The organism is Pseudomonas sp. GW822-FHT03F04 (assembly GCF_058801405.1).
Genome location: NZ_JBXANF010000002.1, coordinates 1 through 55,404 on the forward strand (window position 1 = coordinate 1; position 55,404 = coordinate 55,404).

At 59.1% G+C, this 55,404-nt stretch carries 55 protein-coding genes, 1 tRNA gene and 2 pseudogenes (1 of these 58 only partly in view); 19 read left to right on the forward strand and 39 right to left on the reverse strand.

Annotated features, from left to right (window positions below):
• Positions 1–126: 126 nt before the first annotated feature.
• The 10 genes and pseudogenes from AC1RMX_RS03775 to AC1RMX_RS03820 all read right to left on the reverse strand — a co-directional run.
• Positions 127–456 (reverse strand): annotated as a pseudogene (locus AC1RMX_RS03775) (DUF4158 domain-containing protein); the annotation flags it as partial.
• A gap of 3 nt (positions 457–459) precedes the next feature.
• Positions 460–699 (reverse strand): annotated as a pseudogene (locus AC1RMX_RS03780) (helix-turn-helix domain-containing protein); the annotation flags it as partial.
• 481 nt (positions 700–1,180) lie between these two features.
• On the reverse strand, positions 1,181–2,701 hold the full coding sequence (locus AC1RMX_RS03785; protein WP_493070502.1) for an Lcl C-terminal domain-containing protein: 1,521 nt from the start codon (positions 2,699–2,701) through the stop codon (positions 1,181–1,183).
• 474 nt (positions 2,702–3,175) lie between these two features.
• Entirely contained in the window at positions 3,176–4,075 is a 900-nt protein-coding gene (locus AC1RMX_RS03790) for a hypothetical protein (protein WP_493070504.1), read from the reverse strand.
• Between the two features lie 116 nt (positions 4,076–4,191).
• Entirely contained in the window at positions 4,192–4,629 is a 438-nt protein-coding gene (locus AC1RMX_RS03795) for a hypothetical protein (protein WP_096821757.1), read from the reverse strand.
• Between the two features lie 196 nt (positions 4,630–4,825).
• Positions 4,826–5,593 carry a phosphonate ABC transporter, permease protein PhnE gene (phnE, locus tag AC1RMX_RS03800; protein WP_493070506.1) on the reverse strand — a complete coding sequence of 256 codons (768 nt, stop codon included), beginning with the start codon at positions 5,591–5,593 and terminating at the stop codon, positions 4,826–4,828.
• Positions 5,590–6,417: a PhnE/PtxC family ABC transporter permease gene (locus tag AC1RMX_RS03805; RefSeq protein ID WP_192560730.1), complete on the reverse strand. Its 828-nt coding sequence runs from the start codon at positions 6,415–6,417 to the stop codon at positions 5,590–5,592. The genes phnE and AC1RMX_RS03805 overlap by 4 nt, the downstream gene beginning before the upstream one ends.
• Complete coding sequence (locus AC1RMX_RS03810) at positions 6,411–7,208, reverse strand: phosphonate ABC transporter ATP-binding protein (protein WP_493070509.1); 798 nt, start codon at positions 7,206–7,208, stop codon at positions 6,411–6,413. Before AC1RMX_RS03810 ends, AC1RMX_RS03805 begins: the two co-directional genes overlap by 7 nt.
• Positions 7,205–8,059: a putative selenate ABC transporter substrate-binding protein gene (locus AC1RMX_RS03815; RefSeq protein WP_102622274.1), complete on the reverse strand. Its 855-nt coding sequence runs from the start codon at positions 8,057–8,059 to the stop codon at positions 7,205–7,207. Before AC1RMX_RS03815 ends, AC1RMX_RS03810 begins: the two co-directional genes overlap by 4 nt.
• Before the next feature lie 100 nt (positions 8,060–8,159).
• Entirely contained in the window at positions 8,160–9,056 is an 897-nt protein-coding gene (locus AC1RMX_RS03820; protein ID WP_493070511.1) for a LysR family transcriptional regulator, read from the reverse strand.
• A gap of 164 nt (positions 9,057–9,220) precedes the next feature.
• On the opposite strand from AC1RMX_RS03820, the gene AC1RMX_RS03825 reads away from it, so the two are divergent.
• Positions 9,221–9,970: an SDR family NAD(P)-dependent oxidoreductase gene (locus AC1RMX_RS03825; RefSeq protein ID WP_493070513.1), complete on the forward strand. Its 750-nt coding sequence runs from the start codon at positions 9,221–9,223 to the stop codon at positions 9,968–9,970.
• A gap of 10 nt (positions 9,971–9,980) precedes the next feature.
• On the opposite strand, the gene AC1RMX_RS03830 is transcribed toward AC1RMX_RS03825, so the two are convergent.
• Complete coding sequence (locus AC1RMX_RS03830) at positions 9,981–10,643, reverse strand: paraquat-inducible protein A (protein ID WP_192560735.1); 663 nt, start codon at positions 10,641–10,643, stop codon at positions 9,981–9,983.
• Positions 10,640–11,236 carry a paraquat-inducible protein A gene (locus tag AC1RMX_RS03835; RefSeq protein ID WP_096821765.1) on the reverse strand — a complete coding sequence of 199 codons (597 nt, stop codon included), beginning with the start codon at positions 11,234–11,236 and terminating at the stop codon, positions 10,640–10,642. The genes AC1RMX_RS03830 and AC1RMX_RS03835 overlap by 4 nt, the downstream gene beginning before the upstream one ends.
• Positions 11,237–11,412: 176 nt before the next feature.
• Here AC1RMX_RS03835 and AC1RMX_RS03840 point away from each other — a divergent pair, with 176 nt between their 5' ends.
• The gene (locus AC1RMX_RS03840) at positions 11,413–12,099 is read left to right on the forward strand and encodes an alpha/beta hydrolase (RefSeq protein WP_493070515.1); all 687 of its coding nucleotides are present in this window, start codon (positions 11,413–11,415) and stop codon (positions 12,097–12,099) included.
• Between the two features lie 23 nt (positions 12,100–12,122).
• Here AC1RMX_RS03840 and gstA read toward each other — a convergent pair whose 3' ends face one another.
• The gene (gene gstA / locus AC1RMX_RS03845) at positions 12,123–12,734 is read right to left on the reverse strand and encodes a glutathione transferase GstA (RefSeq protein WP_096821767.1); all 612 of its coding nucleotides are present in this window, start codon (positions 12,732–12,734) and stop codon (positions 12,123–12,125) included.
• Positions 12,735–12,842: 108 nt separating this feature from the next.
• Between gstA and AC1RMX_RS03850 the strand changes: the two genes are divergently transcribed.
• The 3 genes from AC1RMX_RS03850 (at position 12,843) to AC1RMX_RS03860 (ending at position 15,141) form a co-directional block, all read left to right on the forward strand.
• Positions 12,843–13,730 (forward strand): transcriptional regulator GcvA, encoded by an 888-nt coding sequence (locus AC1RMX_RS03850; protein ID WP_096821768.1) that lies wholly within the window; start codon positions 12,843–12,845, stop codon positions 13,728–13,730.
• Between the two features lie 131 nt (positions 13,731–13,861).
• Positions 13,862–14,284 carry a cupin domain-containing protein gene (locus AC1RMX_RS03855; protein ID WP_096821769.1) on the forward strand — a complete coding sequence of 141 codons (423 nt, stop codon included), beginning with the start codon at positions 13,862–13,864 and terminating at the stop codon, positions 14,282–14,284.
• Between the two features lie 212 nt (positions 14,285–14,496).
• Positions 14,497–15,141, forward strand: a complete 645-nt coding sequence (locus tag AC1RMX_RS03860) for a hypothetical protein (protein ID WP_141401796.1) — start codon at positions 14,497–14,499, stop codon at positions 15,139–15,141.
• Positions 15,142–15,156: 15 nt separating this feature from the next.
• Here AC1RMX_RS03860 and AC1RMX_RS03865 read toward each other — a convergent pair whose 3' ends face one another.
• From AC1RMX_RS03865 to AC1RMX_RS03875, 3 genes are all read right to left on the reverse strand, one after another.
• Positions 15,157–15,531, reverse strand: coding sequence for a hypothetical protein (locus tag AC1RMX_RS03865; protein WP_493070518.1), 375 nt, complete (start codon positions 15,529–15,531; stop codon positions 15,157–15,159).
• A gap of 5 nt (positions 15,532–15,536) precedes the next feature.
• Positions 15,537–15,980 carry a hypothetical protein gene (locus AC1RMX_RS03870; RefSeq protein ID WP_096821772.1) on the reverse strand — a complete coding sequence of 148 codons (444 nt, stop codon included), beginning with the start codon at positions 15,978–15,980 and terminating at the stop codon, positions 15,537–15,539.
• Positions 15,981–16,100: 120 nt separating this feature from the next.
• Positions 16,101–16,262, reverse strand: a complete 162-nt coding sequence (locus AC1RMX_RS03875; protein ID WP_176504878.1) for a hypothetical protein — start codon at positions 16,260–16,262, stop codon at positions 16,101–16,103.
• A gap of 220 nt (positions 16,263–16,482) precedes the next feature.
• On the opposite strand from AC1RMX_RS03875, the gene AC1RMX_RS03880 reads away from it, so the two are divergent.
• The gene (locus tag AC1RMX_RS03880; protein ID WP_493070521.1) at positions 16,483–16,941 is read left to right on the forward strand and encodes a GNAT family N-acetyltransferase; all 459 of its coding nucleotides are present in this window, start codon (positions 16,483–16,485) and stop codon (positions 16,939–16,941) included.
• Positions 16,942–17,033: 92 nt separating this feature from the next.
• On the opposite strand, the gene AC1RMX_RS03885 is transcribed toward AC1RMX_RS03880, so the two are convergent.
• Positions 17,034–17,453, reverse strand: coding sequence for an organic hydroperoxide resistance protein (locus AC1RMX_RS03885; protein WP_102622284.1), 420 nt, complete (start codon positions 17,451–17,453; stop codon positions 17,034–17,036).
• A gap of 127 nt (positions 17,454–17,580) precedes the next feature.
• Positions 17,581–18,198, reverse strand: a complete 618-nt coding sequence (locus AC1RMX_RS03890) for a LysE family translocator (protein WP_096821775.1) — start codon at positions 18,196–18,198, stop codon at positions 17,581–17,583.
• A 66-nt stretch (positions 18,199–18,264) separates the two neighbouring features.
• Between AC1RMX_RS03890 and AC1RMX_RS03895 the strand changes: the two genes are divergently transcribed.
• The gene (locus tag AC1RMX_RS03895) at positions 18,265–19,182 is read left to right on the forward strand and encodes a LysR family transcriptional regulator (protein WP_493070524.1); all 918 of its coding nucleotides are present in this window, start codon (positions 18,265–18,267) and stop codon (positions 19,180–19,182) included.
• A gap of 92 nt (positions 19,183–19,274) precedes the next feature.
• Here AC1RMX_RS03895 and AC1RMX_RS03900 read toward each other — a convergent pair whose 3' ends face one another.
• From AC1RMX_RS03900 to AC1RMX_RS03930, 7 genes are all read right to left on the reverse strand, one after another.
• Positions 19,275–21,251: a hypothetical protein gene (locus AC1RMX_RS03900; RefSeq protein ID WP_493070526.1), complete on the reverse strand. Its 1,977-nt coding sequence runs from the start codon at positions 21,249–21,251 to the stop codon at positions 19,275–19,277.
• Positions 21,244–22,020 (reverse strand): copper chaperone, encoded by a 777-nt coding sequence (locus tag AC1RMX_RS03905; protein WP_493070528.1) that lies wholly within the window; start codon positions 22,018–22,020, stop codon positions 21,244–21,246. Before AC1RMX_RS03905 ends, AC1RMX_RS03900 begins: the two co-directional genes overlap by 8 nt.
• A gap of 11 nt (positions 22,021–22,031) precedes the next feature.
• Complete coding sequence (locus tag AC1RMX_RS03910; protein ID WP_096821779.1) at positions 22,032–23,504, reverse strand: tyrosinase family protein; 1,473 nt, start codon at positions 23,502–23,504, stop codon at positions 22,032–22,034.
• 110 nt (positions 23,505–23,614) lie between these two features.
• A complete protein-coding gene (locus AC1RMX_RS03915) occupies positions 23,615–25,795 on the reverse strand; it encodes a multicopper oxidase family protein (RefSeq protein WP_493070530.1) in 2,181 nt (726 codons plus the stop codon).
• Positions 25,796–25,899: 104 nt separating this feature from the next.
• Positions 25,900–26,130, reverse strand: coding sequence for a type 1 glutamine amidotransferase family protein (locus AC1RMX_RS03920; protein ID WP_096821781.1), 231 nt, complete (start codon positions 26,128–26,130; stop codon positions 25,900–25,902).
• A gap of 237 nt (positions 26,131–26,367) precedes the next feature.
• A complete protein-coding gene (locus AC1RMX_RS03925) occupies positions 26,368–27,747 on the reverse strand; it encodes a sensor histidine kinase (RefSeq protein ID WP_493070533.1) in 1,380 nt (459 codons plus the stop codon).
• Positions 27,725–28,417 (reverse strand): response regulator transcription factor, encoded by a 693-nt coding sequence (locus AC1RMX_RS03930; protein ID WP_493070535.1) that lies wholly within the window; start codon positions 28,415–28,417, stop codon positions 27,725–27,727. Before AC1RMX_RS03930 ends, AC1RMX_RS03925 begins: the two co-directional genes overlap by 23 nt.
• 117 nt (positions 28,418–28,534) lie before the next feature.
• On the opposite strand from AC1RMX_RS03930, the gene AC1RMX_RS03935 reads away from it, so the two are divergent.
• From AC1RMX_RS03935 to AC1RMX_RS03950, 4 genes are all read left to right on the forward strand, one after another.
• Entirely contained in the window at positions 28,535–29,224 is a 690-nt protein-coding gene (locus AC1RMX_RS03935; RefSeq protein WP_493070537.1) for a response regulator transcription factor, read from the forward strand.
• A gap of 105 nt (positions 29,225–29,329) precedes the next feature.
• Positions 29,330–30,748 (forward strand): efflux transporter outer membrane subunit, encoded by a 1,419-nt coding sequence (locus tag AC1RMX_RS03940; RefSeq protein WP_493070539.1) that lies wholly within the window; start codon positions 29,330–29,332, stop codon positions 30,746–30,748.
• Entirely contained in the window at positions 30,745–31,911 is a 1,167-nt protein-coding gene (locus AC1RMX_RS03945; protein ID WP_493070541.1) for an efflux RND transporter periplasmic adaptor subunit, read from the forward strand. The genes AC1RMX_RS03940 and AC1RMX_RS03945 overlap by 4 nt, the downstream gene beginning before the upstream one ends.
• The gene (locus AC1RMX_RS03950) at positions 31,908–34,991 is read left to right on the forward strand and encodes an efflux RND transporter permease subunit (protein ID WP_493070543.1); all 3,084 of its coding nucleotides are present in this window, start codon (positions 31,908–31,910) and stop codon (positions 34,989–34,991) included. Before AC1RMX_RS03945 ends, AC1RMX_RS03950 begins: the two co-directional genes overlap by 4 nt.
• A 3-nt stretch (positions 34,992–34,994) precedes the next feature.
• Here the strand turns inward: AC1RMX_RS03950 and AC1RMX_RS03955 are convergent, their stop codons facing one another.
• Complete coding sequence (locus tag AC1RMX_RS03955) at positions 34,995–36,056, reverse strand: YncE family protein (protein WP_493070545.1); 1,062 nt, start codon at positions 36,054–36,056, stop codon at positions 34,995–34,997.
• A gap of 293 nt (positions 36,057–36,349) precedes the next feature.
• Between AC1RMX_RS03955 and AC1RMX_RS03960 the strand changes: the two genes are divergently transcribed.
• The 3 genes from AC1RMX_RS03960 (at position 36,350) to AC1RMX_RS03970 (ending at position 39,991) form a co-directional block, all read left to right on the forward strand.
• Positions 36,350–37,504 carry an MBL fold metallo-hydrolase gene (locus AC1RMX_RS03960; protein WP_141401797.1) on the forward strand — a complete coding sequence of 385 codons (1,155 nt, stop codon included), beginning with the start codon at positions 36,350–36,352 and terminating at the stop codon, positions 37,502–37,504.
• The gene (locus tag AC1RMX_RS03965) at positions 37,501–38,250 is read left to right on the forward strand and encodes a class I SAM-dependent methyltransferase (RefSeq protein ID WP_096821790.1); all 750 of its coding nucleotides are present in this window, start codon (positions 37,501–37,503) and stop codon (positions 38,248–38,250) included. Before AC1RMX_RS03960 ends, AC1RMX_RS03965 begins: the two co-directional genes overlap by 4 nt.
• Positions 38,251–38,587: 337 nt before the next feature.
• Positions 38,588–39,991 carry a hypothetical protein gene (locus tag AC1RMX_RS03970; RefSeq protein WP_493070547.1) on the forward strand — a complete coding sequence of 468 codons (1,404 nt, stop codon included), beginning with the start codon at positions 38,588–38,590 and terminating at the stop codon, positions 39,989–39,991.
• A 113-nt stretch (positions 39,992–40,104) separates the two neighbouring features.
• Here AC1RMX_RS03970 and AC1RMX_RS03975 read toward each other — a convergent pair whose 3' ends face one another.
• The 7 genes from AC1RMX_RS03975 to AC1RMX_RS04005 form a co-directional block, all read right to left on the reverse strand.
• Positions 40,105–41,964, reverse strand: coding sequence for an ABC transporter ATP-binding protein (locus AC1RMX_RS03975; RefSeq protein ID WP_493070549.1), 1,860 nt, complete (start codon positions 41,962–41,964; stop codon positions 40,105–40,107).
• Positions 41,965–42,232: 268 nt separating this feature from the next.
• On the reverse strand, positions 42,233–42,778 hold the full coding sequence (gene ybiA / locus AC1RMX_RS03980) for a riboflavin biosynthesis intermediates N-glycosidase (RefSeq protein ID WP_096821793.1): 546 nt from the start codon (positions 42,776–42,778) through the stop codon (positions 42,233–42,235).
• Between the two features lie 134 nt (positions 42,779–42,912).
• Positions 42,913–43,713, reverse strand: coding sequence for an enhanced serine sensitivity protein SseB (gene sseB / locus AC1RMX_RS03985; RefSeq protein ID WP_493070552.1), 801 nt, complete (start codon positions 43,711–43,713; stop codon positions 42,913–42,915).
• Positions 43,714–43,851: 138 nt separating this feature from the next.
• The gene (locus AC1RMX_RS03990; protein WP_096821795.1) at positions 43,852–44,073 is read right to left on the reverse strand and encodes a hypothetical protein; all 222 of its coding nucleotides are present in this window, start codon (positions 44,071–44,073) and stop codon (positions 43,852–43,854) included.
• A 48-nt stretch (positions 44,074–44,121) separates the two neighbouring features.
• Entirely contained in the window at positions 44,122–44,529 is a 408-nt protein-coding gene (locus AC1RMX_RS03995) for a hypothetical protein (RefSeq protein ID WP_096821796.1), read from the reverse strand.
• A 48-nt stretch (positions 44,530–44,577) separates the two neighbouring features.
• Complete coding sequence (locus tag AC1RMX_RS04000; RefSeq protein WP_493070555.1) at positions 44,578–44,961, reverse strand: hypothetical protein; 384 nt, start codon at positions 44,959–44,961, stop codon at positions 44,578–44,580.
• A gap of 102 nt (positions 44,962–45,063) precedes the next feature.
• Positions 45,064–45,151, reverse strand: a tRNA-Ser gene (locus AC1RMX_RS04005).
• A 122-nt stretch (positions 45,152–45,273) separates the two neighbouring features.
• On the opposite strand from AC1RMX_RS04005, the gene AC1RMX_RS04010 reads away from it, so the two are divergent.
• Entirely contained in the window at positions 45,274–45,945 is a 672-nt protein-coding gene (locus AC1RMX_RS04010) for a Bax inhibitor-1/YccA family protein (protein WP_003224442.1), read from the forward strand.
• Between the two features lie 79 nt (positions 45,946–46,024).
• On the opposite strand, the gene AC1RMX_RS04015 is transcribed toward AC1RMX_RS04010, so the two are convergent.
• Positions 46,025–46,351, reverse strand: a complete 327-nt coding sequence (locus AC1RMX_RS04015; RefSeq protein ID WP_102622308.1) for a YceK/YidQ family lipoprotein — start codon at positions 46,349–46,351, stop codon at positions 46,025–46,027.
• A gap of 40 nt (positions 46,352–46,391) precedes the next feature.
• Positions 46,392–46,829, reverse strand: a complete 438-nt coding sequence (locus AC1RMX_RS04020) for an Lrp/AsnC family transcriptional regulator (protein WP_007955121.1) — start codon at positions 46,827–46,829, stop codon at positions 46,392–46,394.
• Between the two features lie 139 nt (positions 46,830–46,968).
• Between AC1RMX_RS04020 and AC1RMX_RS04025 the strand changes: the two genes are divergently transcribed.
• A complete protein-coding gene (locus AC1RMX_RS04025) occupies positions 46,969–47,862 on the forward strand; it encodes a DMT family transporter (RefSeq protein ID WP_096821798.1) in 894 nt (297 codons plus the stop codon).
• Between the two features lie 2 nt (positions 47,863–47,864).
• On the opposite strand, the gene AC1RMX_RS04030 is transcribed toward AC1RMX_RS04025, so the two are convergent.
• Together AC1RMX_RS04030 and AC1RMX_RS04035 are read right to left on the reverse strand one after the other, a co-directional pair.
• Positions 47,865–48,905, reverse strand: a complete 1,041-nt coding sequence (locus AC1RMX_RS04030; protein ID WP_248739831.1) for an FUSC family protein — start codon at positions 48,903–48,905, stop codon at positions 47,865–47,867.
• 46 nt (positions 48,906–48,951) lie between these two features.
• Positions 48,952–50,577 carry an NADP-dependent glyceraldehyde-3-phosphate dehydrogenase gene (locus AC1RMX_RS04035; RefSeq protein ID WP_096821799.1) on the reverse strand — a complete coding sequence of 542 codons (1,626 nt, stop codon included), beginning with the start codon at positions 50,575–50,577 and terminating at the stop codon, positions 48,952–48,954.
• Positions 50,578–50,844: 267 nt separating this feature from the next.
• Between AC1RMX_RS04035 and AC1RMX_RS04040 the strand changes: the two genes are divergently transcribed.
• The 3 genes from AC1RMX_RS04040 (at position 50,845) to AC1RMX_RS04050 (ending at position 53,886) form a co-directional block, all read left to right on the forward strand.
• Complete coding sequence (locus AC1RMX_RS04040; protein ID WP_102622311.1) at positions 50,845–51,198, forward strand: c-type cytochrome; 354 nt, start codon at positions 50,845–50,847, stop codon at positions 51,196–51,198.
• 76 nt (positions 51,199–51,274) lie between these two features.
• A complete protein-coding gene (locus tag AC1RMX_RS04045) occupies positions 51,275–52,603 on the forward strand; it encodes a D-arabinono-1,4-lactone oxidase (protein ID WP_493071151.1) in 1,329 nt (442 codons plus the stop codon).
• Positions 52,604–52,677: 74 nt separating this feature from the next.
• A complete protein-coding gene (locus AC1RMX_RS04050; RefSeq protein WP_493071153.1) occupies positions 52,678–53,886 on the forward strand; it encodes a DSD1 family PLP-dependent enzyme in 1,209 nt (402 codons plus the stop codon).
• A gap of 3 nt (positions 53,887–53,889) precedes the next feature.
• On the opposite strand, the gene AC1RMX_RS04055 is transcribed toward AC1RMX_RS04050, so the two are convergent.
• Both AC1RMX_RS04055 and AC1RMX_RS04060 read right to left on the reverse strand, forming a co-directional pair.
• Positions 53,890–54,162 carry a bacteriocin immunity protein gene (locus AC1RMX_RS04055; protein ID WP_493070558.1) on the reverse strand — a complete coding sequence of 91 codons (273 nt, stop codon included), beginning with the start codon at positions 54,160–54,162 and terminating at the stop codon, positions 53,890–53,892.
• A 9-nt stretch (positions 54,163–54,171) separates the two neighbouring features.
• A protein-coding gene (locus AC1RMX_RS04060; protein ID WP_493070560.1) for an S-type pyocin domain-containing protein crosses the window boundary here: on the reverse strand, positions 54,172–55,404 show its 3' portion. 81 nt of this gene lie beyond the right edge of the window; 1,233 of the gene's 1,314 nt are visible here — the last part of the coding sequence; its start codon lies beyond the right edge, outside the window — the gene reads right to left on this strand; the stop codon is at positions 54,172–54,174.

Genomic DNA, 55,404 nt, shown 5'->3' on the forward strand with positions numbered 1-55,404 from the left:
TCGCAGAAATGGGGGCGCGCGCTCCTATGATTGCCGTCCGTGCACGCAACTCTGGCTGACCGCTTTTGGCCGATAGCTGTCACTCCTGACCGTCCGCATTCGGCCAGAAGCGGAAATTCGTGACGTGTAGGTGCGCAGTTCCTGGGCGTGCTCTCGGCGGGTCACGTCGCGCTCGCCGTACTTCGCCCAGCTCGTCGGCTCGGCCTGGACCTGCTTGGCCACCCACTGGATCACCGATTCAGGGAGGTCCTTGTCGGTGCCCAGCGCATAGCCGGGGTAGCGCAGCAGGCAAAGATGCACCGCAAAGCCCAGGCGGTTGGCATCGCCACGCCGCTGGCGGATCAGCGACAGATCGGAGTCGTTGAAGGTGTAATAACGAATCAGGTCATCCTGACTCTCCGGCAGCGCAAGCAGGGTGTCCCGCTCCGTTGCCGAGAGGATCGAGCGACGCGGCATGGATCAGTCATCCGTGCGGAGGTACTGGTAGAGTATTTCCCGGCTGATGTTGAGCTCGCGGGCCAGTTGTGCCTTGGGCTCGCCGGCCGCCGCGCTGCGCCGCAGGGTAACAGCCTGCTCTCCGGACAGGGCTTTCTTGCGGCCTCGGTAGGCACCGCGTTGTTTGGCCAGGGCGATGCCCTCGCGTTGCCGTTCACGGATCAGGGCGCGCTCGAACTCGGCGAAGGCACCCATCACTGGTAGTCGCCGGCGCCGTTGCGTGTGGCGATGCAAGTGCTGGTGCATAGCTGACGCCGTTTCACCAGTCCATCGGGTAATGCTCGATCCTGCAAGGGTGGCTGTTGCCGTCGCCTTTGCAGATGCCATCCAGGTATTGGTAACGCATCCTTACCCATTGGCCGGACGCAGGCCAGAGCTTACGCGGGATCATACTTTGCCAGTCGGCGCTCTCCGGCTCGAAGGTGATCACCGTTCCTGTCTTCGGGCACTGAGCGTCTGCGGGGTCAGCCTTAACTGACGCCACACGGCCCTGGAGTTCGGGGTAGGGCTGCTTCCCCCTCGCGGTGATCTCTACTTCTAACTTACAGACCTGCCAGCTGGAAGCCTGCGTGGAGCTTGCCAAGATCGACGCCACAACCCCTACAACAGCTATGATAATGCTTTTCACGGATATTCTTGTGCCCATAGGAATATATGGAAACGCGTGGTCACTGGAAATCGCACTTCACTCACGTACAAGTCGGACCTCAAGGTTCAAAACGAGCGGCTCGCAGGTAGTGTTGCCGTCACGCCACAACACCCAGACCCTGACCCATGAACTGCTGTCCCGCGTCTCGGAGCCACCGTCGCAGACGGTAGAAGTCCAATAGCCCTCGTGCAGCGGCGATGTTCCGGACGCCGGGAAATCGGCAGCGGGTATGTTCACTATATTGAACCAACGCTCTGCAAGGCTGTTGACTTCTTTGATGGTGGGCAGGCGCCAGCCCGGTTGCGCGCTGGCGTCTACTAAGGCTCGCAGGTAGCGGTAGCGAACAGGCATCCCGATGCAGCGCTGGCCGCTCCATACTTGAGGCTCCTGACAGCGGCGCCACACCAGGCCGGTGTGGCGGTCTTCAACCACACCGCCGGGCACGCCGCGTTCGTCGGCTACTGCGCGATAGCGCCCTGCCTCCGGAGCTTCGGGGCCGCGCACCAAGCGAACAAACAACGGCGCAGTGTCGCTTGTCATCCTGCGGTGGCACCTGTTGACAGATCCGGAGTCGAAGCTTACGCACCATATGCGGGTCATATCGGCAGGCTCGGAGGTCATGTAATTCCCCGACACGGTGTTGGGAAACCATTGCACATCGACGGCCGCCTCTGGGGGCCTTTTATCGGCCAGTACATTGACCAGTTCGTCCATATCGATCAAGCCCTGCAGCTCAGCCACCGTGGGCAGGCGCCAATCGGTAAAGCCGCACAACCGCATCGTATTCACCTGCGCCACATAAGCCATGGCGTCACCCGGCCGTCCATCGCCATAGTAAGAATAAGCGTCGGTATTGGCCCGGCTTCCTGGTGTCGGCTGGTTGTGCGGTCCGTAGGTATTGACCAGCGAGCTATAGCCCAGGTCGGGTGGGCCAATCGGCCTACGTATGAACGCAGGTCTGCCGCTATCTGGCTTGCCCTCCCAGACCAACCCGGACACCCGATCCCGCACGCACGAGCTCAAAGGTTGGCCAGCCACCGTCTCGTAGTCGGGACGGCCTGCACGCAACATGCCGTCCTGTTTTGGTACTAAGGTCAGCGGCCCAGAAGCTGTACACGATTGAGGCGCCGGAGTTTGGCCTTGCTGCCACCCCAGGCATACGCGCGCTCCGGTGGGCGGCACCCTCATTGTTATCTGTTCTGCGGTGCTTGCTGACGGCTGCGCAGCGGCAGACACTGCGCCCAGCCCAAGCATGAAGATCACTGTGGCTGCGACACGCACCACGGTCATAGCGCTGGATTTCTGTTCGGATCGAAGTCGATTCCGGAAAGCCACCACTCCGGAAGCACGAACCATGGCGCAGAGCGCTCGGGGCTTGGGACGGTACCGCGTACTGGCGAGATTGCTGCGGACTTGAAGGTCGGCCTCATGCATTGTACTTGCTCTTCCATCGGGCACATATGCTCGTGTAATGCCACCTGGGGCGCCATCGGGAGTATCCAGCAACTGCAAGCGCTTTTCTAGGTATCGTAAGCTCGAACAACTTCGATCATCCATTTTGAACACTATCCCTAGTCGATCGATTAGCAGAAAAGGGGGCTGATTTATTTTCTAAGAAATAAATCAGCCCCCTTTTTCGAAAAAATGGCGAAACGTGCAATATATTCTTTTCTTAGTGGCTTCTGCATAAGTTTCTTCTTCTCTCTCCATGCTTATGATGTCGGCACCTACCTTTTACCTGGCAAAGTTTTTAATTGCGAATCAACATATGAAATAACCTTTCCAGGGCCCGCCACCGGAAAGACCGGTCGCTGTGAGGCAGGCATTTGGATAGAGGACTCGAACACACGACGCAAGATTCATCTCTGCACAACAAAGGCAGACCTGTATGGGCAGAAAAAACAAGGCATGGATGCCGTATGGGTGACGGCTCGTACGAATAAAATTGGCTTTTACATTATTGGTTATGCGTTTTTTCATAGTCAGCACATCAACGAAAGCTGACGCGGCTTTTCCCAGATCTAGAAATCTTTAAACCTGCCAGCCCTTATACGATTTTTTGTATTTCATTTTGTAGCCTGTCTTGAGTTGTTTTGATGATTCCTGTACTGACTTCGACAAGTCCGTACCAGAGCCTATGCGTTTGAAATGCCTGATATTATCCTCCATTTTTTTATTGACCATTTCCCAGTCGCCACTTTCTAACGCATCAATGCTAAAATCTCTCCGAACTAATGCAGCCAGTGCTTCCGAATATTCTCGTTGATAGAAGTCCCATGCCGTAAGAAACTTAGTCCGAACCGCAGGCTCTCTGTGCTCTCTCATTTGAGTATAAACATCTTTTAAGAATCGCACATCCCACGGAGTATTAATTGCGAAATATTCGTTGTATTCACCTCCCAGATTGATAGGCCACGCCTTAGGAGTGAGCGTGCTTAATGCTTGGAGTCCCTCGCAAAGAAAAACGAATGATAGTCCCGGAGAAAAATGTGCTGCTGGCTGTCGAAGACCAAGAACTCGACACTCATCTGAAATAAATAGCCCGAGAGATGGAATGCCTTTTTCAGCTTGGTACGCAGTAATGAGAGCGCTGCCAAAGAAGCAGTTGACATGTTTTCTTTCGTAGTGACTAAAGTCACCTTTAACAATAATAGCGCGAAAGAAAATATCCTGACCGACAAGCCGGTGATGAAGATCGCTAGCAATGTCGACGAGAGTCTGTATACAGTAATTTCTGTCTAGATCATTCGATACTGGAACATCGTTGTAGATAAGGATGGTATCTGAAAAAACGATAACTTTAAAATCAGATCGACTATGCACGTTTAGAGTATCAAGTATTTCATATACCCTAACTACTTTCCTAGGTTCCTTGCTGACCATTTCAGAAAACCCAAGGATGTCAATGTACAGCAGAAATCGATCAGTCATTCCATTGCTCGCTAGTTAAAAACTCTGAAATAGAGAAAATAGATTTATTTTTCCGGAAATAAATCTGTCCCATTTTTTCATTTTTGAGCTCGGCTTGTTTGCTTTGCCTGTCGAATTCACTCTGGAACCATGTGGAAATCCTTGTAGTAGGAATTCACGGTTGAAAGTCCGACCTTATAGAACTCGAGCGTTACGGCTGCTCTGCCAAGCTCTACCCAGAGTAGTTGTGCCTTTTGGATATCATTGAGCAGAGCCCAGCCTGCAAGGGTCTGCCTTGTTGAAACGATGACCGGAGGACGAGAGGTCTGATTCAGTATCCTGCCCATCCGAAGGACATTCATTTGCGTAGTTTTGTTTTGCGTAAAGCGGATGTAGCAATGTGCTGGCAGGTTTGTTCTATTTTGCGCTCCGGCAGCAAGGGCTGCCCGAGTATACAGAACAGCCAAGTCACTTTTGTCCGAGTGGAATACGGATTCTATTAACTCGCCGCCACACCGGACTAGGTTATCCACGTCACTGCTACTGAGGGACTCTACATAAAGCTCGCCAGCCATGCTTATCTCCTTGTCTACTGGAAAATAAATCTGTCCCATTTTTTACAGTCTGGCTGAAGTCTAGGACAGGTTTTACTTTTCGATGAACTCAATTATGAAACCTGGCGTGGTCATTCACAGCCGTCCACGACAGTCAGCTTCTGGCCGAAAGCGGACCTTGGCGAACTCCTGCGTTTACTCGGTTTTACTATCCAACTTACGCCTTAACCCACCGCCCCCGACTCCAAGCACTCAAAAAGTCGACCGCAAACACCAACCCCAACATCGCCAAAATCACCGTCCCCGCCTGCGCCTCCTGAAATAAACTCAAGCTCACATACAACATCTGCCCCAACCCCCCAGCGCCCACAAACCCCAGCACGCTAGCCATCCGAATATTGTTCTCCCACCGATACAAACAGTACGCCAGCAACTGCGGCGCCAAATTCGGCATCGTGCCGTAGCAGAACGCCAAAACCGGATTCCCCCCTTGCAACCGAATCGCTTCCGCCGGTTCCGGCGGCGTGTTCTCCAGCGCTTCCGCAAACAACCGCCCCAGTACGCCCGTGGTGTGCAGGGCCAGGGCCAGTGTCCCGGCATTCGGCCCCAGCCCAGCCGCAAGCACCATCAACGCAGCCCAAACCAGTTCGGGAATGGCGCGCAGTGCATTGAGCAGCAGGCGCGCGGCACTCTGAAAAAACCAGCCAAAGCGGCCAGCGGCGGGGAGCGCCAATAGCAGTCCCAGCACGGCAGCGAGGAGGGTGCCGAGGGCGGACATGGCGAGGGTTTCCATCGAGCCGCGCAGAATGGCGCTCAGGTAGCCGGGGCTGAGGTCGGGGCTGAGGAAGCGCGCTACGTACAAGCCCATTTGTTTAAGGCTGGTGGCGCTGCCGAGTTCTTCGAGGTCGAGGCCGAGGTAGGCGAACGAGGCAATGACGGCGGCGACGATGGCGAGGATCAGCACCGGATTGATTAGACGTTTCATGCCAGCCTCCAGCGCAGCAGGCGGCTGAGTTGGTCGGCGCCGAGGACGAGCAGGAGGAAGGTCAGGAGCATGCTGGCGACTTCGCCGCCGGCGAACATGCGGATCGACAGGTCGATCTGTTGGCCGAGGCCGCCGGCGCCGACGAAGCCCATCACGACCGAGGCGCGGATGGCGCATTCCCAGCGGTAGACGGTGTAGGAGAGCAGTTCCGCCGCGACGTTGGGCAGTACGCCGTAGGCGAAACTGGCCAGGCGTCCGCTGCCGGCCTGGAGCAGGGCGTGGGCCGGGCGTTGGTCGGTGGATTCGAAGATTTCGGCGTAGACCTTGCCGAGCATGCCGCTGTAGGTGATCGCGATGGCCAGCACGCCCGCCGCCGGGCCGAGGCCGACGGCGCGCACGAACAGCAGCGCCCAGACGATTTCCGGCACGCTGCGCAGAAAGATCAGCAGCCCGCGCACCGGCCAGCGCAGCAGTCGGCCCAACAGGCTCGGACGGCCGCTGCGTGAGGCGGCGGACAGCGACAAGGCGCGGCTGGCAAGCAGGCTGGCCGGCACCGCCAGCAACAGCGCCATGGCCATGCCAGCGGTGGCGATGGCCAGGGTTTGCAGGGTGGCTTTGAGCAGTAGTTGAAGAAACTCCCGATCATGTTCCGGTGGCCAGAACGTCGAGACAAACCGGCCGATTTCGTTCTGATTGTCGGCACGTAACAGCACGCCCACATCCAGTTCGCTGAGCTGAATTCCCGGCCAGAGCAAGGCAATCGCCAGCACGGTCAGCAACAGCCGTGGCAGCGCGGCGGGGTCGCGGGTGTCGGCGCTCAGCATCGGGGAATCTGCACAACCAGCGGCGGCACGGTTGGCGCCGGGGATTGCAGTTGTTCATTGGCATAGAGGGTGTCGAGCATCTCGCGGCTGACCTGCGCGGACGGGCAATCAAAGAGGATTTGCCCTTCGCGCAAACCGATGATGCGCGGGAAGTGCGCCAGCGCCAGTTCCACCGCGTGCAGGCTCGCGACCAGCGTGACATTGTGCTCCCGGGCATGGCGCGACAGGATCGTCAGCGTGTGCCCGGCCAGTACCGGGTCCATGGCCGAAACCGGTTCGTCGGCCAGCAACACCTCCGGTGCCTGATACAAAACACGGGCAATGCCGACGCGCTGCAATTGCCCGCCGGACAGTTGCTGGCATTGGCTGAAGAGTTTGTCCGCCAGATCCAGTCGTGCCAATGCGGCGCGGGCGCCGGGCACGTCGAGCGGATGCAGCAGGTTGATCAGGCTTTTGCCCAGGCTCCATTGCCCGAGCTTGCCGGCCAGCACCGCCGTCACCACCCGTTGCCGCGGCGGCAGAGGTGGCGCCTGATGGATAAGGCCGATGCGTGCGCGCAGGCGTTGCCGTTGGCGGGCGGACAAGTGCCAGGCGCGCTCGCCCAGCACTTCGATCTCACCGCTGCTGGGCCGAATGGCGGTGGCCAGCAGGTTCAACAGACTCGATTTGCCGGCGCCGGACGGGCCGATGATCGCCACCTGTTCGCCGGCCTCGATCTGTAAATCCACGCCGCGCAGGGCTTCGACGCCATGGGTGTGGCGCAGAAAACCCTGCTGGAGGCGCAAGGTCATTTCAGCAATTCGGCGGCGCGGGCGGCTTCCTCGATCCCTTTGTAGTTGTCCGGGCTGGTGGCGATGAAGCGGCTGGCGGCTTGCAGGTCGAGGATTTTCTTCTGCTCGGGGTTGGCTGGGTCGAGGTCAAGGAAGGCCTGTTTGATCTTCGCCGCGAGCGCCGGGTCGAGGGTGCCGCGCACGGTCCAGTTGTAATCGAAGTAGGTCGGGGTGGTGGCGAAGACCTTGACCTTGTTGGTGTCGACCTTGCCGGCGTCCACCAGTTTCTGCCAGACGCTGGCGTTCAGCACACCGGCGTCGACTTTGCCGGCCTGCACCCAGGCGACGGTGGCGTCGTGGGCGCCGGAGTAGCCGACGCGGCTGAAATAGCTTTCCGGTTTGATGCCGTCCTTGAGCATGAAATAGCGCGGCATCAGGCTGCCGGACGTGGACGACACCGAACCGAACGCGAAGGTTTTACCTTTCAGGTCGGCGAGGCTTTTGACGTTCGGGTCGGCGGTGATGAATTTGCTGGTGAACTGTGCGTCCTGCTCACGCTGGACCAATGGAATGACCTTGGGATCACTTTTCAGCTGTGCCTGGACAAAGGTGAAACCGCCGAGCCACGCCATGTCGAGGCGGTTGGTGGCCAACGCTTCGACCACCGCCGGGTAGTCGGCCACCGGCACAAACTCGACCTTCATGCCCAGTTTCTGCTCCAGATAAGCCCCCAGCGGCTCGAACTTGCGCAGCAGCTCGGTCGGGGCTTCGTCGGGAATTGCGCTGACCTTCAACACATCTGCGGCGTGCGCCAGCACGGCGGACAGGGACAGGGCCAAACCAGCGGTCAGTGCCAGGGTTCGCTTGAGCATGGAGTTCTCCGTTTCGTGGTCGTCTGGATCGATGCGCGGGTGATGACATTCGTCATCGGGTGCAAAGTCAGGTTAGACGAAACGGCGCGATTGCGAGGGCTCAGTCCACTTGAGAAAAACGCTCCACCAGCCAATCGATGAACACCCGCACCCGATTGCTCAAATGCCGGTTCGGCGGATACAGCAAATGAAACGGGTACGCCGGCGGGCGCCAGTCCGTGAGGATCGGCACCAGTTCGCCGCGCTCGATGGCGGCCCTGACCGTGTAGCTGAAGGTGTGGATGATCCCCAGTCCCGCCAACCCGGCCGCCAGGTGCGCGTTGCTCTCGTTGACGCTGACCAGGCCTTTGCCTTCGATCTGATGGCGTTCGCCGTTGCGCTGGAAGTTCGACGGCAGGATGCGCCCGGTGGAGGCCGAGCGGTAGGTGATCATCTGGTGGTTGGCCAACTCCTGCGGGTGGGTCGGTATGCCGTGGCGTTGCAGGTAGTCGGGCGTGGCGCAGGTGGTCCAGGACACTTCGCCGAGGCGGCGCACGGCCAGGGTTTGTTCGGTCAGCGGGCCGCCGCGAATCACGCAGTCGACACGTTCGCTGATCATGTCCACCGGGCGGTCGCTGACGCCCAGATCAACCTGAATATCCGGGTAGCGTTCGAAGAACTTCGGCAGCTCAGGAATCACCAGCATCGTCGCGGTGGAGCCGCCGATGTCCACGCGAATCTTGCCGCGCGGTAACCCCTGGGCTTGGCTGAAACCCTGATCGATGTCGTCCAGTTGATGCAGCAGTTGTTGCGTCAACTGATAGTAGGAAGCGCCGTCGGCCGTGACGGTGAGGCGGCGGGTGGTGCGTTGCAACAGGCGCACGCCGAGGTGGCTTTCCAGTTGCCCGATCAGTTTGCTGACGGTGGTTTTCGGCAGGTTCAGCGAGTCGGCGGCTTTGGTGAACGAACCGCTTTCAACGACGCGGGCAAAGGTGCGGATCGCCATTAACTGATTCATCGGCTCGGGCTCGGACGGGAAGGCAGGGCTGAGTATTGTGCATGTATGTGCACAAACAAAACCGATTTGGCGGATTTTTCAATTCAATCCATCGGCCTAAAGTCGCTTTCAACGGCTCACCTTCGACCCGTCACCATCCTCGAAACGGTTACTGGAGATTCATCATGAGCAACAGACTTGAAGGCAAAATCGCACTGATCACTGGCGGCACCACCGGCATCGGCCTGGCCTCGGCGCAGGAATTCGTCGCCCAGGGTGCCACCGTATTCATCACCGGTCGTCGTCAGGCGGAGCTGGACAAAGCGGTCGCCGCCATCGGCCCACGGGCCATCGGCATTCAGGGTGACGTGGCGAATCTGGACGATCTGGATCGCATCTACCGCGAAATCGCCGAGAAGGCCGGGCACCTCGACATCCTGTTCGCCAATGCCGGTGGCGGGGACATGCTGCCGCTGGGTTCGATCACCGAAGAGCACTTCGACCGGATTTTCGGCGCCAACGTGAAGGGCACGCTGTTCACGGTGCAGAAGGCGTTGCCGCTGTTGCGCGATGGCGCATCGATCCTGCTGACCTCATCGACCACTTCGGTGCAGGGCACGGAAAATTTCAGCGTCTACAGCGCGAGCAAAGCGGCGGTACGCAACTTCGCCCGGTCGTGCTTGCTGGACTTGAAGCCCCGGCGCATCCGCGTCAACGCCATCAGCCCCGGCCCGGTGCGCACTCCAGGTCTGGCGGGGCTGGTGCCGGCGGAACACGCTCAAGGGTTGTTCGATCAACTGGCGTCTATCGTGCCGATCGGGCGTCTGGGTGAGCCGAGCGAAATCGCCAAGGCTGCGTTGTTCCTGGCCTCGGATGACAGTAGTTTCGTGAATGGCATCGAGTTGTTCGTTGACGGTGGTACCGCGCAGATCTGATCTGCGTCGGTCAATGCCCCGGCACTTGTTCAGTCGAGTGCTGGGGTTCGTCCGTTTCTTCGGCCGGCGCGTTATCCCAGATCAGGCGCGGGTCGAAACTCATCGCCGAGAGCATGGTGAACACCACCACGAGGCCGAAGAACAGAATCCCCGGTCGCGGCTCGATGTCCCCCAGCGCCTGGAATTTCACCAGCGCCGCCACCAGCGCAACCACCAGTACGTCGAGCATCGACCAGTAGCCGATCAACTCGACGAATCGGTACAGCTTCGAGCGTTCCCGGCGCGCCCAGTGACTGTCCCGCTGCACGGTCACCAGCAGCAGCGTCAGCGCAACGAATTTCACCCCCGGCACCGCGATGCTGGCGATGAAGATGATCAAGGCAATGTCCCACGCGCCGTGTTCCCAGAACTCCAGCACGCCGCTCATGATCGTGCTGTCGGCGCCATTGCCGAGCAGCGTGGTGTTCATCACCGGCAGCAGATTCGCCGGCACGTAAAACGCCAGGGCGGCGAACATGTAGGCCCAGGTGCGGGCCAGCGAGTTGGTCTTACGCCGGTGCAGCGGGGCGTCGCAGCGCGGGCATTGGTGGGGCTCGCCGGTCATGTCGCAGGCCAGTCCGCAGCTGTGGCACAGGCAGAGGTTGAGTTCGCTGGCAGTCGGTGGTCGCTTCATAGGATGTCCCACAGTTCACGCACGTCGCGCCCGGCAATGCGGATCAGCAACAGGCTGAGCACGGCCAACGCAAACAGGCCGATGCCGGGAATCACGTCGAGCATGCCCGCCAGTTTGAACACCGCGACCATGGCGCCGAGCAGACACACTTCGAGCATGCTCCACGGCCGCAATGTTTCCAGCCAGCGCATGCACACCTTGAAGGCCGGGCAACGGCGCGAGGCGAGGGCGAAGCTCAACACCCAGATCAACAACACCAGCTGAAAGGCCGGGGCGATGATGATCGAGATCGCCGCGACCATCGCCATGAAGGTGATCGGCCCCTGACTCAGCGCCAGCACCGAATCCCACAGGGTCGCGCTGTTTTTCAGGCCCTGCATGCTGATGCTCATCACCGGGTAGAAATTGGCGAACAACCACAGCATCGCCGCCGTGAAACTCAAGGCCAGCCGTTGTTCCACGGTCAGGCCGCTATAGCGCTGGAGCACGCCGCCGCAGCGCGAACACAGGGTTTTCTGATGTTTGGCGAGCGTGGCGTGTTCGTACACGCAGTCGCAATGCTCGCAGATGATCAGTCGATCGGTGCTGGCCATGGGCGCTCGAGGGGAGGAGGGTTTGAACCTCTTCAATATAGGCGCGATGGGGCATTCGACAACTGTCACATCCGGAAACGCGCCTTTGGTCTGGCCGGCAGACACGTCACCGGAACCGTTCCATACTCCTGTGCGCCATTGGTAAATCGACCTTCATCATCCGCAGGAGAAACGCCATGAGTGAAAAACCGACGATTGTGCTGGTGCACGGATTCTGGGGCGGTGCCGCGCACTGGGGCAAAGTCATTGTTGAGTTGACACGCAAGGGTTACAGCGCGATTCAGGCCGTGGAAATGCCACTGACCTCGCTGGCCGACGACGCCGAGCGCACCCGCAAAATGGTCGCTCAGGTGAGCGGGCCGGTGCTGTTGGTCGGGCACTCGTATGGTGGGGCGGTGATCACTCAGGCCGGCAATCAACCGAATGTGGTCGGGCTGGTATACATCGCCGCGTTCGCTCCGGATCAAGGCGAAAGCCCCGGCGGTATCACTCAGGAACATCTGCCTGCCGCCGCGCCGAATCTGGCGCCGGATAGCGACGGTTACCTCTGGCTCAAGGCCGACAAATTCCATGAAAGCTTCTGCCAGGACCTGCCGGCGGATGAGGCGCTGGTCATGGCCGTGACGCAGAAAGCGCCGCTGGCCAGCACCTTTGGCGATGTCATCAGTGATCCGGCGTGGAAGCACAAACCGTCCTGGTATCAGATTTCCAGTCAGGACCACATGATTCACCCGGACAACCAGAAGCGCATGTCCGCCCGGCTCAATGCGAAAAAAGTGATCACCCTCGACGCCAGCCACGCCTCGCTGGCCTCCCACGCTGCTGAAGTGGCGGCGCTGATCGATGAGGCCGCCAAGGCCTGACAACGACCACGCAACCGGGCGTTTCAGACCGGTTGCGTGGCATCTTCTTCCGCGATGGCCGCCCGCACGCTGGGCCGTTCGGCGATACGCGCCATGTAGTTCGCCAGCGCTGGCCAGTCTTCAATGGCGATACTGAATGTCGGCAGCCACTTCAACACCGTGAACAGATAGGCATCCGCCACGCCGAACGCCTGCATCAGGAAGGGCTGGGTCGCGAGGATGCGGTTCAGGTAATCCAGACGTTTGAACAGTTTGTGTTTGAAGATCGTTTTGGTGGATTCCGGGATTTCGCTGCTGAACAATGGCGCGCTACCCCCATGAATTTCCGAACTGATGAAGTTCAGGTATTCCTGCAGGCGCGAGCGCTCCCAGGTGCCATTGGCCGGGGCCAGCGTATGACCGGGCACGAGGTCGACGAGGTACTGCAAAATGGCCGGACCTTCGGTCAGCACCGCGCCGCTGTCCAGCGTCAGCGCCGCCACGTAGCCCTTCGGGTTGATCTCGCGAAAGTCCCGGCCATCGGCGGTGCGCTTGGTCTGGTTGTTGACCCGGATCAGTTCGAACGGCAAGTCCAGTTCTCGCAGCACGATGTGCGGGGATAGCGAACAGGTCATGGGCGCGAAGTACAGTTTCATGGGATCTCCTTCCTGGTGAAGGCTCAGAATCCACTACCGCTGCGCCGCTTCGCAAAGGACATCTGTGGTGCTAGCGTATGACAAAATCTCATGGACTGAAGAGGTCATATGCTCCCCCGACTGCCATCGCTCAACGGATTGCGCGCCTTCGAATGTGCGGCCCGCCATTTGAGTTTCACCCGCGCCGCCGAAGAACTGAACGTCACGCAAACCGCGATCAGCCATCAGATCCGCCGCCTCGAAGATGAACTCGGCGTGCGCCTGTTCATGCGCTCGAAGGATGGGTTGACGCTGACGGATGAAGGCAACGCTTATTTTCCCGGTGTTCGTTCGGCGTTTCTGGAGCTGCGCCATTCGACCGAGCGTTTGCAGGAGGCGAACAACCAAAGCGTCCTGACGATCAGTACCCTGGTTTCGGTGGCGTCCAAATGGTTGTTGCCGCGCCTGCCGTCGTTTCGCGAGGCGCATCCCGAGATCGATGTGCGGATCAGCGCGTTAACTCGACTGGTCGACTTTCGCAAGGTCGGCATCGACGCGGCGATCCGCTACGGCAAGGGCGAATGGCCTGGATTACGGGCTGACTGGTTGATGTCCGACGAGGTCTTTCCCGTGTGCAGCCCGCGACTGCTGACGGGCGAGAAACCTTTGAAGACGCCGGCGGACCTGGTTCATCACCCGTTGCTGCAAGTCAGCGGCCTGACCGCCAATGACTGGAACGACTGGCTGCACGCGGCAGGCCAGCCACCGCTCACGACCAAAGGCCCGCGTCTGACCTTCGATCTGGCCATGATGGCGGTGCAGACAGCGATTGACGGGCAGGGCGTGTGCATCGGGCGCTCGACCTACGTCGATGACGATTTGCGCGCCGGGAGACTGGTGGCGCCGTTTGATCTGCGGCTGAAGTCCGACTCGGGATTCTACTTCGTCACGCCCCATGAAAACGCGAATTCGAAAAAGGTCGTCGCCTTCAGGCAGTGGCTGTCGCAAGTGGTGTGAGTTGTATGCGCGTGTATCAATCCCGCGCTCGTACACAGTGAGGTAACAAGCGCCGGTATCGGGACACATTCCCGGTACATGCCATGCTCAAAGTAGAGGCGTCACTTCACTACTTCCGAGAGGGCAACACCATGCGCCGCACACTTCTGATGACCGCAGCCGCCGCACTCGTTTCACTGACCGGCCTCGCGTACGCGGCTGACACCCAACCCGCCGCCCCCGCGAAGAGCTGGCAACAAGGCCTGAGCCGCACGGATCTGGTCCGCCAGGATCTGGGCGCAGCGGAGCGCGAAGTGATTCAGGCCCGGGTGGATTTCGAGCCAGGTATCACCTCGCCCCGGCATGCGCATCCGGGCGTTGAAGTCGCCTACGTGATCAGCGGCACCTTCGAATACCAGCTCGAAGGCCGGGCACCGGTGACACTCAAGGCGGGAGACTCGCTGTTCATCCCGGAGGGCGTGGCGCATATCGCGAAGAACATCGGTAACGAAAAGGGTTCGGAGCTGGCGACTTACATTGTCAGGAAGGGCGAGCCGTTGCTGATTCTCAAGTGACAGCTTGATGGTAACTCGCCAAAACTGCACACAAGCGTTGATTTGACTTCAGTCCGGGCGCAACAAGAGCGACAAAGGCCTGCCACAATGGCAGGCCTTTTTTTTCACCGCAGATTCGTGTGCGATCGATCCCGGAAAGAGCCATCTGTCATGAAACCGTATAATCTCCTTTCCGGTTTTTCAGGTGATGGGCGCAACTCAAAGGACGAGTCATGAGCAGGATGCTGTGTATCACGTTGACAATTTCGATCATCACTTCATCGCTGACAGGTTGTGCTACGCCGTCGGTGCAACAACCGATCATTGGACCTCAAGTGCTGGGTTACACCCTGAATCAGCCACTGACCGAAGAAGAATTCAACGCGGTGACCAATACCGGAGACAAGTGGGGATTCGGGGGCTGGGTATATCAGCGTGATGACGGGCAGGGCGGTGTGTTGCGGGTGTACCTCGACAAGAATCATCGCCCCAAGGGTATTGAACGGATCAGCCAGACCTTTGACACCAAGGATGAATGCGAATCCGTATTCGCGGCTCAAACCGTCGAACTGAAGAAGCAAATGACGGCCTACAACATCGCGAACAGGCGGTCAGAAAATGCAGGGCGACGTGAGTATCTGCCGGGAGAGCGCCATGTCGAAGTGAGCGGGGGCGGCTGTCGGGATCGTCAAGGGGATCCGCGTGATGTTTACCGTTTTGACCTGCAGGTTCGTGAATCCATTGAAACAGCGGCACCGAAGCGAGGGCTGAGTGACAAGTTTCACGACGCCTACGGGAATGCGTGGATGACGGTGTTCGTGATTGTACTGCTGCCGTTTGTATTGATAGGCGCCGCCGTTGATGCCGCTACCGATTGATCGCCTGTACGACGCCTATTGCATGCCAGGACACTCATCGGCCCACCGTGTAACCGTCTTCTCCTTGAATTGCTCTCCAATGGTGTCGACGCGCAGACAGGCGTCTTTCTTTGAGTAAAACAAGATGCAGCGCGAGCTATCAACAGAGCAGGTCTCTACCTCGAAGAGCTTGTGTGCAACCAGCTCTCGTTCCACACCACTCAATACATATCCGTCGGTGGAATGCATTCGCGTTGGCTTCCATCCTTGTTTGACGAGCCTGGCCCTGGCGGTCATCAGCGGCTCACCGACAGTGATGACTGCCGGCCCACCGCTGTCGGGTGAACCACCCGCAAACGCGGTGTGGGTGCCAATGCAATAAAGCGCGATGAGCGCAAGTGCACGCTTCATAGGCTTCAACCTGATTTAGAGTCCCAGCCAGTGACTTGGCCATTCTCGACAGTGATGCGAAGGCCATATCTGTTCGCACCTCGGTGTCGATACTTCCAGATATCTCGGGTTTTTGTTTTCAAGAATTTGTGATCGGTAGCGGCAGGCTGGCCAAGGGAGTCGATCAGTTGCTCGGAAGTTTGACCGATCCAGACTTTTCGTCCGAGGATGTTTTGAACGATATCTTCGCTCTGGTATTTGTCTCTCAGGTATTTCAGTCGTGCGCGCTTTTTAGACCAGCTATTGAGTATCAGCAGCAAAAGAACTCCGCCAACCACCAAAGCCGGGATCTGCCAGCCAATTGACTTGTTCATTCTGTCAAACAGGTAGATCGGCAGCCCGACAACGATTGCGAGCAGAAACAGCCACCCAGTCAACTCCTTCTCAGCCTTTGAGACTCGCTTCGCCATGTTCTTTCCCTGAAATCGGCAAGGTTGATAGCCGAAAGCTACTACTTTGAGTGTGCACGGCGTTACTGAGGATTCGTACAGGCCAGAAAAGCCCGGACCTGGCCGGGCTGGTGGAGGATTTCAGCGCGCATCCACCTCTTTCACATTCCCGGCCGATGCTCTTTGCCTGCGCCTCTTAAGCCAGCTGAAAAACGCATGCACCGGATGAAGAACGGCGGTCAGCACGCCAAGCAGCAGGATGATGAAGAGGATGATCAGCGGGACGCTTTCGTGCGAGAACATGGTGGGTTACTCCTGTAGTCACTATGTTGGAACCCGCAGACTAGACGCATCCGGCGATGTTTTTGGTGAACGTATGTTCATCCTCGGGCGCTTCGATTGTGCTACGGCAAGGCTTGGGATCGGCTCCGGAATGGTCAGAAATTCAAAGGCCCGGCGTTGGCAACGAACGCCATCCATCGCATGCTGAACGTCTTATTCATCGTCACTGAAGAGGCATCCCTTGCAGACCCTTCGCCGTGCTCAATCCGAAGACGCCGCGCCCATCGCCGCGCTGGTCGATGAGGCCTACAGCCCCTACATCGCCCGAATCGGCCGCAAGCCCGCGCCCATGCTCGATGACTACGAGCAAGTGCTGCGCGAAACCGATACGTTCGTGCTGACCGACAACGATGAAATCCTCGGTGTGCTGGTGATGAGCCGGGAAGGCCAGGAGCTGCTGCTGATCAACGTCGCGGTTTCGCCTCGGCACAAGGGCAAAGGCCTGGGCAAAGTGCTGATGTCGTTCTGTGAAGAGCATGCGTTGAGTGCCGGCTGCGAAGCGGTGCGGTTGTACACCCACGAGCGGATGACCGAGAACATCGCTATCTATGAAAAGCTTGGGTTTGTGGAAACCCATCGCGCCACCGAGGAGGGATTTGCCCGGGTTTTCATGCGCAAGACGCTGGCCGGTTCTCGCTGACTGTCACGCCGGTATGCCGCACACGAGTGATGTAAAAAAAAGCCCGAAGCAGTGCTTCGGGCGTTTGAGGATGAAACCGGCGTAAACCTGTTTCAGATCAGGCGCAGGGTCACGTCGATATTGCCGCGAGTGGCCTTGGAGTACGGGCAGGTCTGGTGCGCGGCTTCCACCAGTGTCTGGGCGACCGAAGTTTCCAGCCCCGGCAGGCTGACATTCAAACGTGCCTGCAGGAAAAACGCATCGCCGGTCTTGCCCAGATCGATTTCGGTTTCCACCGCCACATCGGCCGGCAGTTTGATTTTCAATGCGGCAGCGGCCTTGCCCATGGCGCCGATGAAGCAGGCTGACCAACCGGCCGCCAGCAATTGCTCCGGGTTGGTGCCGCTGCCAGCGGAGCCGGGTGGCGACAGTTTGATGTCCAGGTTGCCGTCCGAACTGCGCGAGGCGCCATCGCGCCCGCCGGTGGTGCGGGTCTTGCCGGTGTACAGCACGGTGTCGATTTGATTGATCATGGGAATGCCTGCCTGAGTGAGTGATGGAGTCGGAAACGAAGGTTCCGATGGCCCACACTTTTGCATCGGCATGTACCCGGGATGTGTCCTGCAGCGGGGGGTAATGTATCGCTGTGTAGCGGCCGGATCATCCTGAGCGTTGAGAGAGGCTCAGCAGTATCCCGAAGCTCACGAGCAGGCCGCCAAACGCCCGGTCAATCCACAGCCGTGCCGCCATCAGCTTCTCGCGCACTCTCCCGGCCGAAAAGCACAGCGCAACCAGACTGAACCACACCACATGCGCCCCGGCGATGAACAGTCCATAGGCCAGTTGCACCGCCAGACCCGTGTCCGGTCGGACGACACCCATGAACAGGCTCACGATGAAAATCGAGGTTTTGGGGTTCAGCGCGTTCGTGAGAAACCCCGTACGCAGCGCGGCCAGATCCGACAGGGCAGGTGGCGGCGCATCCTGCGGCTGAACATCGGGCCTTGAGCGAAGCATTTTGATGCCCAGATAGACGAGATACCCAGCCCCGGCCAGCTTCAGCGCGTTGAACAACCAAGGTGTTTGCTGAAGCACCCATCCGAGCCCGAGCAGCGTATAGCCGACGTGAACCAGCACCCCCAAACCAATGCCCATCGCAGTGAGAACGCCTGCGCGTCGAGAGAGCAGCAAGCCGTTGCGAGAGACCATGGCGAAATCCGGCCCGGGGCTGATGCATGCCAGCAGTGTTATGGTGATTACGGCTATCCATTCACTCATGGTGGAACCTTGCGGTGGTTGGTGATAGAAAGCCATGTTTACAGATGTCGTGCGCTGGAACTAACGATGATTTCTGAAGTAGATAGTGACTTTGAATCACTGAAATCCGAATCGAGAATGCCTTCTCTGCTGGCGCTGCGTTGCTTCGAATCTGCTGGCCGGCTTGAAAACTTCGCCCGTGCGGCTGATGAACTGCATCTGACACCCGGCGCCATCAGCCGGGCCGTGCGCCTGCTTGAAGAGGACCTGGGCGTTGACCTGTTCGAGCGGCGCAAGCGAAGGGTTTTCCTGACGGACGCTGGAAGACGACTGCTGACCGCGGTGAGTGAAGGGCTTGGGGTGATGAACCATGCCGTCCGCGAGATACGCAGCGAGGCACGCCGTGCGCGGCGGCTGGTCCTGTCCTGCGAGCCAACGCTGTTGATGCGGTGGCTGATCCCGCGCTGGAGTGAGTTCCAGGCACAACATCGTGGCCCGGACATCCATCTGGTGGCCGGCGGTGGTCTCTTTTCCTTTGAGCAGGGGATAGACCTGGCCATTCGGCGAGACGATTTTCCCCGTCCGTCCGGTTACCACGCCGAGAGGTTATTTGCCGAGAAGGTCGGGCCTGTCTGTCGACCGGAAAGGGTCGGCCAATGGTTCGATGAAAGCGGCAAATGTCTCCGCGCCACGGCCCCTCTACTGCAAACGAGCAGCCGACCCACCGCCTGGCAGGAATGGGCCGCCGCAACAGGGCAGCCGGTTCCAGCGACGCAGATGCAGTCCTTCGAACACTTCTATTTCAGTATTCAGGCAGCGGTTGCTGGTCTTGGAGTGGCCATGGGGCCGTGGCACCTGGTTCGCGACGATATCCAGAGCGGCGTATTGGTCGCGCCATCCGGGTTTGTTGAAGACGGCTCGCATTATTGCTTGCTGTCGCCCACACCTCCCAAGCCGGGCAGCCTGGAAACGGATTTGCTGGAATGGTTGCGGGCGGTGGGTTGAGGCGGTGACGGATTCACCTCTGAGCCCTGTCAGTTCTCAGGTCAGAGGTGATCCGATCGAGCGAGGTTGTGAGTCATGTGACCGTCCGCCGATCAACCCGGCAGCAGGCCCCAGTCCTTTGCCAGTTGTTGTGCAGAGTCCGGAGGCAACGCTGTCGAGCCGCTGCGGCGAACATTCGCTGCATGACCCGCAAGCCCTTCGACAAGCACGGCCCATTCCGGCCGAGGATCGTTGACATAATCCCAGCCAAGTCCAAGCCATGGGCATCGGCCGCCAATACGGGCTTCCACGGCAGGCGTTGCCTGGGTGGCGTAGTCAGGGAGTGATGGCGTGTTCTGTCGCGACTCGCGTGCCTTCACCGCTGGCACACTCAGCCGTAGATTGCCCTGTTCGTCTCGTGACACCTGCATCGCCCCGAGCAGGGCGATGTCATAGGGTACGGCCTGGCCTTGGGTGACGTAGAAGTAAGCCATGCGACGGATGTTGTCGTAGTCGGCCACCGCTCGATAGAGATAGGCGCAGATGACGCCCAGCATCGGGTCGGCATGTTTTTCGTGCCGCAGGTCGGCGGCCAGTCGGTCAAGACTGTCGACTTGCAGTCGGCCTGCCACGAAGTCGTCAATGGCCTGCAAGGCAACCTGGTACCGATCGGGAGAACCTTGAACCCCATAGGCCTGGAAAACGTTTCCTCCGGTGCTGGAGGTGACCACCGAGTACAAACCGTCATAAGGCACAACCGGGGTAAACTGCCCGTCGCTCAGTTCCACCAGAACAGGGGTGCCGTTGGCATCGGGATCAACGTGAAACTCAATGGAATGGGATTTGATCCCTAGCTGCTTGATCCGACTGCCGGACAGGGTTTTCACCTTATTGCCCCAAACGATCAGGTTTGCGCTGCCAATCTGTTCGATCTGCTCCAGTCGGTTTCGAACCTCTCCGGCGGCGGCTTCGGATTCAAGTTGTTGAACCAGCGCCTTGATCTTTTGCTGCTTGCCGGGAATCCGGACTACGGCCTCGCGCAGTTCAGCCAGGCTCTTCAGTAACTCTTTGCTGTCCACGGGTATTGGAATGGCATGACTGAGCGGAGCCGTCAGGTTGAAACGTTTGAGCCCGAAATTCTTGCCGAGCATGCGATCCCGGAAAGTACCGTCGATCTGTACCCGTTCAAGGATGTGGTCGGCGGAATCCGGTACGCCCACTGCTGCCTCTGCGCCCAGTTTCGCCACATTGTTTCCGGCAGGCCAGGGTTGCAGATCGGCAGGGCCTTGCAGTGGAATAGTCGTGTCGTAAAGCACCACCGATTCGGGATCGACCTGGCATTGAGGATTGAGCTTGAGATGATATTCGCTGGCACGCTCGGTAGTAAGCGTGCGAACGCATTTACCCAGCGTCGAGGTGGTAATCACCCCGTCTTCGATCGCACTCGGCTCCTGCCCCCAGAGCACATCCGCGACAACCCCGGAAAACACACACTTTCCCGGCGCCGCTGCTGCCGGATCATGGACCATGTAGCCGAGCTGTCCGTCCTGGCAGGATGCGAGGCGATCGAATCGAGGGCTATCCACTTGAGTGCCCTGGACTACGATCCCGCGTACACCATCAAGCCGCATCAACTCCAGACCCTGGGGCGCTTCGCGGCAGGCATCGCTGATGAGTGTGATGCGCTTGATGCCGTGCAGCAGTAATTCTGCATAGAAAGAGTCAGCCACGACTCGGTACTTCAGCTGCAACGAGTCGCTGAACAGCCAGGAAATCGAACCGAAATTCGCATCGGTCAGTCCATGCCCGCAAAATGCCAGGATCAGTTGGTCAACGACGTCGGCACCTGCGGGAAACAACTCATCGACAGCTTTTTGTACCCGTTCACGCGTGACTGGAATCACTTGGCCGCGTATGTCACCGTCGTCGACGACTCTTACATTGTCAGCACCGAAACCCGAGCGCAGGGCCCATTCACCCATTGAGCGGGCGGCGAAAATGGCGCCGTCCAGATATGCGAAACTCAGAGGCAGGTTTGCAACAGTCGTTACAGTACTCACTCCAATTGCCAGACATGCACGCCTAACCATGACGACGCTCCTTGTTGGGTTTGGTGAGGAGGGTGTAAAGGTGAACAGGAGAAAAAAACAGCGGCCAGTACCCGCGCCGAGGACCCGGAGGCGTGAGCCGTTCAGCCAGCATGATGGCGCCCGCCAGCAGCATCACCGGAATGTGCCAGGCCCCGCTGACCAGCGGCACCAACATCCATGCCCAGCACGACACAATGCAAAACAGGCCGTGGGTCATGCCGAAGGCCAGACAGTCCCTGTCAGCGGTCCAGCCGAACAGACCGATTCGCCGCGGTTGATGGCCACGAATGAGTGCCGCGCGGTGCCACGGCCCCATGCGCCATAGCAGGGCAATGAGGATTGCCACGACCAGCGCGCTTTTTCCCGCAGTGATCTGCAGCAGCAACGCCAAGGCCGACAGAAGCGGGCCGATGGCCATCCATAGCGCGCAGTAGCCGAGCAGAAACATGACTGACGCCCGTATTCGCCTGTTGGGCAGGCTGGAGCGCCAGACATGCATGAGCGGCATCGCCAACAGCGGCGGCATCATGGCCAGCAGCATCAGGAACCAACCCGCCAGAATGCGGTGAAGTGGGTTCAATGCCAGCTCCGCTTGCAGCGCAGCGGGCCAACTGGTGATGATCGATAGCCCATTTACCGCCACACAGAAGGCCGGGCCTTCGGCACTCACATCGTTGTAAAGGGACAGCGCCAGGCCGAGCCCCGCCGTGGCCAACAGCAATGGCCAGGGAGCGTAGGTGAAGCTGCGTAGAACCAGGCCTGGTCGCATGACGTCGACCCTCAGCTCACGACACCACTTCGCTTGAGAACGCTGATGCGTTCGACCGTCACGGGTTTGGCATCCGAGATCTGTTCTCCCGGCACCAGCGTCACTCGCAGATGATCCAGGTCGAAGTCTCCGGCGTCTGTCAGCCGCTGGGCGAGATCGGTGATGTCGATGGTATAGCCCAACCCGGTGCCGGCGTGGGGCCCGTTCTGTCTTGAAGCGACGTTGAGTCCGAAGAGTGTCAGGTTGCCGGCCAGTCGGTCGGGATTGAGTGCCGGGTCGGCGCCTTCGGGCAGGTTGACGTAAACCTGCAGGAGAGGTGATGGCGCGGAGCCGCGCACTGACTCCAGGGAAAGATAGAGCCGGGCCACTTCCTTGCCCGGTGCTGTCGCGCCCATGGTGGCGACGCTCTTGGCGGTGGCCGTCGGTTCGAGGTCGATGTGGGTGTCTACCGCTGTGCCCCCGACCTTGACCACTGAAGTGTTGGCGCCGATTGGCAGAACGGTTTGGTTACCGGGCGAACCCATATTGACCCGTGCCACTGCATGAACTCCCGGCGTTACACCCGTGCCTGTGATCAAATCATCATAGGGCCGATAATACTTGCCACCTTTCAACGTGTCCTTGCTGGTAAAGGTTACTCCAGGTGCGTTGTCGCCGGGAGCTGGCATGATGAAGCTACGATTTACCGGGCCATTGGACCACAGCGGATTGTGAACCATCGTCTTGCCCGGCGTGTTCATCCACGCCTCCCAGAGCCGGTCGATGTTGCAATGATGCAGCCAGAAAATCGGGTCGAGGCCCGCCAGATCGGCATCGGCCATGAATCCCCCAATGAGACGGTGAACCGTGTTGTGGGGATTGCTCTCCAGGTCGCCGGTTTTTCTGGCGAAATGAGCGAAATCGCCCATGACTCCGCCACCGAATCCAATTGTTCCGTCGTTGCCCACGACAAAATCGTTTTCATCCATCGCATCGAGACTGAACCCATCCCCGTCACCCGGCTGCAATTCAGTGATCCCGGGGGTACGAGGGTATTTGTTCAGAGGGTTCGGGCTACCATCGGGCAATGTTTTTGCCACAAAGGCATCTGGCAGATACCGTGCTTGCGGGTTATTGCTGTTGAGGTAGTTCCAATAGGGAAGGGCCCAGTCGTCGCCGGTCAGCTCTTTTACTTTGGCTGCGACGATCGACTCGAACGCAAACAGATAAGCGCGGTGCCAGGAAAGGAAGTACCAGCTGCCATGCTGACACTGAGCGCCAAATGTGTCGTTGGTCCAATCCGTCGGAATCGGCTCAGTCGCCGTGATGAGGTTCTCGTCGATCCATGTCTGGGGCTCGAACCCGTGGATGGCACCAAGGAATTTCCAGCTATTGCGATCCATTATCGGCAATGCGTCCAGCGCTCGCATGGCCAGTGCGTAGTTCAGTAATGTCTTGTTCCATCCAGAACCCAGTGTTGCAACATCCTGGCGAGAAGCGGTCATGATCCTTTGCTCCATTTCTGTTAGGTGATGTCTGCCCAACGTCAGCGCCGGCCCTCATCACGTAGGGTCTGGCGCCAGGGCCCAGCAGCCTTGCTCTGTTTGCAGCAACATCAATGTGAATGAGTGCCCGACGGTTGATTCGCTGCGTGCTTCATGCCGGCCATGCCGATGCCGCCGCCGGCGGCATTGAGGTCCGGGACGATCCGGATGTTGGTCATCATGCCGCCGTCTTCGTGGTCGAGGATGTGGCAGTGGATGACGAACTCACCGATGTAGCGGTCGTAGTGAGTGCGCACCAGCACCTGATAGTCGTTCTGCACGAAAAGGGTGTCCTTGAATTCATGCCACATCCCGCAGTACTGGTTTTGCAGTCCCAGTTCGTCGGCCGGCACCAGGCATTCGCCGTTGGGGCCGTAGATGCTTTTGGGCTTCTCGCCGGGCTTGGCGTACAGCACATCCATCACCTGGAACGGGTTGACGTGAATGTGAAAGATGTGGGGTTCGCCCTGGGAGGTCAGCACCCAGTCATCGGTGGTGTTGACCTGGCGGGTGAAGTCGACCCGGTCCGGGTCATAGGATTTGTAGTTGATGAAAAAACCGAACGCACCCGTCCATGGTTCTCCCGGTTTCGACGGTGGGGTCGCAGGAGGTGAGGGCGGGAATGGCGCATTGCCGATGAAGAAGTCGACCTTCTGAATGTCATCGTTGACCACGGCATCCTTGAGGTCGTCCATCCCGCGCCACGGCTTCAGGTTGCCGGTCAGCAGTCCTTGCAGGGCCTCGGCGGGCAGCGATGAGTCTGATTTGTTGCCGTCGTAGAGCGCTTGCTGGATATAACGCTGCGGGTCGTCGGTGACGACTTTTCCGCCCGAGACGATGACCGTCGCCAGCAATTGGGTTTCGTTCGGTCCCTGGCCGCCGGGGCCACCATGAGGCCCGGCGTTGGCGCGTTCTGCTGGCGTTGCCGCCTGGTTCAGCACGCAGTAGGTGCCGTCACGGGGGAACATCAGCAGCACGTCACTGCGATAGCCGGGTTGCAGAAAGTTGCTGCCGATGCCGCCACTGATGCTTTTCTTGTTCACGCCTATGGGGCGGATCGCCGTGCGCGTGATTCCGTCGGCGGCAATTTCGAATTGCGGGACAAGCTCGACCGGTTTGCTGGAGTCGGGCACCGTCACCGGGCACAGGTCGGCGATGATCGCTTCCTGTTCCTTTGGCGTGCCGCCGAGCACACCCTTGAGGGCGAGACTCGCTTTGGGACTGGCCGTGTTCATGGGCACGATCTGCAGGTTCACGGTGTCGTGGATGCCGCCGTGAATAAAGCGCCAGCGTTGGATCTCGCCCGCAGCGATGCCTTGCAGTGTCGGTTGCACCACGCCGTTGATGCTGGTGAATCGACCGCTCTCGTCCCAGACCGTGGCCGAAGCGAGCTGCTTGTCGAAATTCTCCACCACGCCAGTCTTGCCGCTGGGGCACGTCCAGGTGTGATCCTTTTGCGTGATGATGGTGCCGTCGTCGTTGAAACAGGCGTAGGGAATCTGCTGGAACAGAAAAACCTGTTCGGTAAACGGCTTCCCGGTTGCGTCCTTGAGGATGGTGTCGATGTCGCCCTGTTTGTCGCCGGTGTAAGGGCGGTCGCCGCGCACAATCAAGGCGCCGGCCGCGCCGCTGGCCACCTGCAGCGCGGTGGAACCATGCCGGTGCGCGTGATACCAGAAAGTGCCGGATGGGTGATCGGTGGGGATGTTGATCTCGTATTCGAATTTTGTTTGCGGCGCGATGTTCAATAGCACGTTGTCACTGTTGCCCGCTGGCGAAACGTGCATCCCGTGATAGTGCAGGTTGATCGTGTTGAAGCAGCCGGGGTCACCGTTCGCCGGGTCCTGTCCCCCTGGACAGCTGGGGTCGTTTTTATCCAGTTGATTGTCCAGATGCACCCGCAGGGTGTTGCCGGGCCTTACGTCGATGAGCGGCCCCGACAGGCAGCCGCCATACGAACGCAGCATCACTTTGTCCTTGGCGCCATCGGGATTGCCCGGGTTGTACATGTAGTTTTCGCGTTTCTGCACTTGCAGATTGAGTTCCACGGTTTGCCCGTCGCGGGTGATATCGCCCGCCGGATTGCAACCCGTTTGCGCAACGGCCAGTTCGGTGGCTTTCAGTGTGCCGGGCCGGCCCTTTTCAAGAAGCCTGGGCGGTGACAGGAAAGGCTGCGCCGCCAGGTCGGCGAGCGCTGCGTGGGAGGCTGTACACATCATCAATCCGACCAGGACCCTGTGAAGCGAAGCCATGTTGTGCTCCCTGCGTCGTTGCGCGCGTGTCTGCGACAGCCTCGATGGCCGCGTGTCCCTTGATCAACTGAACAACTTGAAAAGTGTTGGTTGCACGCTCGCTGTCAGGAGGGGGCTGTGCGTTTGAGCACGCTGACGATGGTCATGCCGTCACCGGTGGCAATGGCTGGTCCATCAAGGGAATTCAACTGAACGGGGCGGGGTGAGGTGGCGGGATCGTGCTGCGATTCAACCGGAGCCATGCAGTTGAATGGCTGGTAGGGAACACTGACGTCGAGCAGATCCACGCCATCGTAGACCGCGATTGCGATCAGGTATTGTCCTGGTGCAGGCATGACTCCCTCCTGGGGAACACCGCGGCGACCGCAATGGCGTCGTCAGGTGCATAGCGTCTTGCTAATCAGCGTTGCGAGGCCCGGACAGCAAAACCGGAGGTTCAGCCGCTTAAGGCCAATGGCCAGTAGGGCAGCTGTTGGGAGCATAGTCGGCGTTATTCTGCGTGCAAGGCGTTTTCCAGGGCATCTGCCGAGTGGTATCAGGCGCTGCTGGCGGCATCCACAGGCGCCCGTTTTTCAAGGCCGGTCGATAACCGGCGTTGCCTTGCCCAGCAAGTCAATCCGACAGCCCGGCGCCGCATCGCTCACCGTCACCCGCATGTCATGCAGGCGCGCAACCGCTGACACCATGCTCAGCCCCAGCCCGTTGCCCGGTGTGTGTCGGCTGGACTCGGCGCGGTACAACCGGCGCAACACCGCTTCACGCTCGGCCGGGGGAATGCCGGGTCCGTTGTCGGTGACGCGAATCCCGACGCTGTCCTGATCGGCAATTACGCTCAACCGCACCTGGCTGTGGTCGGGCGAGAATTTGATGGCGTTGTCGAGCAGGTTGCACAAGGCGTCGAACAGCAGTTGTGCGTCGCCCGCCATGATCGCGGGGGTCTGACTGTTTTCGATGGTCAGGCTGATGCCGCGTTCTTCGGCCAAGGGCTCATACAGTTCGGCGGCATCGGCGCTGATCAGATTCAGGTCCAACGGGGCGAAGTGACTGCGCCGGGCGCTGTTTTCGATTTCCGAAATCCGCAGCAGAGCCTTGAAGGTCAGCAGCAAGGCCTTGGCTTCCGTCAGCGCCGCGTCGATGCTGGCGGCGTATTGCGCTTCATCCAAGCCCCGGCGCTGTGTACGTTCAAGGCCGGCGATCAAGCGGGTCAGCGGGGTGCGCAGGTCGTGGGCGATGTCGTCGCACACGCCTTTGACCTCGCTCATCAGTCGTTCCAGCTCATCGAGCATGCCGTTCACCACCGAGGCGAGCCGGTCGATGTCGTCGTTGTTGCCCTGAACCGGCAGACGCCCGGTCAGGTCACCCTCGATGATGCCTTTGATCGAGCGGCTGACTTTATCCAGCCGGCGATGCGCCGAATAACCCAGCACCACGGCGCCGAGCAACCCGACCAGCAACAGCAGCAGACCGCCGGAGATCAGCGCGTTGATCAGCAGCTCGTCGAACTCGCGAATGTCGTGGACGTCCTGGGCGACCAGCAGGGTCTTGCCGTCGGCCAGTTTATGAACGATGAACCGAACCGGCCGATGATGCCCGTTGGACTTGAGCCAGCGAAATTCCTGCGGCTTGTCATAGGCAGAGAAGGGCGGCAGTTGCTTGATCACGCCGGCAATGAATTTACCGTCGGCGTCGAACAGACTGTGAGGCAGACGCGCTTCGACGTCCTGCAAGGCGTGCTTGCGGATCTCCTGCAATTGCAGTTCCGGCGGCTGTGCGCTGCGGTTTTCCACCTGTCGATAGAGGGCCGTGTCTGCTTCGGTTTTCAGGTAGAACGCGGTTTGCCAGTAGACGTAACCGAACAACGCCAGAAACGAACAGCCGAACAGCCCGAGAAAAAGCAGCGCCGTGCGAAAGCTGATGGTGCGCGGGATTTCACTCAGGTGAACGGAGAACATACCCGGCTCCACGAATGGTATGAATCATCGGCGGCTCGCCGTCGCCGTCGACCTTGCGGCGCAATCGGCTCATGTGCACTTCGATGACGTTGGTGCGCTCGTCATAGCTGTAATTCCACACCGCTTCGAACAGCATGGTGCGGGTAACCACCTGATCGGCATTGCGCACCAGATGTTCGAGCAGCGCGTATTCCCGGGGCACCAGATCGATGGTGCGCTCGCCACGTCGGACGGTCCGGCTCAGCAGATCGACTTCCAGATTGCCGACCTTCAGACGGGTTTCCTGAGTTTGGGCAACCGGCTCGGCGCGGCGCCGGTTCAAGGCATCCAGGCGCGCCGTCAATTCGATGAACTCGAACGGTTTGGTCAGGTAGTCGTCGCCGCCCGCACGCAAGCCGCGTACCCGTTCATCGAGCGCACTCAGGGCGCTGAGAATCAGCACCGGCGTGTTCACACTGGCGGCCCGCAACGCGGTGAGTACGCCCAGGCCATCGAGGCCACCAGGCAACATGCGGTCCAGAACGATCAGGTCGAACGGCTCGCCGAGGGCTTTGAGCAGGCCTTCGCGGCCATTGTCGACGCTACTCACGGTGAAACCGTGGTCGGTGAGGGCCGCTTCGATTTCGCGGCGGGTGGGCAAGTCGTCCTCGACGACCAGAACATGGGTCATGGCTTTTGAACCACTCACATCATCAGGCAGAGATGGCATAGTGTGGCAAAGCCTGCGGTCGCGCCACGTTCCCGCTGGATAAATAAAAGTTCAGGTTGGCTTGATGGAGTAGGTGCCTTGCGCATTCTCGTGGTTGAAGATGACGCCCAGACCGCCGCTTATCTGCTGCGCGGGTTGAGCGAAAGCGGGCATGTGGTTGATGTCGCCAGCGATGGCAACAGCGGTCTGGACATGGCGCTTGAAGGCATTCACGACGTGCTGGTCGTCGACCGGCGCTTGCCCGGCCTCGACGGCATCGGCCTTATCAAGGCCTTGCGCGCCCGGCAGGTGCGGGTGCCGATCCTGATGCTCAGTGCCCAGGCATCGACCGAGCAGAAAGTCGAAGGCTTGCAGGCTGGTTGTGATGATTACCTGGCCAAACCTTATGCCTTCGCTGAAGTGCTGGCGCGGCTCGAAGCTTTGCTGCGCGGGCGTGATCAGGTCGCCGGGCCGGCACGGCAATTGGTCGTGGGTGAATTGCAACTGGACTGCGCCACGCGTACCGCGGTGCGGCGGGGCAAGGTCATTGCGTTGCAGCATCGCGAAGCCTTGCTGCTGGAAAAACTCATGCGCCACAGCGGCCAGATCGTCACCCGCGACATGTTGCTCGACAGTGCCTGGGATTACGACTTCGACCCCAATAACAACGTCATCGACAAACACATCCATCGCTTGCGGCGCAAACTCGATGACGGTTTCGAGTATTCGCTGATCAAGACGGTGCCCGGTGCCGGCTACAGCTTCCAGACGACGCCCGAGCAAGGTTAAACAAAAGTTTATCTGCCGGGGAACGCTCTGGCAGGCACCCCTCGCTATCTTCGCCGCATTCGTGGATCGCTCCACAAAGGCTCAAGCGGGGGAGACAGCTTGCTCATGTCGGTTTCAAAGACGAAGGCGCGCAGACGGCGCGTTGCATTTCAATCATCAGCGACGCTGATCCTGCTGGGCGTTCTGACGCTCGGCGGCTGTTCGATGGTGCCTGAATATCGGCAACCCGAACTGCCCTTGGCCCAGCAGTGGAACGAGGCTTCCGGCGGTCAATCGGCGGCGGGTGGGCAATGGTGGCGCGAGTTTCACAGCGCCGAGCTGGATCAGTTGATCAATCGCGGGCTGGCCTCCAACTTCACCCTCAAAGCAGCGATCAGCCGTATCGACGAGGCGCGGGCCTCCGCGCAGGTGACCGGCGCCGGGCAATATCCTGCGTTGAACCTGGGCGGCAACTATCAGCGCCAGAACAATTACGGCACCACGCAAAAACGCAGTGTATTTGCCGAAGCCACGTATGAAGTGGATTTCTGGGGCAAGCAGCGCGCCGCCGCCGATTCGGCCGAGGCGCTGGCCAACGCCACCGCGTTCGATGCCCAGACTCTGCGCATGAGCCTGAGCGCGAGCATCGCCGACAGTTACTTTCAGGTGCTGTCGCTGGAAGAGCGCCTGCGTCTGGCTCAGTCGATTGCCGACGATGCCCGGCAGGTGCTCGACCTGGTAGAGATCCAGGCCAGTCAGGGCGCCGTTTCCAATCTCGAAGTCGCCCAGCAGCGCAACGCCATGCAGACGTTCGAAGCAGCGATGCCGCCCTTGCGTCAGCAACGGGATCAGGCGCTGTATCAACTGGCGGTGCTGGTGGGGGCGCCACCGCAAGGGTTCCATTTGCAGGGCGACGGCCTCGGTGCCTTGCAAGTGCCACAACCGGCGACCGGCCTGCCTATCGGCCTGCTGCGCCAGCGGCCGGACATTCAGGCCGCCGAAGCGCGGCTGAAATCCGCCAACTTCGACGTTGGTGTCGCCCGCGCCGCGTTCCTGCCCAATCTGTCGCTGGATCTGCTGGGTGGCATCGACACCCTTGCCGGCGGGCAGATCTGGAGCGTCATCGGCACGCTCGGCCAGCCGGTGTTTGCCGGTGGCGAGCTCAAGGGCCAACTGCATTTCGATCAGGCCCACGTTCAGGAACTGACCGCCAGTTATCGCGAGTCCATCGTCGAAGCCCTGCAAGACGTCGAAACCCAGATCAGCGCCGCCCGTGAACTCGACAAGAGCTACGCGTTGAACGCCTCGGCGGTGGATTCGGCGCGGGAAGCGGCGCGACTGGCGCAGGTTCGCTATCGCCTCGGCTCCACGGACTTCCAGACGCTGCTGATCGTCGAGCGCACCCAATATCAGGCCGAAGACACGCTGTTGCAGGTGCGCCTGCAACACCTGCAAGCGGCTGTCGGTCTGTTCCGCGCTCTGGGCGGCGACTTTTCCGCTGATGCCCTCGCTCTCAATTCTTCTGCTCAGGTGACTCACCCATGACTGTCCTGCACCCACGTCGTCGCGCCGTTTTCCTGGGCGTCGCGGCACTTTCGCTGGCGGTGGCCGTCGGCGGTTTTCAATGGATCAAACAGGCTCAGGCCGCACCGGTAAAGACTGACAGCGGAGCGATCCCGGTGCAGATGACGCAGGTCCGTCGTCAGGATCTGCCGGTGTGGATCAGTGCTATCGGCAACGTACAGGCGCTCAACAGCGTCAATGTGCGGGTGAGAGTGGACGGCGAGTTGCAGAAAGTCCTGTTCAACGAAGGGCAGACCGTCACCGCCGGCAGCCTGTTGGCGGTGATCGATCCGCGGGTCTATCAGGCCCAGGTCGCTCAGGCTCAGGCATTGCTGGCGAAGGATCAGGCGCAACTGGCGAACCTCAGAGTCAATCTCGACCGCGCGAGCAAACTCGCCGCTGCCAAGGCTGGCCCGACTCAGGACGTCGACACTTACCGGGCACAACTGGCCGCGCAACAGGCGACCGTACAGGCCGATCAGGCGGCGCTGGATGCGGCGCGGCTGCAACTGGAATTCACTCAGGTCAAGGCACCGCTGACCGGCCGCACTGGCCAGCGTCTGCTGGATGTCGGCGCGATTGCCCACGGCGCCGAAGCGACAGGGCTGGTGACGATCACCCAGATGAACCCGATCTCCGTCGCGTTCGCCGTGTCCCAGGACGAATTGGCGGAAATCCTCGAAGAGAACGCCAAAGGCGCCCTGCAAGTAGTCGCCATGACCCGGGATGGCCAACAGGAAATCGCCCATGGGCATCTGAGCTTCATCGACAGCCAGGTGACGGCGACCAGCGGTCAGATCCAGCTCAAGGCGCAGTTCGACAACGCTGACGCCAAACTCTGGCCGGGTGAATTGGTCAGTGCGCGGTTGCTGGTGCAGACCCATCGCGATGTGGCCGTTGTCCCGACCGATGCGGTGCAGCTGGGGCGCCAGGGCAATTTCGTCTACGTGGTCGATGCCGAGCAGCGGGTGCAGCCACGTCTGGTGGACGCCGCCAATGTGGTGGACGGCAAACAGTGGATTCGCCAAGGCCTGAATGCGGGCGAAACCGTTGTGGTGCAGGGCCAGTCCCGGGTCGCACCGGGGCTGAAGGTTGTGCCGGTCAAGACTGATACCACCGCCGATCTGGCGGAGGCTGCCCAATGAATGCGCTGGCCGGACTGATTCAACGGCGTGTGGGGCTGAGCCTGCTGGCGCTGGGCGTCATGCTGCTGGGGGCTTTCGCTTACTTCCAGCTGCCGGTGGCGCCGCTGCCGACGGTGGATTTCCCGACCATTCAAGTCACCGCGAAACTCTCGGGGGCCAGCGCCGAAACCATGGCGTCGTCGGTGGCAACCCCACTGGAGCGCGCCTTCGCCGCCGTGCCGCAAGTCACTTCGATGACCTCGTCGAGTGCGGCCGGCAAGACTCAGGTCGTGCTGCAATTCGATCTGTCGCGGGACATCGACGGCGCTGCGCAGGACGTACAAACGGCGATCAACACCGCCACCCCGAACCTGCCCAAGACCATGTCCAGCGCGCCGACCTTCAACAAGGTCAACCCGGCCGAAGGCACCGTGCTGTCGCTGGCGGTGACGTCGCCGACCCGCACGCTGCCTGAGCTGGATCGCTACGCCGACAACTACATCGCTCAGCGCCTGTCGCAAATGCCCGGCGTCGGCCTGGTGGATTTCCATGGCGAGCAGAAACCGGCGGTTCGCGTGCAGATCGACCCCGATGCATTGGCCGCACGGGGCCTGACCCTCGAAGATGTGCGCAGCGTGATTGGCGTCAGCACCCTGGATCAGCCCAAGGGCACGCTCGATGGCCAGAGTCGTTCGATTACCCTTGGCGCGACCGACCAGTTGCTCGATCCGCAGCACTATCGCGATCAGGTCGTCGCTTACAAGAACGGCATGCCGATCAAACTGGGCGACCTTGGCCGGGTGATCGCCGGGGCCGAGGACACCCAGCAAGCCGCGCAGCTGGGTGGCGAGCCCACGGTCATCGTCGACATTCACAAGCAGCCGGGTTTCAACCTGCTGTCGACCATCGCCACAATCAAGGCCAAGTTGCCTGAGCTGACCGCTTCATTGCCTCGTGACGTGCAGGTGCAAGTGGTGGGCGACCGTACCCAGACCATCGAAGCATCGGTCAATGACATGCAGTTCACCTTGCTGCTGTCGATTGCGCTGGTGGTCGTGGTGATTTTCGTGTTCCTGCGCAAGGCCACCGCCACGCTGATTCCCAGCCTGACCATTCCGCTGTCGCTGGTGGCCACGTTCGGCGTCATGTATTTGCTCGGCTACAGTCTCGACAACCTGTCGATCATGGGCCTGGCGATTGCCGTCGGGTTCGTGGTGGACGACGCCATTGTGGTGATGGAAAACATCGTCCGGCACCTGGAAATGGGCAAGTCGCGCCTGCAATCGGCGGTCGATGGCTTGCGCGAAGTCGGCTTTACCATCGTTTCGATGACGGTGTCGCTGATCGCGGTGTTCCTGCCGATTCTGTTGATGTCCGGCATCGTCGGGCGCTTGATGCGTGAGTTTGCAGTGACCGTCAGCGTGGCGATCATCATGTCCGGCATCGTCTCCCTGACCATCACGCCGATGCTGTGCGCGTGGCTGCTCAAACCCCATGCCGATCAGGAGGAGGGGCGCTTTGCCCAGGCCTGCGAGCGCGTGTTCGATCGACTGCACAACGGTTATCGACGCAGTCTGGACTGGGTGCTCGATCACCAGCGCATCACCATGGCGGTGGCGATTGCCACGCTGGCAGCCACGGCGGTGCTGTATGTCGGCATTCCCAAAGGGTTCTTCCCGCAGCAGGACAACGGTCTGATTCAGGGTGTCGCGGAAGCGGCGGCGGATATTTCGCCGATCGCCATGCGTGCGCAGGTCAACCGGGCGGCCGAGATCATCGGCCAGGACCCGGCAGTGGCGCGGGTGTATTTCTGGATCGGCCCGAACCCGACGGTCAGTCAGGGCAAGGTGATGATCAACCTCAAGCCGTTCAGTGAACGCACGGCGAGTGCGGCCGAGGTCATCCGGCGCTTGCAACCGGCGCTGGACGGGTTGTCCGGGGTCAAGGTGTTTATGCAAGCCAACCAGGACATCCAGATCGGCGGCCGGGCCAGCAAGACGCAGTATCAGTACACCCTGCAGGACCCGGACAGCGTCGAGCTGGATCACTGGAGCGGGGTGCTGCTGGCCAAACTGAAGACCTTGCCGCAACTGCAACACGTCACCTCTGACCAGCAACAGGCGATCGCCCAATCGACGCTGGTGATCGACCGTCCGACCGCTGCGCGCCTGGGCGTGACCGTTCAAGCGATTGATGACGTGCTGTACGACGCGTTCGGTCAGCGGCAGATTGCGACGATGTTCACTCAACTGGATCAGAACCATGTGATTCTCGAACTCGACCCGAGTTGGCAGACGTCCACTGCCACCCTTGAGCATCTGTTCGTTCGCGCCAGCTCCGGGGCCTTGGTGCCGCTGAACCTGCTGGCCAGTATCAAGACCGAACAGGTGCCGATCATCATCAACCATCAGGGCGTGTTCCCGGCCATTACCCTGTCCTTCGACCTCGCGCCGGGGCACGCCTTGAGCGAAGCGGTCAGCGCGATCAATCAGGCATCGCTGGCGGTCGCGATGCCCGACACGGTGGTGGGCAGTTTCCAGGGTACTGCCCAGGCGTTTCAGGATTCGCTGAAGTCGCAGCCGTGGCTGATTCTGGCGGCGATCCTGACGGTCTACATCGTGCTCGGGGTGTTGTATGAAAACGCGATCCACCCGCTGACGATCATCTCGACCTTGCCGTCCGCCGGTTTCGGCGCGCTGCTGGCTTTGATGCTCTGTGGGCAGGATCTGTCGGTGCTGGGGATGATCGGGATCATTCTGCTGATCGGCATCGTCAAGAAGAACGCGATCATGATCGTCGACTTCACCTTGCAGGCGCAGCAGCGAGGGCTGTCGCCTCGGGACGCGGTGAGGGAAGGGTGCCTGTTGCGCTTGCGGCCGATCCTGATGACCTCGCTGGCCGCGTTGCTCGGGGCCGTGCCGCTGGCGTTCGGGCATGGCGCTGGCTCGGAATTGCGGCAACCGCTGGGTATCGCGATTGTCGGTGGTCTGGCGGTTTCGCAGATCCTGACGCTCTACACCACGCCGGTGGTGTACCTGTGGTTCGAGCGTCGGCGGCGCAAGACGCAGGCCGAGGCCGCCGGGATCATCGAGGCATCCTGACGCTTACTGCGACTTGAAGGTCAGGACCGTGAAGGTGTCGGGGTGAAACACCGGGTCGGGCTTAGGCTGTTCCCGGCTCGGTGCCGGCTGGGTGAAGTCGGCGGTGAACAGGTAGGCCTGACTGCGTTTGGTGTCCAGCACCATGTTGTGGGCCCACGGCCGCGTCCCGACTGTACCGCGCAGTTGGTATTGGCCCTGGTTGTCGCGCTGGACGATCGCAAGACTGGCGTCGGTGCCGCTGGGCACCAGCAATTGGTCTTTCACGGGATCGTAAGCCAGTGCGTTCACGGCGCGGCCGATCGGCAGGGTGCTGAAGGCCTTGCCCGTGTTCAGGTCTGCGATCACCAGAACGGGATCGCCGCCTCGGCACGCCACGAACAGACGTTGATGCGGTTCGTCCGCGGCCAGAGCGCTGGGCTTGCTGCAGCCTTTGAATGTCCAGAGTTGCTGGTGTTCAAGTTTCTTTCCGGAAAGAACGGCGACCTGGTCTTCATCGCGCATGGGCACAATGAAGTTGCCGTTTTCAAGAATGACGGGGCCGTCGAGCTTCTGCGCTGGCACGTCCAACGCGTCCGTCAGGCGATCGGTTTTCGGGTCGATCAGGTACAGCGTCGAATGATCACCGCGCCGGCCACTGGTGACGATCAACCGGTCACGGCTGGCGTCGTAAAGCAGATTGTTGAGGTTGCCGGAATCGAGCTTCAGCCGTTGCAGGACTTGCAGGCGATCCAGCGCCACGATCCCCAACGTCCCGTCCATGTTGGCGACATACGCCCGATTGCGCTCAGACACGAAGGCGACGGCGTTGGCGCCGGCGGAGTTGTCGAGGGTCTTCACCAACCGTTGCTGTTCGACGTCGAACACCGACAGTCCGTTTTCCCGGCGGGACACGAACAGGCGTGGCCCCTTGGGTTCCAGTGCCGCGAAGCCCCAACTGTGACCGTCGCCTGGCAATACCGTCGAGGCGCTGAGGGTGTATAGCAGCGGCTCTTTCGCTTGAGCATGGGGGCCGATCAGGCCAAGCGCCAGTCCTGCAAGTGCGAGCCACGTTTTTGAAAACAACATCAAAGACCTCAGTATTTTTGTTGAATGGACAGGTGTGGAATCGCGTTTGGCGGCCGATACAGGCCCAGAGTACCTTGCTGATCTGCGCGCTGCGACGCCCGCGTTGCTACTTTTCGTACTGAGCCCGGGTGTGTTATTTTTTTGAGCAGGTCATTGAATATGTATACAAAGTGGTGTAGCGGCTGCGTTTAGTGGTGGTCTGTCAGTAAACTGGCAACGGGTTGTTTTTTTGAGGTTGTTGTTCTTTTGCTTAACTCACAGTTTGATTAATTAATATATGAAGGGTTAGGCAGTTGGATATAGAGTTCGTCAATCACGCCTCATTGCTTCTGGAAGAGAAGGGCAGTTATTTTCTTACTGATCCCTGGTACGTTTCTCCTGCGTTTGGCGGCTGGATTCAAAACCCGTCACCCAGAACAGCAATGATTGAGAAGTTGCTTTCTCTTCCGGCCGATAAACTTAATGTCATTATCTCGCATGGCCATGATGATCATCTGGATGAGTTTTTCATTCAGCAGCATTTGGCAGATGCCACATTCTTTGTTCCGAAGTTCAAGACGAATGGACTCTCCAAGCGGATTGAGCGCCTCACCGGTCGCTATCCGGTTGAACTGACAGAAGAGGCACATTACGTCGATGGGGTGGAGTTGAGATGCTTCATCAATCCGGATTTCACGGAATATGATTCGATTGTGACTGTCGTGTCTGAAACCGATGCGGTTATTCATGCCAATGATAACTGGCACGAATATCCGGTTGCGCTCACCGATGCGCTCAATGAATGCTTGAGTGCTGTCCCGCTTGAAAGCCGTTACTTTTTTATCCAGTTCGGCATCGCTGACAGTTTCCCTGTCAACTACCCGTCCTTTGACAAGCAAAGTGCGGACGAGATGATTGAATCCCGATTCAAGTCTTATCAGGCCGCCACCACGGCGAACCTTAAACACTTGGGACTCGACAAGGGCTTCTATTACGCGAATCAATCGCTGTACCAATACCCGGCCTCTTGGGATCGCGGGTCGCTCTATGATCTTGCGCAAGACTTTCTGCGCCGGAATCCAGGGCCGTTTACCCAGTGTGTGTCCGGAATCGACATAAAAACGAGCCAGCTCCATGACTCCCCAGGTGAAGAACTCTTTGATTTGCTGCTTGGGCAGCTCGAGCGTTTTCTGAACAAGGCCGTGGGCGGTCCTGTTCCCGTCAGATTGCTCACCGCGTCGGATGAATATGAGAGCGGTACCGTCGGCTACGAGGCTTCGCGGCATGTCTGGTCTCGGATATTGAACGCCGAGTTGACGCTGGAGGCGATTATCATCGGAGGCATGGGGCTCGTGCACAGGCCGGATCAAAACATATCCAGTATCCACGCCAAGGTTTCCAAACTGGCGTACCTGATTCAAAGCAAACTCATTTCGAACGGTCTTAACTTTTTGATGGAAAGTAAATGAAAACTCAAGACGGTCAGCTGTTTTTTACCCCTCCCAGCCAGGCGGATGCCTACAAGGAACTGCGGGATATTCATGGCGAGATTCATACAATCGCAGGGGAATACTGGAACTGGCCTTCGGTTGCTACGCTGTCACGACCTTCGCTGGCGCGAATCCTGAACCTTAACCTCCTGTACGACGAGATGCTCCCTGTTGCGGGATCGATCTGCGAGTTTGGCGTTCATTACGGCAGCAGTCTGGCAACGTTGCTGAATCTTCGGGCTATCAAGGAACCCTACAATTACTCGCGGCATATCTTTGGCTTCGACACCTTCAGTGGTTTTGCCGAAGTTGACGAGAAAGATGGCGCGCAAGTCAAAGCAGGCGACTTTCATGTAGACGATGGTTATGAGAATTTGCTGGAGCGGCTGCTCCAGGCTCAAGAGTCGCTGAGCCCCAATAATCACCTGAAGAAGTTCACCCTGATCAAGGGTGATGCTTCAGAGACCTCGAAACAATGGCTTGAAGACAATCCTCACTCGCTCATCTCGATGGCCATTTTCGATATGGACGTTTATAAGCCGACGAAGGATGTACTGGAAGCGATCAAGCCACGACTGTCAAAAGGTTCGATTCTGGTTTTTGACGAGCTGAACTGCCCTCACTTCCCAGGCGAAACACAAGCGCTGCTTGAAGTGTTTGATATGAACACTATTCAGGTTAAGCGCTCGCCGTTCCTGCCTTACGTATCGTACTTCCGCTTGTGATCTGCAGTGATGCGCTGTCTGAGTGGTCATGGATTTTTCTTTCGGGAATCCGCGATCAACGTGCGCCGGTCAGTCGCTCAGTCGTAGCGGCCAGCAGCGCCTGAGTCATTCAGCGTATCTTCCTTGCCTCAAAGGCCGGTCAACCGGTCGTTGAGGCAAGGGTTACCCATCACCACGCGGACTCATCAAGACGCTTGTGCGAGTTTGCGCAGGTTGCAGCCATGGTTTTTACACCTAACCTCAACATGGGCATCTGTGTGCGCTCCGCCAGCTTCAAATCTGCATGACTTCAATGCCCATGACTGGATAGCTACATCCATAGGCAAGGAGTCTGAAAATGAACATCCCTCGCGCGCTCTGCGCAACTATCGTTTTGAGTTTGACCGCTTGTTCGTCCACCCCGCTTATCTACAATGCCAGCGATAACTCTCCAGGCACTATAAAACCGCTACAGAAACTGCTCCCTGACAACACCCCTGTGAGGCTGTTTTTTGTTCATGGTGTAGGAGATCACTGTCCGGGTTACGCCCTGGGTCCTGACGGCTGGTTGAATGAAAAAAACGCTGCTGCGATGGGATTGAAACCCGTACCCGGCGGAATCGAATCTGATGAATTCATCAATGTGAACGTCTATATGGGGGGAAAAAAAGACCCGCACTCAGGGGTGAACGTCCTCAAAAGAAATTACTCTCTGACGCTGCCTGACAGGGACCGCGCAGTGAGCGTAGAGGCGATTGAAATTACCTGGTCACCCCTGACCCGATGGCTGAAAAGCAATCAGCTTGGATATGACTCGCCGTCTGTTTTCGCAAATAAAAAACGCGAGCCATGCATTGAGTTCCCCGACCCGAAAATTCCGCCAACGGTACAGGCGCCACCAAGGCTTTTGCTCGACAAAACAATCAAGGAGCAGGTTTTTGACCGGAACTTGTCCGATGCCATTCTCTATACCGGAACCTATGGGCAGACCATGGTGCGAGGGCTTGCAGAGGGGATTTGCCATGCCATCACGCCTACGGACAAGAATAAAAAATGTATATGGCCCTCTGCGCAGGAAAGTAAAAAAACACCGCACAAGAATTTATTCGTGACCCACAGTCTGGGCAGTCGCATGACTTACGATATGTTCCTCCAGCTTCTGGACCAGACAAAAGACAGCAAGACCAACCCTTTTCCCTACAGCGAACGCAGCAGTGCACAGGGATTCATCGAAAACATGATCGCGAATACGCCTGCCTTCTACATGATGGCGAATCAGCTTTCGTTGCTGGGTTTGGCCAAAGTTCCGCCACTAGCCCGCTCCAGTGATAGCGTTGCACATCCTTTTTTTCGGCAGTTATTTCCTGTAAGTGACTTTGATGCTCTCTCGTTTCAGTCGCAAGAAAACGCAGGACCGGTTGTGTACGGAAATGTTCTTTCGGAACTCGCAGATTTAAAATCAACCGTAGAAACGAAGAGCGGAAAACATACCGACGGCCTTCAGATAGTCTCTTTCAATGACACAAATGACCTGCTCACTTGGCATATCCCGAGTTGGTACGCTAACGCTAACGCTGAGGCTACGCCGGGAGGGCGGCCGCGGATCGATGTGACAGACGTATTTGTGCAGAATGCACCCAAGCTCCTGATCATGGAGAGCCCCCTGAACGCGCACGTTGACTACTTTAAAAACCCGGACGTCAGGGATCTCATCCGTTGCGGCGCTGCCAATGGCGAAGTCTCGAAGTGCCCGGGGCGTTGAACTGGTTGTAATATCCAGGAAGCCCGGAATCGACAAAGCCCTGAATAATCAGGGCTTTGTCGATTTGGTGGGGACGAAAAAATAAATCTGTCCCTATTTTCACGTCCCTATTTTCACGCCCGATCCATCGCCTCATCCAGCCTTTGATCCTCACCCAGAAAACCACCGCTCTGGTGCTGCCAGAGTCGCGCGTAGGTGCCGTTTCTTTCCAGCAGTTCGGTGTGGGTGCCTTGTTCGATGATGCGGCCCTCATCCATGACAATCAGACGATCCATGGCCGCGATCGTCGACAACCGATGGGCGATGGCGATGACGGTCTTGCCCGTCATCATTTCATCGAGGCTTTCCTGGATGGCGACTTCGACTTCGGAATCCAGAGCACTGGTGGCCTCGTCGAGCAGCAGGATCGGAGCGTTCTTGAGCATCACCCGGGCGATGGCGATACGTTGGCGCTGGCCGCCCGATAGCTTGATGCCGCGCTCGCCCACCAGCGTGTCATAGCCCGAGTGGCCTTGGCGATCACTCAGTTGGCTGATGAAACCGTCGGCCTGGGCATTGATCGCGGCGCTGCGCACTTGTGCATCGGTAGCATCCGGGCGGCCATAGGCGATGTTGTCGCGAATCGAGCGATGCAGCAGGGACGTATCTTGCGTCACCATGCCGATTGCACTGCGCAAGCTGTCTTGCGTTACCTGAGCGATGTTCTGCCCGTCGATGCGAATCTCACCGCTGTCGACGTCATAGAACCGCAACAGCAGATTGATCAGCGTGGATTTGCCGGCACCGGAGCGGCCCACCAGACCGATTTTTTCGCCCGCGCGAATCTTCAGACTCAATCCGTCGAGCACCTGACGCTCGCCACTGTAGTTGAAGTGCACGTTGTCAAAGGTCACGGCGCCGCCCGAAGGCACCAGCAGGCCGGCGTCCGGCGCATCCTGCACTTTCGGGCCACGGGTCAGGGTCGCCATGCCGTCCTGCACGGTGCCGATGTTTTCGAACAGCGATGTCATTTGCCACATGATCCAGTGCGACATGCCATTGATCCGCAGCGCCATGGCGGTGATCGCCGCCACAGCACCCGCACCGACCTGGCCCTGATGCCAGAGCCAGAGGGCATAGCCGCCTGCGCCAAGGATCAAGCCGACCACGAGCGCCTGATTGACGATCTCGAACTGGCTGACCAGGCGCATCTGGCGAAAACCGGTCTGCTTGAAATCCTCCATGGCCGCGCGTGCGAAATGCGCTTCACGGTTGGAGTGCGAGAACAGTTTGACGGTGGTGATATTGGTGTAGGCGTCGGAAATACGCCCCGTCATCGAGGAGCGTGCATGGGCCTGTTCCTGCCCGACTTGCCCCAGGCGCGGCACGAAGTACAGCATCGCCAGCCCGAACAGCGCGACCCAGGCAAGAAAGGGCAGCATGAGTTTCAGGGCAAAGCCACCGGCCAACGCGATGATCGCAATAAAGTAAACACCAATGCCGGGCGCGATTTCGATAAGGGTGAACAGCACCTCGCGCACTGCCAGCGCAGTCTGCATCACCTTGGTCGTGACTCGGCCGGAGAACTCATCGGAAAAGAACGAAAGGCTTTGCCGCAACATCAGGCGATGGAAGTCCCAGCGCAGCCGCAGCGGCAGATTGATCGCCAGAATCTGGTGCTGCACCATCGTGCGCAACGCCACCAGGCCGATGCTGGTGAGCAACACGATTGCGATCCCCCACAGCACTCGGCTTTCTTGCCCGCTCACTTCACCACCGGCCTGCCAGGTCGAGAGCAGGTCCACCACTTGCCCGAGAAAGGAAAACAACCAGGCTTCGTAGATCGACACACTGGCGCTCAATAACGCAAGGGCAAGGACATAACCACGGGCACCGCGGGTGCAGGCCCACAGAAATCGCATCAGGCCAACCGGCGGTGGCGGCGCCTCGTCGGGGGGGAAGGGGTCGAGCCTGCGTTCAAACACGCGAAGCATAGGGGTCTCCGAAATGATCAGGTTCAGGGGGAGTATGCCATCTTCGCCATTGGCCCCGGACAGGAGGACTGCCAGCGGACGATTTTCGTGTGGTGCTCACGGATGGCCAGATCATGGAACGGGCCGACTACTGGAAACGACTCATGGATTTACGTCCACGAAAGCGAGCATGAGAGGGCGGTCGCGCAAGTCGCATGATGACTGTTCGCTAGATCGGTCGCGGTGTTCACCACCGCGACTGGATCGCTAGAGTGTGATAGTGGACGAATCAGCTTCCGTCGCGGACCTGCATCAGCGCGAACCCCAGCAGATTCAGGCCTTGCCACAGGTTGGGGTTCCTCGCGTTTTCGTGGTCCTGGGCGAGCCCGATGCCCCAGATGCTATCAACCGGGCTTGCCTCAACGATGATGCGCGAACCGGTGTCCTTGAGGAATGCATTCAACTCCGGGTTCTGAGAGAACTTGGCCTGGTTGGCCCGGACGACAATTGCATATCGGTGCTGCAGCCAATCCTGTTCGTTGAATCCACGCACGTTGCGGCCCAGCGCTTTCGCTGCATTGGGTGTAGGTGCCTGGAGCACTTGAGCACGAACTTCCTGATCGCCGAACAAGGCGGCCTTCTCGGCCATCATGAAATGCTCGGCAGTCGCGTAGCGTTGCCCGTCGACAGCGAATTCGGCCTCGAACCACTGGCTGAAGCACGACGCTGTAACGCCGCTTTTGCTTCGCTGGTGTCCCCAGAAAAACGTAAATTCAAGCGCCTCTCCTGAGTTGAAGCGGGAGCGGAGGTCTTCCAGATACTTTGAATCTTGCAATGAGGTTTCCTCGGCAATTGGCTTTGCGGTGGGAGATTTAGTATGACGAAGCAGGGTAAATTTCGATCGATGGGATTACTTGTCTTTGCTGGTGCAGAGTTTTCTCGGCACCGTTAACACGGCGTTGTGCTCTGTCACGCCTTGCCAAAGCCAAACAATGAGCGCAGCCAGCCTGCCGACTTCCGTTCATAGAAGGGGGTGGTTTGCTTGAGGAAGTAATCGCCAAGGCCTGGATCACCTTCTTGAACGCGGTACAGGTCCACGGGTTCGCCATCCGGAGCGGTGTCCCCGGCAACGTTGCCGGCTTCAAGCATGACCCGTTCAATATCGCCGTCCGCTTCGATACCAATGACCAGATGAGGCTTTTGATCAGACGATGCATCATGCATCAACGCCAGAAACGCACGCTTCACGTTGTGATGTTTGGCGAGTAATTGGGTGAGCGAGTTGACCATCTTCGCGGGATATTGCGATGGCTGCCCGAGCAGCACTTGAGTGTCTTTTTCGACCGTGCGCTGCGTCGGCTTTTGGCCGATCTCGTCGCCGAGCAAATGGCGCACTTCCTCCGGGAAGAACTCTTTCCCGTAAGGAGACTTTGGATTAAGGAAAAGAGGGGTGCCCTGTGTGATTTCAAACAGCGATCTGGCCGGGATCTCGATGTAGGACTCTTCGCTGTCTATGGATTTCTGTAGCGTTTGCAACGAAGAAAAAAACGGGATGACCGCGGTGCCTTCGGGCTTTTGCCAATGCGCGATGCTGATGTTGCTGCCAGCCTCAAGGTTGACTTGACCTTCGCCAGTGTCGGTCGTGCCAAGAATGTAGATAGTGGAATTCAACAGTGTCTTGAAAAACTCGGGTCGATGGGCCGGTTCATCCGCCGCCAGCCTGAGTGATTTTTCGAGGGCGTTTTCTTGCTGGGTATCCATGATGTCCATCGGTAGTTCCATCAAAACAGACAAAAAAGTGAGTAGCAAAGCGTGCGCAGTTTTTCACGCTGCTGTGAAAACGGGAAGAACACAAGCCTGATGAATCTGCAGCACAAGGAAGCCGACACCACGTGATCTGCCTTGCCTTCACTTCATTCGCGCACCATAGAAGTGGTTGAGTAGTATCAGCTCAACCACAGCTACAAATACGCACAGCACGAGAAAGCCAGGACTGAAGACACGCTTGCGGCCGGATGAGCTTATATCCATCCAGTTAGCGCCTGAATCGCCGGAAGTCAGCAGCAGGAACGCTATCCAGGCACAGGCCCAGACTTTGCCCCAGAAGCCAAGATTTCTGAAAGAAGTCATCCGTGTTTTTCCGTATGCCGCTTGATTCGGCAGATGTTTATCTGTTGGTTAGGCTTGAGAAAATAAAGGGGGCCAGTCCTCATAGAAAGAGCCGCCTATAGGGATCGGGTTGCCATCCATGTGGTATGCAGCCCATGCCAGTAGGTGTGCCATGCGTTCTGCACCAACTGGCGACAGTCCGCAAGACTCTATAACTTCGCCTAGTCGTGCTCGGCAAACATCGAGGTGGCGTCGAACGCCTGAAAACCCGCCAAGATAGAGATAGAACTCGTCGAGAACGATACCCACGCCTGGAATACCATAGGTGCCCGCTACACCTGGAGCCTCGTCGTATATGGCCTTCACATCATGACCTTCCAGGATTGCGACCGCGGTTAGTACCTCGCAAAAGGTATCTTTCATGCTGTTGCTGACCCAGAGGTCATAGCTGTTGCCAATAATAATGGGCGCGCCCATGAGTCTTATCCTGATTTTGCTAATGGAACGATAATAAAGGTTTTTATTTTAAGGAGAGGGTGCGGGCGCTTTTCTCCAGACGACAGGCGAAAGTAGAACTACCGCTATAAGAAACGCCACCTGAGACAGGTAGAACAGCTCCAGCCACTGGTGATTCAGGGCAACGTAGTAGGTGTTGTGGGCGACGTCCGCCAGAATGATTGCTGCAGTCAGGAAGATTCCAGCCCTGGGCTTTATGAACAGCAGCAGCGCTGCCAGCGGGTCCAGAAACGTAAGCGCTGCCCAGAAAATGCGGCTGGCCCAAAGAGTGCTTGCCCCATATCCGTAATCCCAGAACAACCCATGCTGGAAATCCGCTCGAATGTGATTGGTAGTCGCCACCAAAAGACAGCAGGCGAACAGAATTCGGATGGCGAATGACAGCCTTGTCATGGATTGCTCGGTTTTCTGAAGGACCGCCATGATGACCGCAGAATTTTCAGAACACCAGAAACGACAAAGCCCTGAATAATCAGGGCTTTGTCGTATCAAATATGGCGGAGGCGATGGGATTCGAACTCATGGACCTGTTACAGTCGACGGTTTTCAAGACCGTTGCCTTAAACCACTCGGCCACACCTCCGTTGCGTTGCGGGCGCCATAATACCTGAATGAAACACACTGTCAAACTCTGTGCATGGCTTGTTACAGAGCGTCTGTTATGATCTTTGCGACTGAACGTTTCAAACCAACAGGAGTGTCGCCATGCGCGAACAGGATTACGCAGTTCACAACAGCGTGCAGGCTGAGCAGCTAGAGGTTAGCCGCGTCCTGCGCAACACTTATGGCCTACTGGCGCTGACCCTTGCATTCAGCGGCGTGATGGCTTTCGTAGCTCAGCAGATGCGTGTTGGCTACCCGAACATTTTCGTGGTGCTGATCGGCTTCTACGGGCTGTTTTTCCTCACCAACAAACTCCGTGATTCGGCCTGGGGCCTGGTGTCCGCGTTTGCCCTGACCGGTTTCATGGGTTTCCTGCTCGGCCCGATCCTCAACCGTTACCTGGGCATGCAGGGCGGCGCTGAAGTGGTCAGCTCGGCGTTCGCGATGACTGCACTGGTGTTCGGTGGTCTGTCGGCCTACGTGCTGATCACCCGCAAGGACATGAGCTTCCTCGGTGGTTTCATCACCGCCGGTTTCTTCGTGTTGCTGGGTGCCACTCTGGCGGGCATGTTCTTCCAGATCAGCGGCCTGCAACTGGCGATCAGCGCAGGTTTTGTGCTGTTCTCGTCGGTCTGCATCCTGTTCCAGACCAGCGCCATCATCCACGGCGGCGAACGCAACTACATCATGGCGACCATCAGCCTGTATGTATCGATCTACAACCTGTTCATCAGCCTGTTGCAGATCTTCGGCATCATGAGCCGCGACGACTGATTGGTTTAATCGGCGTTAACAAAAAACCCGCGAAAGCGGGTTTTTTGTTGCCTGCGAAAAAGCGGGCAGGGCGCAGCGATCAGTTGATCTCTATGCTGCCGTCGGCGTGTTGCTTGTAAATCGTGTAGGGCAGCAGAAATGTATCCAGCACCCCGGAAACGGCTCCGTCGACCACCAGCCCCAGGGACGGGTTCTTGTAGTTGAACGCATCGACGTCATCCGGTTTTTCGGCGTGCAGCATGCAGAAATCGTACGTCACGCCGCTGTAGATGCGCGGTACGGCGCCGCAGTAGGTTCTATTTGCCTTCAACTGATCCACGTTCGCCTTATCGCTGAGTACCACGGTCTGTATGGTCCCGCAACCAGCCAGCATCAATGCCGCCAGTATCACCGCCTGAATTTTCATGCCGCGAATCCTTCGCCGGAAAAACGCCAATCTACGCTTCTCACGCCATCGGCGGCAATCGTCGTTTGACCGGGGTCTTCTTGACGATCGCGGTGTTGGTTTCGGCCAGCGTATTGAGTCGATCGAGCAAGGTATCCAGTTGCTCCATCGAGCGCACATGCAGGCGGGCAATGAAGCAATCTTCGCCGGTCACCTTGTCGCACTCGGTGAATTCGGGAATCGACATAATTTGCCGTTCCACTTCCTGCAACTGCCCCGGCAACGGCCGCACCCGGACAATGGCCTGCAACTGGTAGCCGAAGCACTTAGGATCGATCTCCACGGTGTAGCCCTTGAGCACGCCGCGCTCTTCAAGGCGTCGCAAGCGTTCGGCCACGCTCGGTGAAGACAAGCCGCTGATTTGCGCCAGCGCCTTGAGCGAACGCCGGGAGTCTTCCATCAAGGCCCCGATCAGGATCTGGTCGATATCGTCGGTCATACAAAAATCTCCCGCATTAGGCGAATGACGCAAACCACCCTTGATAAAAAAGGCAGAAATCGAGTTTAGCCTGCTTTTTGCGCTGGAGAAGCTCCGGTCTCGCTTGGCATACTTTGGCCACACATTAAGGAGATTGATGATGGACAACCCAATCCGTCGCGGCTCATTTGAAATGACCGCTGCCATGCTGATATCCGGGACGATCGGCTGGTTCGTGCTGGTGTCAGGCCAACCGGTGCTGGACGTGGTGTTCTGGCGCTGCGTATTCGGCGCCGGCACCTTGCTGCTGATCTGCGCGGCGTTCGGTTTCTTGCGTCCGGGGATTCTGACGCGCACCACCTTCCTGCTGGCGGTGCTCAGCGGCATGGCGATCGTCGGCAACTGGGTGTTGCTGTTCGCCTCCTATTCCCGGGCGTCGATTGCCATCGGCACGGCGGTTTACAACGTGCAGCCGTTCATGCTGGTGGGATTGGCCGCGCTGTTTCTTGGCGAGAAGATCACCCTGCAAAAGCTGTTCTGGCTGGGAATTTCCTTCCTCGGCATGTTGGCGATTGTCAGTGCCCACGGCGAGCAAGGCGAGGGCGGCAATGACTACCTGATGGGGATCGCCCTGGCCCTTGGCGCAGCATTGTTGTACGCCATCGCCGCGTTGATCATCAAGCGCCTGACCGGCACGCCGCCACACTTGATCGCGCTGATCCAGGTCTGCACCGGGGTGTTGATGCTCGCACCGTTCGCTCACTTCAGCGCTCTGCCGCAAGCGCCCAGTGCCTGGGCCAGTTTGGTCACGCTGGGCATCGTTCACACGGGGCTGATGTATGTGCTGCTGTATGGGGCGATCCAGAAACTGCCGACCGCATTGACCGGCGCGCTATCGTTCATCTATCCGATTGCGGCGATTTTCGTCGACTGGTTTGCCTTCGGCCATCAATTGCAAACCCTGCAATGGGTGGGCGTGGCGGCCATCCTGCTGGCCGCCGCCGGGATGCAACAGGGCTGGGGTTTCAAGTCGCGACGGCTGGCGGCGCAGTAACCTCAGATGTTCCAGCGCGGCGCGGTTTTCGCCAGGCGCTGGCGCATTTCGCCGATGTTGGACGCCAGTTGCCGGGTCAGCAGACGGTAACCGTCCAACGGGCTGTAGACCGGGGCGTCGAGGCTGGCGTCCGGTAATTCCACCGGGCGCCCGAGACGCTGGGTTGCACCGGTTTTCAGGGCCCGGGCCATGCCAATCAGTTGCACGCGAATCTGCCGGTGCTCGGCCTTCAATGCCGATTGCAGATGCGCCATGGCTTCAGGGTCGCTGGTGTCCGGCCGGGTATTGCCGAGGATTTCCAGGGTGCTGATGCACATGCGCAGGTTGCGCTGGATCGCATCCAGTTCGGTCATCGAGACCTTCACTTCCTTGGACACCGACGGCATCAGTGAGCGCAGTTGCACCATCACCGTGTTCAGCCGGCCCATCAGTTTCAAGTGTTCATCGGCCGAAACCGGTTCACCACTGATGATCCGCCCGTACACCGTGGCGCAATCGCGCAATGCGTCGGCCAGGTTGTAGCGCCACGAATACACCGCGTACAGCGGCAACGCGAAGGAAAAAGCCAGGGCCAGGGCGATACCGATCAGGATATCGACCCCGCGCCACAGCCCGTCGGTGATCGGGTTGTCGCCATGCCCGGCGACAATGAAAACGGTGATGGCCGAAAGCAGGGCGGTGTAGCCGCCCTTGCCGATGGCGTGATACGAGAAAAATCCGCACACCACCGCCATCGCAAAATAGGTCAGCCACGGCAGACCGAGCCATGCCTGTTGCGCCACCAACAACAAGCCGACGCCGGCGCCGATCAAGGTGCCGGTGGCGCGTTCGGCGGCTTTCTTGCCGATGTTGCCGTGGTGCTGCAAACCACCGATGACCACCAGCATGGTCACTGACGCCCACTCGCCGTGGGGCAGGTTGATGCCGGTGGTCAACAGAATCGTCGCCAGCAACCCCAGCGCCACCCGCACCGCATGAATCAACCGCGCGTGTCGGTAGCGACGGTACGGGTCCAGCAATGGCCGCAGGATCCGCCGCAACAGCGGCGGCCAGCGGTGGGGGCTGAAAGTGCTCAGCGCTGATTCCTCCTTAAAAGATGTAATCGGTCGCGATGAAGTTCGAATCCCGCCCGCGAATGATTTCGCTGATCAGATCCTTGTTGGGTTCCTGGAACTTGGTCGCCACCAGCGTACGGATCGAAAACACCCGCAGCGCATCGTGTACCGACAGCGTGCCTTCGGCGGAGTTCTTGCGCCCGTTGAACGGGTAGGTGTCCGGGCCGCGCTGGCACTGGGCATTCAGGTTGATACGCCCGACCTGGTTGGCGAAGGTGTCCACCAATCGGCCGACGGCCACCGGGTTGGTGCCGAAGATGCTCAGTTGCTGGCCGAAGTCCGATTCCAGTACGTAATCGATCACGGTATCGAGGTGACGGTACGGCACGATTGGCACCACCGGGCCGAACTGTTCTTCCTGATACACGCGCATCTGTGGCGTCACCGGGTACAGCACCGCCGGATAGAAGAACGACTCTCGCGACTCGCCGCCATTCGGGTTGACCACTTGGGCGCCTTTGCTCTGCGCATCGGCCACCAGGCCGTGCAGGTAGTCGACCTTGCCCGACTCCGGCAGCGGCGTCAGCGAAACCCCGCTGTCCCACGGCATGCCCGGTTTGAGGCTGGCCAGTTTGGCGTTGAATTTCTCGATGAAGCTCTCAACCACGTCTTCATGCACAAACAGGATCTTCAGCGCGGTGCAACGCTGGCCGTTGAACGACAGGGAACCGGTGACCGCTTCACTGACCGCGTTATCCAGATCGACCTCGGGCAGGACGATGCCGGGGTTCTTCGCATCCAGCCCCAACGCGGCGCGCAAACGGTGCGGTTTCGGGTGCAGTTTCTTCAGGTCGCTGGCGGCCTTGTTGGTGCCGATGAAGGCGAAGATGTCGATCTTGCCGCTGGCCATCAGCGCACTGACGGTCTCGCGGCCGCTGCCGTAGATGACGTTGATGACACCGGTCGGGAAGCTGTCGCGGAAAGCTTCGAGCAATGGACGGATCAGCAGCACCCCGAGCTTGGCCGGTTTGAACACCACGGTGTTGCCCATGATCAGCGCCGGAATCAGCGTGGTGAAGGTCTCGTTCAACGGATAGTTGTAAGGGCCCATGCACAGCGCCACACCGAGCGGTACGCGGCGGATCTGGCCCAGGGTGTCCTGTTCCAGCTCGAAACGGCTGGAGCGGCGGTCGAGTTCTTTCAGCGCATTGATGGTGTCGACGATGTAGTCGCAGGTGCGGTCGAACTCTTTTTCCGAGTCCTTGAGGTTCTTGCCGATTTCCCACATCAGCAGTTTCACCACGGCGTCGCGCTGTTGGCGCATGCGCCCAAGGAAGGCTTCGACGTGCTGGATGCGTTCGGCCACGCGCATGGTCGGCCACAGGCCCTGGCCCCGGTCGTAGGCGCGCACGGCGGCGTCGAGGGCGGTGAGGGCGGTCTCGGCGTCCAGCAGCGGCGTGCTGCCGAGGATCACTTGTTCGTCGCCGTTGTCACCCTTGAGATAGACCGGGCTGCGCACGGTGGCGAGCGGGCCGTCCCAGCGGCGCAACTGGCCATCGACCAGGTATTCGCGTTGCTCGACCTGACCGTCGAGGCGGTATTTTTCCGGGATGTCGCTGACAGAAGGGAACAAGTTGCCAAGGATGTTTGCTGTGGTCATGTCGCTACCCTGCTTGCCAATTGAAAAAGTCTGTACAGGTTATACGCCTGAATGCGCTGAAATTTAAACCCGCAAATGTCACCCGAATGTCACTCAAAGGCGCAGGACAGAGGGCTCAACAAGATTCCCACCTTTTATTCGATCCCGAGTCGCATCCCGACTGTCCCCGTTTGCCCCCTTCACTGGCCCGCAATGCCCTCAACCCGCCGCCGTCGCTGCCTTAAGGTGTGGTCACAACAATAAGTGGCACCCCACGCGAGGATCGTTATGCGGGCATCCCGAATCACGTTGTTGCTGATGCTGGTCACTGCACTGGCCGGCTGCGGCGAAGACCCCAAACCCCCGGCCAGCACCAACAACGCCATGCCCAAAGACCCGGCGTTGGCGCAGATCTATGCCAACAGTTGCCAGCTCTGCCACGCCAACCCCGCCGCGAATGCGCCGCTGACCGGTGACCGCAAGGCCTGGGAACCGCGCATCCAGCAGGGCGCCGACACGCTGCTCGACCACGCCATCAATGGCTACAACGGCATGCCGCCAATGGGCCAGTGCGTGGAGTGCTCGGAAGAACAATTCCTTCAGTTGATCGGCTTCATGGCCGACCAGCCGCTCCCACAATAAGGATCCTGGCATGCCGATAGATCTGACACGCCGGCAGTTGTTGCAACGGGCAAGCATCGTCGGGGCGTTCAGCGCGCTGGCCTCCAACCCGGCGCTGGGCCAGTTGATGCGCGCGCCCCGGCTGATTCCCTGGCGCAACTGGTCGGGCGGGCAGAGTTGCCTGCCGGCGGCGCGGGTGGCGCCGAAGAATCTGGATGAACTGACGTCGGTGATTCAGCAGGCACCGGGCAAGATCCGTCCGGTCGGCTCGGCGCATTCATTCAGTGCGCTGGTGCCTACCGACGGTACGTTGCTGTCGCTCAGCTACTTCAACGGTTTGCTCGATCACGACCCGAAAACCTTGCAGGCCGAATTCGCCGCCGGCACGCCGATGTCGCGCATGGGCACGCCGCTCAAGGACATCGGCCAGGCCCTGCAAAACATGGCTGACATCGACTACCAGACCCTCGCCGGGGCCATTTCCACCTCGACTCACGGCACCGGCAAAACCTTCCAGTCCTACTCGGCCCACGTCTGCGGGATGCAACTGGTGACCGCCAACGGCGAAGTGCTGGACTGCGACAGCCAGCGACATCCCGAAGTATTCAGTGCCGCCCGGGTATCCCTCGGCGCGTTGGGCGTGGCCACCAAAATCCGCCTGCAAAACCGCCCGGCCTATCGCCTGCGCGAAACCCAGTGGATCGCCAAGACCGAAGAGCTGCTGGAAGACATCGACAAGAACACCCGCGAAAACCAGCACTGGGAAATGCTCGTCGTCACTCATTCCGACTACGCCTTGTCGATCGCCCTCAACGAAACCACCGACCCGCCCACGCCACCGATCCCGCCTGAAGAGGAGGGCGGCAACGAGTTCGTGACGCTGATCGAGAAGATCGACAAGTACGGCAGCGACTTCCCGAACCTGCGCAGTTCGCTGCTCAACAGCCTGCGGCATCTGGCGAGTTTCGATGACCGGGTTGGCGACTCGTTCGACATCTACGCCAACGTGCGTACGGTGCGCTTCAACGAAATGGAATATTCGGTGCCCGCCGAGCAGGGCCCGGCATGCCTGCGCGAGATTCTCAAGCTGGTCCGTGACAAGGACCTGCGCACCTGGTTTCCCATCGAGTATCGCTACGTGAAGGCCGACGATATTCCGCTGAGCATGTTCGAAGGCCGCGAAAGCTGTTCGATCTCGGTCCACCAGCATTACCAGATGGACCATCACAACTTCTTCGCCGCCGTCGAGCCGATCTTCTGGAAGTACAACGGCCGCCCGCACTGGGGCAAGTTGCACACACTCAATGCCCGCACGTTGCAAACGCTCTATCCGCGCTGGCAGGAGTTTATTCAGGTGCGTCAGGCGCTGGACCCGAGCGGCAAGTTTCTCAACGGGCATCTGTCGTCGATTCTGGGGGTGAGCTGATGGCGGTCAATCGACGTAATTTCGTGCTCGGCACTTTGGGTGTCGGTGCCTTGTTGGTGGGCGTTGGTGCATGGCTGCGGCCGGGGGATCGCGGCGGGCCTTACAGTGAATATTTCCGGGCGCTGAACAATGAGCTCAAGGCAAAAGGCCCGATGCGCCCGGTGTTGCTGATCGATCTGGATCGGCTGGATCACAACATCGATGTGGTGATGCGCTCGGTCAAACGCACCGGCAAGCACCTGCGGTTGGTGGAGAAATCGTTGCCGTCGCCGGGGCTGCTCAGCTACATCGGTCAAAGAGCAGGGACGCAGCGATTGATGTCGTTTCATCAGCCGTTTCTCAATCACGATGCACAGGTTTACCCGCAGTCCGACATTCTGCTCGGCAAGCCCTTGCCGGTGCGCTCGGCGGAGCTGTTCTACCAGACCCACAAAGGCCCGTTCGACTCGGCGAAGCAACTGCAATGGCTGATCGACAACCCCGAACGTCTGCAGCAATACCTAGCACTGGCCCAGGGATTGGGCACGCGGATGCGGATCAACATCGAACTGGACGTTGGCCTGCACCGTGGCGGCGTCAGTGACATGAACGTGCTCGGGCAGATGCTCGCGCTGATCGCCGCCAACCCGCAGCATCTGGAGTTCGCCGGGTTCATGGGCTACGACCCGTTCGTGGGCATGGGCGTGCCGGGGATGCTCGGTTCGCCCGAGGAATTGTTCGCCAAGGTGATGGTGATTTATCAGCACTGCGTCGATTTCACCCGTCAGCAATACCCGGCGCTGTGGCATGACGGCTTGTGCCTGAACACCGCCGGCAGTCCGAGTTACCGCATGCACGAAAACGAAAATCTCAGCAGCGAAGTGTCGGTGGGGACGGCGATGCTCAAACCGACTCATTACGATCTGCCGTCGCTGGTCGAACACGAGCCTGCCGCGTACATCGCCACGCCGGTGTTGAAAAGCACGGGGGCGGTGAACATTCCGGCGCTGGACGACAAGTCGAAACTGTTTTCATGGTGGGATGCCAACCAGCGCCAGACCTTCTTCATCTACGGCGGCAACTGGATGGCTGAGTTCGAATCGCCACCGGGGCTGCAGAGCAATGGCGTTTACGGGCGCAGTTCGAATCAGGAGATGGTCAATGGTTCAAATGCCGTGGGGCTGACGGTGGAGGATCAGGTGTTCCTGCGACCGACCCAGACTGAAGCCGTCCTCCTGCAATTCGGTGACTTGCTGGCGGTACGTGGCGGCAAGATCGTCGATACCTGGCCGGTGTATACATGAAGGTTAGTCGGGTTTGAATCCCGGCAGGCCTTGGGATATGCGCCATTCTTTTATGGTTCGGGTTATTCCTTCCGCTGAGTCATCGGCCTCGGGCAGCGGACGATAGATAAGGTTCATCTTCTCCGGATGCCCGACGATCTTGTTGAAGTGGCGAACCAGCAAGTCGGCGCGGGTATCAGAAGGCGCCTGGTCCTCCTTGAATATTTCTTCCAGAAAACTAACGAACTCGCGCTCCGTGTATTCAGAAATGTTGTTTTTGATAAAGGGATCCTTCATTTTCTTTCCTTAATTCTGATGTACGTCAATGTGGTTTCGAGGTGTGTTAACTCGCATGTTATCGACGTCGTAAACCGGACCACCCTCTGAAATCAGCTCCACGTGATGTATCTCATGCGAGATCCTTGAGCCTGCCACATCCGAAATATCGACACGCGGGGCTTTTCCTGCTCGCATACGATCCAGATCCCTGCGCGAAAACTGGGAACTCAATTCCGGCCTTTTCGATGCGGCGGTCCAGAACGCTCGTCGGAATGCATCGAAGCTGGAGAAACGACGTCCTCTTAATTGACTGGCCATATTGGTTGGAATTGGCGCTCCGAGTCCGGAACGGGCAGTGTCGAGCCATCGTCCCTCAACATCCTCACCCACCCCCGTCACAACCCCCGGCTCATACCGCGTACTGAGCACCACATAAATCGGTGCCAGCCCCGCATCCACCGGAAACCAGACGATCGCGTCGTGATAATCCGGCGGGTGCTGCGGGTTGACGAGAATGCGGTCGGTCTTCTCGCCCGGCGGATAGACCCAGATCGTCGGCAGCGGCGGGGCGCCTTCCAGGGCGGGGATGGGGGGCGCGTCGTCGGGATTGGCGGCAGGTGTCCAGATCAGGCCGATGCCGTGGCCGAGGTCGGCGATGAAGTGTTCGCCTTCTCGTTGCGCCTTGATGACCGGGACGAACTCCCAGTCTTTCTTGCCACCCGTGTAGAAGCCGTAGGCGCTGATTGAGCCGTCGGGCAGTGTCTTGGCACTGAAGCGCACACGGGTGCGGCCGCTGGCGAGTAGTGCGTATTGTTCGGTTGTGTAAAAAGCGCTGTCGGACGAGGTATCCGTGTTGGGGATCAACAACGCCAGCGTGCCGACGGTACTGGCGCCGCTCAGCAGGCTGAGCCCGAGTGACCCGCCGAGTCGTTGGGCCAGCGCCCGACCGCTTCCGGAGCCTGCCACCCATTTCAATGGCACGCCTTCAGCGCTGATCGGTACCTGACTGCCGAGAACGGCCCACTGACCGTACTCGGCCAAGCGTTCGGTCGGGATAAAACCGGCCGAATTTTTGTGATCTATCACGCCGTCCGAAAGGTTGCAGCTTTTGGCGAACACACAACCCCGGCCGGGCGCTTGCGGACGCTGCTCGATCTGGCGCAAGTGCCGATCTTCATACGCCTGCTGGCGGGCGATCATTGCGTCGTAGGTCGCTTCTCGGGCTTTGAATTCGGCGAACTCGGTCGACGTCATGTCCCG

Coding starts and splice junctions, on each gene's coding strand:
- AC1RMX_RS04020 (WP_007955121.1), bottom strand. CDS start 46,829: ATGACCGACGATATCGACCAGATCCTGATCGGGGCCTTGATGGAAGAC.
- AC1RMX_RS03990 (WP_096821795.1), bottom strand. CDS start 44,073: ATGACTTCTTTCAGAAATCTTGGCTTCTGGGGCAAAGTCTGGGCCTGT.
- AC1RMX_RS03865 (WP_493070518.1), bottom strand. CDS start 15,531: ATGAAGCGTGCACTTGCGCTCATCGCGCTTTATTGCATTGGCACCCAC.
- AC1RMX_RS03825 (WP_493070513.1), top strand. CDS start 9,221: ATGAGCAACAGACTTGAAGGCAAAATCGCACTGATCACTGGCGGCACC.
- AC1RMX_RS03820 (WP_493070511.1), bottom strand. CDS start 9,056: ATGAATCAGTTAATGGCGATCCGCACCTTTGCCCGCGTCGTTGAAAGC.
- AC1RMX_RS03940 (WP_493070539.1), top strand. CDS start 29,330: ATGTCGGTTTCAAAGACGAAGGCGCGCAGACGGCGCGTTGCATTTCAA.
- gstA (WP_096821767.1), bottom strand. CDS start 12,734: ATGAAACTGTACTTCGCGCCCATGACCTGTTCGCTATCCCCGCACATC.
- AC1RMX_RS03955 (WP_493070545.1), bottom strand. CDS start 36,056: ATGTTGTTTTCAAAAACGTGGCTCGCACTTGCAGGACTGGCGCTTGGC.
- AC1RMX_RS03785 (WP_493070502.1), bottom strand. CDS start 2,701: ATGGATGATCGAAGTTGTTCGAGCTTACGATACCTAGAAAAGCGCTTG.
- AC1RMX_RS03975 (WP_493070549.1), bottom strand. CDS start 41,964: ATGCTTCGCGTGTTTGAACGCAGGCTCGACCCCTTCCCCCCCGACGAG.
- AC1RMX_RS03840 (WP_493070515.1), top strand. CDS start 11,413: ATGAGTGAAAAACCGACGATTGTGCTGGTGCACGGATTCTGGGGCGGT.
- AC1RMX_RS03805 (WP_192560730.1), bottom strand. CDS start 6,417: ATGCTGAGCGCCGACACCCGCGACCCCGCCGCGCTGCCACGGCTGTTG.
- AC1RMX_RS03835 (WP_096821765.1), bottom strand. CDS start 11,236: ATGGCCAGCACCGATCGACTGATCATCTGCGAGCATTGCGACTGCGTG.
- sseB (WP_493070552.1), bottom strand. CDS start 43,713: ATGGACATCATGGATACCCAGCAAGAAAACGCCCTCGAAAAATCACTC.
- AC1RMX_RS03870 (WP_096821772.1), bottom strand. CDS start 15,980: ATGGCGAAGCGAGTCTCAAAGGCTGAGAAGGAGTTGACTGGGTGGCTG.
- AC1RMX_RS04000 (WP_493070555.1), bottom strand. CDS start 44,961: ATGACAAGGCTGTCATTCGCCATCCGAATTCTGTTCGCCTGCTGTCTT.
- phnE (WP_493070506.1), bottom strand. CDS start 5,593: ATGAAACGTCTAATCAATCCGGTGCTGATCCTCGCCATCGTCGCCGCC.
- AC1RMX_RS03850 (WP_096821768.1), top strand. CDS start 12,843: ATGCTCCCCCGACTGCCATCGCTCAACGGATTGCGCGCCTTCGAATGT.
- AC1RMX_RS03910 (WP_096821779.1), bottom strand. CDS start 23,504: ATGACCGCTTCTCGCCAGGATGTTGCAACACTGGGTTCTGGATGGAAC.
- AC1RMX_RS03855 (WP_096821769.1), top strand. CDS start 13,862: ATGCGCCGCACACTTCTGATGACCGCAGCCGCCGCACTCGTTTCACTG.
- AC1RMX_RS03860 (WP_141401796.1), top strand. CDS start 14,497: ATGAGCAGGATGCTGTGTATCACGTTGACAATTTCGATCATCACTTCA.
- AC1RMX_RS03930 (WP_493070535.1), bottom strand. CDS start 28,417: ATGACCCATGTTCTGGTCGTCGAGGACGACTTGCCCACCCGCCGCGAA.
- AC1RMX_RS04025 (WP_096821798.1), top strand. CDS start 46,969: ATGGACAACCCAATCCGTCGCGGCTCATTTGAAATGACCGCTGCCATG.
- AC1RMX_RS04040 (WP_102622311.1), top strand. CDS start 50,845: ATGCGGGCATCCCGAATCACGTTGTTGCTGATGCTGGTCACTGCACTG.
- AC1RMX_RS03895 (WP_493070524.1), top strand. CDS start 18,265: ATGATTTCTGAAGTAGATAGTGACTTTGAATCACTGAAATCCGAATCG.
- AC1RMX_RS03795 (WP_096821757.1), bottom strand. CDS start 4,629: ATGGCTGGCGAGCTTTATGTAGAGTCCCTCAGTAGCAGTGACGTGGAT.
- AC1RMX_RS04035 (WP_096821799.1), bottom strand. CDS start 50,577: ATGACCACAGCAAACATCCTTGGCAACTTGTTCCCTTCTGTCAGCGAC.
- AC1RMX_RS04010 (WP_003224442.1), top strand. CDS start 45,274: ATGCGCGAACAGGATTACGCAGTTCACAACAGCGTGCAGGCTGAGCAG.
- AC1RMX_RS03815 (WP_102622274.1), bottom strand. CDS start 8,059: ATGCTCAAGCGAACCCTGGCACTGACCGCTGGTTTGGCCCTGTCCCTG.
- AC1RMX_RS03830 (WP_192560735.1), bottom strand. CDS start 10,643: ATGAAGCGACCACCGACTGCCAGCGAACTCAACCTCTGCCTGTGCCAC.
- AC1RMX_RS03885 (WP_102622284.1), bottom strand. CDS start 17,453: ATGATCAATCAAATCGACACCGTGCTGTACACCGGCAAGACCCGCACC.
- AC1RMX_RS03915 (WP_493070530.1), bottom strand. CDS start 25,795: ATGGCTTCGCTTCACAGGGTCCTGGTCGGATTGATGATGTGTACAGCC.
- AC1RMX_RS03995 (WP_096821796.1), bottom strand. CDS start 44,529: ATGGGCGCGCCCATTATTATTGGCAACAGCTATGACCTCTGGGTCAGC.
- AC1RMX_RS03950 (WP_493070543.1), top strand. CDS start 31,908: ATGAATGCGCTGGCCGGACTGATTCAACGGCGTGTGGGGCTGAGCCTG.
- AC1RMX_RS03900 (WP_493070526.1), bottom strand. CDS start 21,251: ATGGTTAGGCGTGCATGTCTGGCAATTGGAGTGAGTACTGTAACGACT.
- AC1RMX_RS03810 (WP_493070509.1), bottom strand. CDS start 7,208: ATGACCTTGCGCCTCCAGCAGGGTTTTCTGCGCCACACCCATGGCGTC.
- AC1RMX_RS03965 (WP_096821790.1), top strand. CDS start 37,501: ATGAAAACTCAAGACGGTCAGCTGTTTTTTACCCCTCCCAGCCAGGCG.
- AC1RMX_RS04055 (WP_493070558.1), bottom strand. CDS start 54,162: ATGAAGGATCCCTTTATCAAAAACAACATTTCTGAATACACGGAGCGC.
- AC1RMX_RS03925 (WP_493070533.1), bottom strand. CDS start 27,747: ATGTTCTCCGTTCACCTGAGTGAAATCCCGCGCACCATCAGCTTTCGC.
- AC1RMX_RS03790 (WP_493070504.1), bottom strand. CDS start 4,075: ATGACTGATCGATTTCTGCTGTACATTGACATCCTTGGGTTTTCTGAA.
- AC1RMX_RS03920 (WP_096821781.1), bottom strand. CDS start 26,130: ATGCCTGCACCAGGACAATACCTGATCGCAATCGCGGTCTACGATGGC.
- AC1RMX_RS03970 (WP_493070547.1), top strand. CDS start 38,588: ATGAACATCCCTCGCGCGCTCTGCGCAACTATCGTTTTGAGTTTGACC.
- AC1RMX_RS03905 (WP_493070528.1), bottom strand. CDS start 22,020: ATGCGACCAGGCCTGGTTCTACGCAGCTTCACCTACGCTCCCTGGCCA.
- AC1RMX_RS03890 (WP_096821775.1), bottom strand. CDS start 18,198: ATGAGTGAATGGATAGCCGTAATCACCATAACACTGCTGGCATGCATC.
- AC1RMX_RS03945 (WP_493070541.1), top strand. CDS start 30,745: ATGACTGTCCTGCACCCACGTCGTCGCGCCGTTTTCCTGGGCGTCGCG.
- AC1RMX_RS03875 (WP_176504878.1), bottom strand. CDS start 16,262: ATGTTCTCGCACGAAAGCGTCCCGCTGATCATCCTCTTCATCATCCTG.
- AC1RMX_RS04015 (WP_102622308.1), bottom strand. CDS start 46,351: ATGAAAATTCAGGCGGTGATACTGGCGGCATTGATGCTGGCTGGTTGC.